This is a genomic window from Nocardiopsis sp. YSL2 (assembly GCF_030555055.1).
Taxonomy (GTDB): domain Bacteria; phylum Actinomycetota; class Actinomycetes; order Streptosporangiales; family Streptosporangiaceae; genus Nocardiopsis.
In genome coordinates this window covers 3,207,004-3,262,983 of record NZ_JAMOAO010000001.1, presented here as the reverse complement: position 1 = coordinate 3,262,983, position 55,980 = coordinate 3,207,004, and the positions used below count along the sequence as shown (strand labels likewise).

The following is a 55,980-nucleotide window of genomic DNA, read 5'->3' as shown; positions in this document are numbered from 1 at the left end:
GTTCCTGTGTCTGGCCCGTGTGCCGGGACAGGATCTCCTCCACCTGTGACCGGATGCGCAGGACCTCCGACGCCTCGATCTCCAGGTCGGCGGCGTGCCCCTGGGTCTGCGCCGACGGCTGGTGCAGCAGCACGCGGGCGTGTTCCAGCGCCATCCGCTTGCCGGGCGTGCCCGCCGCGAGCAGCACGGCCGCCGCGGACGCCGCCTGGCCCATGCACACCGTGGCGACGTCGGCGCGCACGAACCGCATGGTGTCGTAGATGGCGGTGAGCGCGGTGTTCGAGCCGCCGGGCGAGTTGATGTAGAGCTGGATGTCGGTCTCGGCGCTGTCGTAGTCCAAGTGGAGCATCTGCGCCATGACCACGTTGGCGACGTCGTCGTCGATCGGGGTGCCCAGGAAGATGATGCGTTCCGACAGAAGTCGGCTGAACACGTCGAACGACCGTTCTCCGTGCGGCGTGCGCTCGACCACCATCGGCACGGTGTAGCTGCTCATCGGTCTCCTCCCGTCGCACGCGTGGCGAACCCGGGGTTGGGTCCGCCCAGGCGCAGCCCGCTGCCGCCCATCTGCGACGCCGACGCCACCACGTGGTCGACGAAGCCGTACTCCATGGCCTGCTCGGCCGTGAACCAGGCGTCCCGGTGCTGGTCGGCGGTGATGGTCTCCTCCGCCTGCCCGGTGTGCCGGGCGATCAGCCGCACCATGGTCTGCTTCGTGTAGGACAGGTTCTCCGCCTGGATGGCGATGTCGGCGGCCGTACCGCCGAGCCCGCCCGAGGGCTGGTGCATCATGATCCGCGCGTGCGGCAGGCTGTAGCGTTTGCCGGGCGCGCCCGCGCAGGCCAGGAACTGGCCCATGCTCGCCGCGAACCCCATGACCAGGGTGGACACGTCGTTGGGCACGAAGTGCATCGTGTCGTAGACGGCCATGCCCGCGTGGACGGAGCCGCCGGGGCTGTTGACGGCCAGCGTGATGTCGCGGCGCGGGTCCTCGTCGGCCAGCAGCAGGATCTGCGCGCAGACCCGGTTGGCGCTCTCCTCGTCCACCTGCGTGCCCAGCAGCACGACGCGGCTGCGCAGCAGGCGCGTGGCGAGCAGGTCGTCGAACCTGCCCCCCGTTCCCTCCTCGGCGGCCATGATCCCTGCGTGGAATCCCATGGAACTCTCCTCTCCCGGCCCCTGGGCGGAGCGCTCGTCCGCCCGACCGGTGGTTCCACCCTGCGGGGGCGCGCCACCGGACTTCCACGGTTTCGGCCCGGGGCAGATCTGCCCCTGGCAGACCGGACCCGGCCAGGTCGTGTGCGGTGGTTCCCGCCCGTCGTGATCGGCGCAGCCAGTGGTGCCCTGACCAGGCCGAAGAGGGAGTTCTCCTCCTGTGCGGGCTTCGCCGTCGTCGCACAGCGGGAGCCCGGGCGGTTCCCCGCCACACACGTCCTAGGGCACGCACTCGGTCGCGCCGAAGGAGGCGAGGGCGCCACCGGGGCGGGCCGCGGGGTCGCGCAGCGCCGCGTCGAGGAAGGCCAGCGAGGCGTCCGCGGTCGTGGTCAGCGGCCGCGTCCGGCCGGCCGATCCGACGATCGCGGGCACCGGCGGCAGGTACAGGGGGGCGTCGGTGAAACTCAGGTGCGCGGCTCCCTCCACGGTGAGCGCGCAGCTCGGCCCGCCGGCGGCCGCCAGCGCCCCGGTCACGGCCTCGGCGTAGCGCGCGTCGCCGTCCGCGTCCCCGGTACCCGCGCCCGCGACGAGCACCAGCAGCGGCTGGGGGAAGTCCAGGGCGTCGGCCTCGTGCGGGAAGCCGTCGAGGTCGATGACGGCCGTGAACCGGTGGTCGCCCGCGGCGGCGTGGAGGGCGGCGGAACCCCCGAAGGAGTGACCCGCCGCGACGACGCGGCCGGGGTCCAGGCGGTCGGCGAACGGCCCGCCGGCGTCGGCGTCCATCTCCATGAGGCGGGTCAGGGCCAGGCTCATGTCCTCGGCTCGGATCGACGTCCACTCCGGCACGAGCCGCTCCTCCTCCTGGGGCCCGTGGGGCACGGTCAGTCGGCCGCGCAGCACGGTGCCGTCGTCCAGGACCACGGCCGCGGAGTCGTAGGGGTGGTCCAGCGCCGCCACGACGTAGCCGTGGCTCGCCAGTTCCTGGGCCCACGCGGTGTTCTGGCCGCGGACCCCGCCCAGCCCAGGGGAGAAGACCACGACGGGGAACGGCTCCCCGCTCCGGGCGGGCTCGGCCTCGACCGCGGCGCGGGTGCGGGCCCTGGCGGCGTCCGAGAGCAGGAAGCCGGGCAGGCCGAAACCGTCGGCGATCCCGCCCGTGATCACCCGCGCCTCGTCCTCCGTCCGACCGAGGTAGGGCGCGCCCTCGGTGCCGGTCCCCGGTTCGGCGGGGTACCAGAGCTGCGCGACCACGGTCCTGTGGTCGTCGGGATCCTCCGTCCAGGTCTCACCGCGCCCGCGGTCCGTCCACTCGACGGTCGTGGTGCCGACCGCGTGCCCGCCCGACGGTGGCGGGAAGTCCACCGGCGGGAGCGCCCACATCGCCAGCGCTCCGGCCGCGACCAAACCCAGGGCGACCACGGTGGCGGTCCACTCCGGGAGGCGCGCTACCCGGCGCTCCCCCTCCGATCGCCCGTGCCGCCGGGCGGCCCGGCGGAGCACCAGGGCGGTCGCGACCGCCAGCGCCGCGCCCGCCGCGACGGGGACCCACTGCCACCGCGGACCGCCGAGCGCGGTGGCCGCGGTCGTGGCGGCCAGCACCCCGGCCCCCGCCACGGGCACGGCCATCGCGCGGTACCGCCCCGCTACCGCGGCCGCGAGGGCCAGGACAGCGGCGGCGCCGACGAGGACTGATTCCGGCCAGGTCATGGTGGTCTCCCCTCGGGGCCGTGCGCCCCCTCGGTGGGTGAGACTACGGATCCGGACCGCGGCCGGCATCGGCCCTCGGGACGACCCCGCCGTGCCCGGCCCTCCTCCGCCCGGCCGATCCGGGCCCTCGGGCGGCCATGGGCCGGTCGACCACCGCGTGCACCCCGTCCCGTACCCGGTCTCCCTGTCGCGGGAAGGACCGCCCTCGCCACCGGCGGCACATCGAGCGCCACCGGGGCCGAATGCCGCTCAGGCCTGGTCCATGGCCTCGCGCAGATCGTGCAGGACCTCCAGAACCGTGGGCCGCAGCGCCGGATCGATCGCGTCGAAGATCCGTCGCTGTTTGCGCTCCATCTCCAGGCGCCGTTCGGCGAGGACTCTCTCACCCTCCTCGGTGATCGCGACCACAGTGCTGCGCTCGTCGTGCTGGGCCCGACGGCGCGCCATCATCCCCTTGCGCTCGAGCTGCTGGATCATACGCGTAGCGGACGGAGAGGAGACCCCGACGACCTTGGCGACGGCGCCGACGGTCGGAGCCCGCAGCCCTCGGACCGCCTCCATGAGCAGGGATTGCGTCAGCGTGAGCTCGTCGGCGGACCGGTGCTGACCGCTCCGCGTGCGGGCGTGGATCGCCGCGTTGATCAGTTCGTTCCAGGCTCGCTGGAACTCCTCCAGTTGGGCGGCGGAGCCGTCCTCGGCGGGCTCGTGGTGGTCGTCGGGCACGAAGCGGTCCTCGCATGCGGAGCGGTCGCCGGGGGCCAGGAGGCCGCGCGGCGGTTTGACGGTTGTATAGCCTAGCTATTAAATAACCAAAGTACGCAAATCATCCATGCCCCGACGCACCGAGACCACACCTGCCCGACGACGCCGGACCGCGGCGGGGCGGCCGGTGCCGGGGCGGCGGACGTCCGCCCGCGAGGGCGCGCCCGCGGCAGGTACGAGTCGCCGACGGCGACGGCCCTGGTCGCGCCCGGTGCGCCGTGCCGCGGTGCGGGACCGGACCAGTCCGGGAGGGGCACATTGACGACCGTGCTGATCGCACATGTTCTCGCCGCGGCGGTCGCTCCCTTACTCGTGCGCCGGTGGGGACGCGACGCGTTCCTCGCGCTCGCGGTCGTCCCGGGCGCGGCCACGGTCTGGACCCTGTTCCAGGTCCCCGCGGTCCTGGGCGGCGGCGAGCTGGCCGAGAGCATGGCGTGGGCACCGGAGTTCTCCCTGCGCCTGGGCCTGCGCATGGACGCGCTCGGCCTGGTCATGACACTGATCGCCGCCGGGGTCGGCGCGGTCATCCTGGTGTACTGCGCCCGCTACTTCGAGGACTCCGAACCCGGGCTCGGCCGCTTCGCCGGGGTGTTCGTCGCCTTCGCCGCGGCCATGCTCGGCCTCGTGCTGGCCGACGACCTCATCCAGCTCTTCGTCTACTGGGAGCTGACCACGGTCTTCTCCTACCTGCTCATCGGGCACAGCACCGAGCTCAAGGAGAGCCGCCGCGCGGCCATGACGGCGCTCACCGTCACCACCCTCGGCGGCCTGACCATGCTGATCGGCATGATCCTGCTGGGCGAGAGCGCGGGCACCTACGTCATCTCCGAGATCGTCGCCGCGCCGCCGAGCGGCACCGCGGTCAACACCGCGCTCGTGCTGGTGATGATCGGCGCGATGTCCAAGTCCGCGCTGTTCCCCTTCAGCCTCTGGCTGCCCGCCGCGATGCGCGCGCCCACCCCGGTCTCCGGCTACCTGCACGCCGCGGCGATGGTCAAGGCCGGCGTCTACCTCGTGGCCCGGCTGACCCCCGCCTTCCCCGACGCCGCCCTCTGGCAGACCATGGCGCTGTTCTTCGGCACGGTGACGATGCTCCTCGCCGGCTGGAAGGCTCTGCGCCAGTTCGACCTCAAGCTCGTCCTGGCCTACGGCACCATCAGCCAGCTCGGCTTCCTCATCGCCCTCCTGGGCACCGGCACCCGTGCCGCCGCCCTGGCCGGACTGGCCATGATCGTGGCCCACTCCCTGTTCAAGGCACCGCTGTTCCTCCTGGTCGGCATCATCGACCACGGCACCGGCACCCGGGACCTGCGTGAGCTGTCCGGTCTGCGCACGTCCTCCCCCGTGACCTTCTGGATCTCCGTGCTGGCCCTGGCGTCGATGGCCGGCCTGCCGCCCACGGCGGGGTTCGCCGCCAAGGAGCTGGCCTTCGGCGCCTACACGCACGGCGGCGCGACCGACACCGTCGTGCTCGCGGCCATGGTGGTGGGTTCCACCCTCACCGTCGCCTACAGCCTGCGCTTCCTGTGGGGGGCGTTCGCGGTGAAGGAGGGCGTGCCGACGACCCCGGTGCACGCCCCCGGGCCGCTGTTCCTGGCCGCCCCGGCGCTCCTGGCCCTGCTCGGCCTGCTGGGCGGCGCGCTCTCGTCCGCGGTGGATCCCCTCTTCGCGCTCTACGCCGACACCGTTCCGTCTGCCCCCGGCGCCCTCCCCACCCACCTGGAGCTGTGGCACGGATTCGAGCTCCCGCTGCTGCTGTCCGCGCTGTGCGTGGTCGGCGGCCTGGCCCTGTTCCGCTACCGCCACGGCGTGGTCCGGCTGGGCGACCGGCTCGCCTTCGTCGAGCCCGAGCGCGTCTACCGCAGGATGCTGGCCGCTCTGGACACCCTCGCGCTCCAGGTCACCGGCCAGACACAGCGCGGTTCGCTGCCCGTCTACCTCGGTACCATCCTCGTGACGACGGTGGTCGCCGCCGCCATCCCGCTGTTCGCGGGCCGGCTCTGGGAGGCCCCGGCTCCGCCGGTGCGCCTGTGGGACCACCCCGTCCAGCTGATCCCGACCGTGGTCATCATCCTCACCTGCCTGTTCACGCTGATCGTGCGGCGCCGCCTGTTCGCGGTGATCCTCGTCGGCATGACCGGCTACGGGTGCGCGGTGCTCTTCTACCTGCAGGGCGCGCCCGATATCGCGCTCACCCAGTTCCTCGTCGAAACCGTCAGCCTGGTGGTCTTCGTCCTGGTGCTGCGCCGGCTGCCCGCGCACTTCTCCACGCCCGCGCTGAAGGGGCGCCGTCTGTGGAACCTGCTCCTGGGTGCGGCGACGGGCGCGCTCGTGGCGAGCATGACCTACTTCGCGCTCGCCGGGCGCCAGGCGGAGTCCATCTCGGACGGCTATCCCGCGCTGGCGCGCGAGGCGGGCGGCGAGAACATCATCTCGGTGCTGCTCATCGACGTCCGTGCCTGGGACACGATGGGCGAGATCTCGGTCCTGGCCGCCGCCGCGGCCGGCGTGGCCAGCCTGATGTTCGTCCGGCGCCGGGCCCAGCCCCGCCGGACCGCCCCCGGGACCATGGCCGTGTCGGTCGCGACACCGCCCAGGCCCACCGACCGCCAGGCCTCGCTCGACCTGGGAGGGCTGCGGACGGCGCCGGAACGACTGCACATCCGGCCCGTGTGGAAGGGGGCCTGGCTGCCCGGGGCCGAGGCCCTGCCGACCCACCGCCGCTCGGTCGTCTTCGAGGCGGTCTCTCGCTTCCTCTTCCCGGTGGTCATGGTGATCTCGGTGTACCTGCTGCTCACCGGCCACACCGCCGTCGGCGGCGGCTTCGCCGGCGGCATCGTCGCCGGCCTCGCGTTCATCGTCCGCTACCTCGCCGGCGGCCGCTACGAGCTCTACGCGACGGCGTGGGTCCAGCCCGGCGCGCTGATCGGCACCGGCCTGGCCCTGTCCACCGGCACCGCCCTGGCGGGGGCCGTCTACGGCGACAACATCCTGGCGGGTGCGGCCCTGGACCTGCACATCCCGTTCATGGGCGACCTGCACCTGACGTCCTCGCTGGTCTTCGACATCGGCGTGTACCTGCTGGTGATCGGCCTGATCCTGGACATCCTGCGCAGCCTGGGCGCCCGCGTCGACGAACAGATCGAGCGCGACGCCGCCCACGCCGACGAGGAGTCCGCCCGGGCCGGTGCCCGCCGAAGCGCCGAGGAGGTCGCCTCGTGAACGACACACCCAGCCTCGTCCTCGTCCTCGTCACCGGCGTCCTGGTGGCGGTGGGCGTCGTACTCCTGCTGGAGCGCAGTCTGACGCGCGTCCTGCTCGGCTTCGTCGTCATGAGCAACGGCGTCAACCTGATGATCCTGGCGGCGGGCGGCGCCGCGGGCGGTCCGCCGCTGCTCTGGCTCACGCCCGAGGACCGGATGACCGACCCGCTGCCGCAGGCGATGATCCTCACCGCCATCGTCATCACCCTCGGCATCACCGCGTTCCTGCTCGCGATGGCCTACCGGAGCTGGCAGCTGGAGGGCAACGACGAGGTCCAGGACGACGCGGAGGACCTGCGGATCGTCCAGCACGAGGGCCGCCGCACCGCCCGCCGCAAGGTCGCCGGCATCCGCAGGCAGATGCGCGCGGACATCCGCGCCCAACGGGCCGAGCTCCAGGCCAACGTCGCCGAGTCCGGCGGCCACGCCGTGATCGAGCAGGCCCGCCTCAAGGCCGAGATCGCCTCCGCGCGGGCCGAGCTGGCCCGGTACGAGGCCGAGGCCGAGGCGGGGGGCGGCGACGCGCGCTCCGAGGAGACCATGCGCCGGCTCACCGACCGGACCGAGAGCATGTCCGCCCAGGTCCAGGAACTGCGCGGCCGGATCCGGCTGGCGCGGCGCCAGTTGCGCGAGCACCGGCGGGCCGACCGCTCCGCCGAGCGCGCGCTGTGGCGGGACCTGCGCCGCCGGATCCGGGCCGAGCGGCGCGAGGCGCGCCGGACCATGCGTGCCGAGCGTGAGCGCCAGGCCCGCGCCGAGGACAGCGACCTGCAAGGGAACGACTGATCATGGGACCTCTCCTGACACTCCTCGGCGACGACGTGCACTACCTCGTCCCGCTGCCGGTCGTGCTGCCGCTGTTCGCCGCCGGGGTGAAGCTGGCGCTGGGCATCCGCTGGCCCCGGCTGCAGCAGTGGCTGAGCGTCGGCGCGCTCGCGGTCGTGCTGGCCGTCGGCTTCCTGCTGATGGGGGCCGCCGACCTGTTCGGGCCGCAGGCGGTACAGATCGGCGGCTGGGAGGCTCCGTTCGGGATCACGCTGGTGGCCGACCGCCTGTCCGCGCTGATGGTCACCGTGTCCGCGGCGATCACACTCGCGGTGCTGGTGTACTCGATCGGCCAGGGCATGGCGGGCAAGGCCGAGGTGGCACCGCTGTCGGTGTACCAGCCGACCTACCTGATCCTGGTGGCGGGCGTCTCCAACGCCTTCCTGGCCGGTGACCTGTTCAACCTCTACGTGGGCTTCGAGATCCTGCTGACCGCCAGCTACGTGCTCCTGACGCTGGGCGGCACGCAGTCCCGGATGCGCGCGGGCGCCATCTACGTGGTGGTCTCCCTGGTGTCCTCGGTGCTGTTCCTGATCGCCCTGGGGCTGGTCTACGCGGCGACCGGCACGGTCAACATGGCGCAGCTGGCCGAGCGGCTGCCGGAGATCTCCACCGAGCTGCGGCTGGTGCTGGAGGTCTTCCTGATCATGGCGTTCGGCATCAAGGCGGCGGTGTTCCCGCTGGCGGCGTGGCTGCCCGACTCCTACCCGATCGCCCCGGCGCCGGTGACGGCGGTGTTCGCGGGCCTGCTCACCAAGGTGGGCGTGTACGCGATCATCCGCGCCCAGACCCTGCTGTTCCCGGGGACCCAGATCAACACGTTCCTGCTGTGGGTGGCCATGGCGACGATGATCATGGGCATCCTGGGCGCGGTCGCGCAGAACGACATCAAGCGGCTGCTGTCCTTCACGCTGGTCAGCCATATCGGCTACATGGTCTTCGGGGTCGCCCTGGGCAACGAGCTGGGGCTGGCGGGGGCGGTGTTCTACGTCGCCCACCACATCACCGTGCAGACCACGCTCTTCCTCATCACGGGTCTGATCGAGCGGCGGGGCGGGTCCACGTCCCTGGAGAACCTGGGCGGGCTCGCCCGGATCGCGCCGATGCTGGCCATCCTGTTCTTCGTTCCGGCGATGAACCTGGGGGGCATCCCGCCGCTCTCGGGGTTCCTGGGCAAGGTGGCCCTGCTCCAGGCCGGTGCGAAGGCGGGCACGCCGATGGCCTACGCGCTCATGGCCACGGCGGTCGCCACGAGTCTGCTCACCCTGTACGTCATCGCCCGGGTGTGGAACTCGGCGTTCTGGCGGACCCCCGCCGAGGGCATGGTCGCCGAGCCCGGCACCATCCTGGAGTACAACGAGGACTCCAGCGACCCGTCGACGGCGGCCCTGGGGCCCGGCGAGGCGGTCGGTCCGTCGTCGAGGATCGGCGACGCGTCCGGTCCGGCCGTCACCACGGTCGTGACCTCGGCGGTCCTGCCCCGGTCGATGGTGGGGGCGACGGTCGCTCTGGTGGCCATGGGCCTGAGCCTGACGGTGTTCGCCGGCCCTCTGATCGCCTACTCCTCGGAGGCCGCGACGGAGCTGATGGCCCGTACGCCCTACATCGAAGCGGTGCTCGGAGGTAGCCGATGACCAGACCGCCCGTCACCCGGCCGGAGCGCGTGCAGGCCCTGCGCCGCAGGCTCGGCAAGGTGCAGATCCCCATCGCGCTCGGCATGACCGTCGTGTGGATGCTGCTGTTCGACGGCTTCCGGCTGCGGGAGGAGTCCCTGGGCCTGCTGGTCCTGGGGTTCGGCGTGTCGGTGCTGATCATGGTGGTGTTCCCGCTGCCGCCGATCTCCGAGGGCTTCCGCTTCCGCCCGTGGCAGTTCCTGCGGCTGCTCGGCTACTTCCTCTTCCATATGGTCCTGTCGAGCCTCCAGGTGACCTGGCAGACCTTCACGCCCGGCCCGGTGCTCAGCTCGGTGGTCGCGGTACGGCTGCGCACCGACTCCGAACTCATGCTGGTGTGCACGTCGATCGCCCTGTCGGTGATCCCCGGGAGTGTGGTGGTGGAGGTCGGCCAGCCCGAGCACGTGCTGTACGTCCACCACCTGGGCACGCACGACGAGGCGGGAACCGAGCGGGCGCGCCGGGACACGTGGCGGCTGGAGGAGAGGATCGTGCGGGCGCTGGGCACCCGTGTGGACATCGCCAAGATGGAGGCGGCCGAGACCGTCGGGACGGAGAGCGTGTGAACGCACTGTGGATCGCCATCGCGGTCCTGCTCGGCGCGGCCGCGCTGCTGAGCATGGCCCGCATGCTGATGGGTCCGAGCATCCTGGACCGGGCGCTGTCGCTGGACGTCCTGGTGGCGTCGGCGCTGACGGGCATCGGCGCGTACGCGGCGCTGAACCGCGACCCGACGGTCCTGCCGGTCCTGCTGGTGCTGTCCCTGGTCGGGTTCGTGGGGTCGATCAGCGTGTCGAAGTTCGTGGCCCGGCGCCATGAGGACGCCCTGCGCGAGCGGAATGAGACCGTTCCGGCCCCGCACGCGGAAGGAGGGGGAGCGGCGTGAGCGACGCACTGGTGGCGGTCCTGGACTGGATCGCCGTGCTCTGTCTGCTGGCGGGCGCGATGCTGTCCTTCGTCGCGAGCGTGGGCCTGCTCCGGTTCCCCGACCTGCTCTCGCGCATGCACACCGCGGCCAAGCCGCAGGTGCTCGGCCTGCTGCTGGTCCTGGTGGGGATCGGGCTGCGGCTGGCACCGGTGGAGACCGGCATCTTCACGGTGGGCATGCTGGTCGTGGTGGGCCTGTTCCAGGTCATCACGGTCCCGGTGGCCGCGCACATCGCCGCCCGGGTCGGGTACCGCACCGGCCGGATCGACGAGGACCTGCTGGTCACCGACGAGCTGTTCGAACGGCTCCAACGGCTCGAACGCGAGTCGCGCGCCGACGCGGCGGATCCCGGGCGCCCGTCCGAGGAGTGACACGGGGCGCCGGAGTACGCCTTCCACCGGATCACGTCGGCACGGGCCTTCGGCTACGGCTCGGACGGCCTGACGGCGACACTGTGGCGGTTCGACGGACGGTGAGCCCGCGGCGTGCCGAGGGCCCCTCGAATCCGCCCCGCCACGCCGCCTCCGGGGCCCTCGGCCCCTCCCCCTACTCCAGGCCCTCCGCCTCCTCGTCGGTCATGAGCCTGGAGCGGATCAGGAACCTCTGTCCGGTCGGTGCCTCCAGCGAGAACCCCGCTCCCCGGCCCGGGACCACGTCGATGGTCAGGTGGGTGTGGCTCCACAGTTCGAACTGCGGGCGCGACATCCACACCGGGACCGGATCCGGCGTCCCCGCGTCCAGCTCCCCCAGCCTGACGTCGGAGCCGCCCGTACGGAACTCACCCGCCGGATAGCACATCGGTGAGCTGCCGTCGCAGCACCCGCCGGACTGGTGGAACATGAGCGGCCCGTGCTCCTCCCACAGCTCCCGGAGCAGGGCGGCCGCCGCCCCCGTGACGGCGACCCGCTCCGTTCCGGTGTCCATCAGAAGAACCCGAGCGCCTGGTCGGAGTAGCTGACCAGGAGGTTCTTCGTCTGCTGGTAGTGGTCGAGCATCATCTTGTGGTTCTCGCGGCCGATGCCCGACTGCTTGTACCCGCCGAAGGCCGCGTGGGCCGGGTAGGCGTGGTAGTTGTTCACCCACACCCGGCCCGCCTGGATGTCGCGGCCCGCGCGGTAGGCGGTGTTGCCGTCACGGGACCACACGCCCGCGCCCAGCCCGTAGAGGGTGTCGTTGGCGATCTTGAGGGCGTCGTCGTAGTCGTCGAAGCGGGCGACCGACACGACCGGCCCGAAGATCTCCTCCTGGAAGACGCGCATGGTGTTCTGGCCCTCGAACACCGTCGGGGCCACGTAGTAGCCGCCGGACAGGTCGCCGCCGAGGTCGACCCGGCCGCCGCCCGCCAGGACCTTGGCGCCCTCCCGTGTCCCGATGTCGAGGTAGGAGAGGATCTTCTCCAGCTGGTCGTTGCTGGCCTGGGCCCCGACCATGGTGTCGGTGTCCAGGGGGTCGCCCTGCTTGACCGCGTTGACCCGGGCCAGGGCATCGGCCATGAAGGTGTCGTACATCGAGCCCTGCACCAGGGCGCGGGACGGGCAGGTGCACACCTCGCCCTGGTTGAGGGCGAACATGGTGAAGCCCTCCAGCGCCTTGTCGTAGAAGTCGTCGCGGGCCGCGGCGACGTCGGCGAAGAAGACGTTCGGACTCTTGCCGCCCAGTTCCAGCGTGACCGGGATGAGGTTCTCCGAGGCGTACTGCATGATGAGGCGCCCGGTCGTGGTCTCGCCGGTGAAGGCGACCTTGCGTACGCGGGAGTTCGCGGCCAGGGGCTTGCCCGCCTCCACCCCGAACCCGTTGACGACGTTGACCACACCCGGCGGCAGGAGGTCGGCGATGAGCTCCATGAGCAGCAGGATCGTGGTCGGTGTCTGCTCGGCGGGTTTGAGCACCACGGCGTTCCCGGCGGCCAGCGCGGGCGCCAGCTTCCAGGTGGCCATGAGCAGGGGGAAGTTCCACGGGATGATCTGGGCGACCACGCCCAGGGGCTCCTGGAAGTGGTAGGCGACCGTGTCGCCGTCGATCTGGGAGTTGTGGCCCTCCTGGGCGCGGATGGCCCCGGCGAAGTAGCGGAAGTGGTCCACGGCCAGCGGCAGGTCGGCGGCCAGGCACTCCCGGACGGGCTTGCCGTTCTCCCAGGACTCGGCGACGGCCAGCCGCTCCAGGTTCTCCTCGATCCGGTCGGCGATCCGGTTGAGGACCAGTGCGCGCTCGCCCGCGGAGCTGCGGCCCCACGCGGGAGCGGCGCCGTGCGCGGCGTCGAGGGCGAGTTCGATGTCCTCCGCGCCGCCCCGGGCGATCTCGGTGAAGGTCCGGCCGTTGACGGGGCTCGGGTTCTCGAAGTAGCGGCCCTTGACGGGAGCGACCCACTCGCCGCCGATCCAGTTCTCGTAGCGGGGCGCGAAGTCGATGACGCTGCCGGGCTGGCCGGGCGGTGTGTAGATCGTCATGGTGTCCTCCTGGTACGCGTGGCGGCCGGGACGGTGGGCCTCCGCTGTCGGGGCTCCGATGACTGTGACGTTAGTAACGTCGACGTTGCGACCACGTTGCGTGTCGGCGGCGCACCGTGCCGGGGCCGTCCGGGTCACGCACGGCCCTCACGCGCGGGGGGGGGCGCGGGGCCGCTCAGGGCGGGATCACGCACCGAGCCGGCGCAGGCGACCGCGCAGGGCCGCGTGCCGCGGGGACTCCGGTGTGTCCAGCGCCGCCGACAGCACGCGCGGGTCGTCCCGCCACTCGGGGTGGTCGGCCCAGGCCAGCCGCACGTCCGGGGTCGCGTTGGCGGCCAGCGCCTCGCACACCTCGGCGCGCAGCTCCTCGCGCAGGTCGACCACTCCGGGTGCCTCGGAGGCGGGCAGCACCGGACCGGTACAGGTCTCCAGGGCCCGCCGGTAGGCGCCGTCGGCCAGGTGGCGGCGGACCTCGTCGACGTCGGTGTCCACCGGGTGGAGCAGGCGGTAGGGGCGGGAGGCGAGCAGCCCGGTCCCCAGCAGGCGGCGCAGCCGTGACATCTCGGCGCGGATGGTGACCGGGGAGGCGTCGGCCTCGTGCAGGCGGGCGCCGAGCGCCTCACCGTTGAGCCCGCGCGGGTGGCGGGTGAGCAGCAGCAGGATCTCCGAGTGCCGACGGCTGAGTTCGACGGTGTGGTCGTCGAGGGTGAGGCCGGCGCGGTCGCGACCCAGCACCCGCAGCACGGCCCGACCCGGGGCGCCCGCGGGAGCGTCGTCCAGTGAGCGGCCCGGTGTGGGGATCCGGCCGCTGATCCGCTGGGCCCGCAGCTCCATCTCCGTGGCGGCGGCCGCCGCGCGCACCAGCGCCAGAGCCTGCGGCGAGGCGATGCGGTCCTCGCCGGTCAGGTCGAGGACGCCGATGAGCGCGCCGGTGTCGGGGTCGTGCAGGGGCGCGGCCGAGCAGCTCCACCGCTGCACGCCCCGGGAGAAGTGCTCGCTGGCGAACACCTGGACCTCGTGGTCGAGGGCGAGCGCGACGCCGGGGGCGTTCGTCCCGGCCGAGCGCTCCAGCCAGTTGGCGCCCTCGACGAAGTGCACGTCCTCGGCGCGGGAGCGCAGCCGGTGGTCGCCCTCCACCCACAGCAGGCGCCCGGAGGCGTCGCCGACCGCGAGGATCTGCGGGCCGGTCACGCCGTCGGCGAGCAGGCGGCGCAGCAGCGGCATGGCCGCGGACAGGGGGTGGGCGTCGCGGTGGTCGCGCAGGGCGTGCCCGGAGAGCTCGACCCTGGGCAGGGTGGCGTCGGGGTCGACGCCGTGCAGGGCGCTGCGCCGCCAGGACTCCCCGACCACGTCGCGCACGCGGTGGCTGAGTCGGCCCGAGCCGGTGAAGCGGTCGTGGGCGACGGAGACGTCCCGTCGCACGGTGTCGGGATCGGCGTCCCATGACCAGGCGTTCCAGGCGCCGGGCATCGTGTCCCTCCCAGCGGCGTGACGGCGGCGGCCGGTACGGGCGGACCCGCCCGGTCCCTCTGATTCAATCCGCGCTCACCCCGTCTGACAAGGCCTTCGCACGCAACGGGTCGCGAGTTCGTGCCGATCACCACTGGTATGCGTGGAATCCGCGCCTCTGTGAACCGACACGCGACCGGACTCAGCCCAGACACCACAGCAGCACCATCCTCCAGCGAAGGGGCGCCACGTCCGCTCAGTTCCAGAACCACCCGGCCCCCGGCCGTCACCGAGCGGGACCTGCGCACCCGTCACCCGCGGTCACGCGTATGCCACACTGCATCCCATGTCAACCCCTCACCCCGCCTTCCCCCCGCATCCCGCCCCAGCGCCCCCGCCGGTTCCCGACGGAGAGATCCGTCCGCGCAGGCTCTGGTACTGGGTCGGCGGGCTGGTCTTCGCGGCCTGCCTCACCGCCGGCACCCTCATCCTGGTCTTCGGCACCAGCCCCGAGCGGCCCGACCCGAGCCCCGGATTCCAGATCGAGATGGACTCCACCACCACCGCGACCTTCGAGGTCGGGGACGGGGAGAGCGGTTCCTGGGCCCTGTACGGCAGCAGCCAGGCGAGCTCCACGGGGTGCGACCACCGCTCCCCCTCGGGCGCGCCGCTCCCCCTGCGCACCGACCGGTACACGTACGAGTCCGACAACGGCGAGTGGCACTACCTCGGCACCCTGGACACCAGGGACCCCGGCACCCACAGCATCAGCTGCTCCGCGGGCGCGAACACCCGCTACGCGGTGGGGGACATCGGCGTGGTCACGGCAGCGGACTCGCGCCTGGGGCTGGGCGTCGTCTCCGGGATCCTCCTCCCCATGGCCGGCTTCTTCGTCGGTCTGGTCATCGTGGTCGTCACGCTGGCCGTGCGCGTCAGCCGCGCGTCCGACCTGCGACGGCGGCGGTTCCAGGCGTGGCCTGCCCACCCGGGAGCACCCGGGGCGTACCCGTACCCGCCGGCGCCGGCCCCGTACGCAGGACCGGCGGCTCTCCCGGACGCCGCGGGGCACTCCTCTCCCGCCCCCGGCGGCTCCGCCCAGAACCCGGAGGCCGAGCGGTAGGCCCCACTCGCAGGGCCAGGCCCTCGCCGTCGCGGACGAGTACGCACCCGAAGCGGGCGCTGACGTCGGTGAGCCGCCGCCGGAGCCACCGCACGTCCTCGCTCGGGGCCCGCCACAGCCGCATCCGGCGGGCCCGCAGCGGCACCATCCGCAGGTCGAGCAGCCGCCCGGTGCCCGGTTCCACCGAGGCCAGGTAGAGCAGCCGCAGGTCGTCACGGTACTCCTCGTACCCCGGGATGCCCTCGTAGTCGTTGACCAGGTCGCCGCAGCCGTACAGGACCAGCCGGTCGCGGTAGACCTCGATCGGTCGCGGCATGTGCGAGGAGTGCCCGTGCACGACGTCCACGCCCCCGTCGACCAGAGCGTGGGCGAAGGCGACCTCCCGTGAGACGTCGTATCCCCAGTTGCCGCCCCAGTGGACCGAGACCACGACCACGTCTCCGGGCTCGCGCGCGCGTCGCACCCGCGCCACGACGTCTGCGGCACCGGTCCCGGCGGACACCAGGCCGACTCCGGGACGGTCCTCACCGGCGGCCCAGTCGGGCGGGATGCCGCTGGAGGCCAGCCCGACCGCGAACACCAGCACCCGCCCGCCCCCGTCCACGGGCACGGCGACCGGAGCACGCGCCTCCTGCGCGTCGCGGCCCGCGCCCGCCGCGCGCAGGCCGACCGCCGACAGGGCCGCCAGCGTGTCCGCCAGACCGGCGTACCCGAAGTCCATGACGTGGTTGTTGGCCAGCGAGCACACGTCCGGCCGGGCCTCGGCCAGGCAGGGCAGGTTCGCCGGATGCGCCCGGTAGTGCACCTGCTTGCCCGGCCAGAAGGCCCCGCCCTCCGTGACGCTGGTCTCCAGGTTGACCACCCGCGCGTCGGGCCCGGCCTTCTCCAGCACCGGCAGGGCGTCGCCCCACGGCCAGGAGAAGTCGACCGGGGCGGGGATGGACCCGTGGGCGTCCTCGGCCATGCGGACGTAGGCACGCGCGTCCCGGACGAAGGCCTCCTCCAGGACGGGATCCCCCGGGTGGGGCAGGATCTGGTCCACCCCGCGGCCGAGCATCACGTCCCCGGAGAGGAACAGGGTCACCGGACCGGTGCGCACACTTCCAGGGTAGGGCCACGGACGCGCCGGGCGCGGATCCGGTGCGGACGGCCGACCGCGGCCCGGCTCCACGGGGACGTGGCGGCCACGGCGGCGTATGCGCCACACATGCCCGGGAGCGCGGCGACGCACACCTGTGACCCGGCCTGATCCGCACGTCCGGCGGCTCCTCCATACGGCCTCGGACCACCCCGGAGACCACACGGCGGCCGGGCCCTCCGTGCCCGTGGCGAGCTCGGGCCCCGGTCGCCCCGAGCCGCGCGGAAGAGGCGGATCAGGCCGCGGGTGGGCTGCTCACGGGGTCACCAGCGCGTCGACCACGGTGGCGACGCCCGCGCGGATGCGGCCCCAGTCGATCCCCTGGGCGAGCAGTTCGGCGTTGAGGTCGGCCGCGACCGCCCCCAGGAGCGCATGGGCGAGGTGGTCGGGGTCGGGTCGGCCCGCGCACAGGATGGCCAGGTGCCGGTGCCAGAACACGTACGCGCCGACCCTGAACCGCGCCCCGGGCGCGGCGGTCTCCGACAGCCGTACGAGGTCCAGGTGGTCGGCCAGGTAGGTGAGGTAGGCGTCGAAGAAGGCCAGGGCCCGCTCACGCGCGGGAGCCCCGGGGCCCAGCGGGGGGCCGCCGAAGACGATGGCTTCCTGGAGTTCGCGTTCGCGCTGGTCCAGCAGGGCCGAGACGAGGCCCGACTTGTCGCCGAATCGGCGGAACACGGTTCCCTTGCCGACCCCGGCCTCCCGGGCGACCGCGTCGACGGTCAGGGCGGCCACGCCCCCGTCCGTGAACAGCCGTGACGCGGCCTCCAGGACACGGGTCCGGTTGCGGGCGGCGTCGGCGCGTTCCTGGGGCGGCCGGCGCAGGACCTGGAGTAGTTCGTCGTTCACGGGCTCCACCCTACTCGACAAACGGACTGAGGTCCGTATATGCTCGCGACCACAAGCGGACCACGGTCCGATTTTCTTTCGCCGACACAACCGGACCACAGTCCGGTCAGGAGAGTGGCATGACAGCACTGATCAGCCGTGACGAGCTCAAGAAGCGCATCGACGACCGGAGCGTGACCGTCGTGGACGCCCTGGGAGGCTCCTACTACGAGCAGCAGCACCTGCCCGGGGCGGTCGCCCTCACGGCCGACGAGGTCGCCGACCGGGCCGCGGAGGTGCTCCCCGACAAGGACGCCCTCATCGCCGTGTACTGCTCCAACCCCGCGTGCGGGAACAGCCAGGCGGTCTCCACCGCCCTGGAGGGCCTCGGCTACACCCAGGTGCGCAAGTACCGCGAGGGCATCCAGGACTGGGTGGAGGGCGGCCTGCCCGTCGACAGGGGCTGACGCACCGCAGCCGTCCCCGGGGTCTGGGCGCCACCCCGGCCGGACCCCGCCCCGGACCCCGCCCAGGAACCGGCCGCGGACCCGCGCCGCGCCCGCGGCCGGGCACCGCCGCCGTCGCCCGCGTGCGCCGCCTCCGGCGCGGTTGGCCCACGCCGACCGGTGCCGCGCCTAGGCTGGCGCCATGGTGTCCAGCGCGGCGTCCACACCCGACGAGTACCTGTCCGAGCTCCCGGAGGACCGGGCCGGGGTGCTGCGCGCGCTCCGCCGCCTCATCCTCGACCGGCTGCCGCCCGGCTACGAGGAGGGCATGGAGTTCGGGATGATCAGCTACCACGTCCCCCTGGAGCGCTTCCCCGACACCTACAACGGCCGACCGCTGGGCTACGTCGCCCTGGCAGCGCAGAAGCGGCACTTCTCCCTCTACCTCATGGGCGTGTACGACGAGGAGCTCCAGCGGGAGTTCGCCGACCAGTGGCGGGCCACCGGTCGCAAGCTCGACATGGGCAGGGCCTGCGTGCGCTTCCGCACGCTGGACGACGTCGCCCTGGACGTGCTCGGCGACTGGGTGGCCCGCTGGCCGGTGGACGACCTCATCGCCGCCTACCGCGCGGGTCGCGAGCGTTCCTGACCCGATCCGGCCCGGGCCCGCCGGAGCCGGCCCCGGCACTGCGCCGGCGGACCGGTCAGGCCCGGTCGGAGCCGTCGGAGGTCGTGGGCAGGTCCTCGCGGAGCTCCGGCAGGGGTGACCTGAGCGGCATCGCTCCGTCCCCGTGCAGGGCGTCGTGCACGGCCGCGGAGAGCAGTTCGATGGTCTCGACCCCGTACGCCATACCCGCGTTCCGGTCCGTCAGGATCGCCATCCGGTACGGGCCGGCGCTCGTGCCGTCGATCGCGCCGATGCTGTTCACCCGCCAGATGTCGGTGCCGTCGTAGGGCAGCCAGCCGTTCTTGTTGATCGTCTCGGCCCCTTCCGGTGCCCCGGCGGGCACGCCCCACCGCTGCTCCTCGATCACATCGCCCATGAGCCGACGGACATAGGCGCGGTTCTCGTCGCAGAGCACGCCGTTCTCCTCCGTGATGAGGCTCAGCAGGTGCAGCTCGGGGGGCTGGTGCTGGTTGGTCAAGGTGAACCCGTCTGTGACTCGTCGGAACCGGATCTCGGAGGCCCCGCGCGCACAGGGCACTCCGCCCGTCCTATCGGGCCCCGTCGCCCTCGCGGTTCATCTCATCTCTCTGTGTCATCGTCGGCGGCCGTGGGTCCGTCGGCGTCCCGGTCGGCGCGCTCCGTGCCCAGGTGCTCGCCGAAGAAGGCCTCGATGCGGCGCCAGGCGTCGGCGGCCGACTCCGGGTGCGGTCCCGTCCCCATCGCGCGCAGCACGACGCGCAGGGCCCGGGGTCCGACGGGCCCGGTGTTCATGAAGGAATGCCCGGCCGCCGCGTACTCCTTGACGTCGTTGGGCACACCCTCGGCGTCCAGCGCCCGCTTGAGCCGGGGCGCGGCCCCTTTGAGCATCCGGTCCCTGGCGGCGTAGCTGGCGACCGTGGGGCAGGCGCCGCGGACCGCCGCCGCCAGGTCGGGCGGCATCAGGCCGTAGTTGGGCGCGGCGGCGTCGAACTCCGGCGCGGCCGCGATCGCGAAGCCGCCGCCCATGCAGAAGCCGACGACACCGATCCGGCCCGTGCAGTCCGGCTGCGCCAGCAGCCAGGAACGGGCCGCCGTGATGTCGGTGAAGGCGCGCCCGTGCCCGGTGGAGACGGCGCGCATCGTGCGGGCGACGCACCGCAGCATGCCGCCGTCGCTGTACAGATCGGGCAGGAGGGCCAGGTAGCCGAGTTCGGCCAGGTGGTCGGCGTGCCGGCGCATCTCGCCGTCGACACCGAACACCTCGTGCAGGACCACCACGCCGGGCCAGGGACCCCTTCCGTCGGGCCGTGCCAGGTATCCGCGCAGACGACGGGAACCGTCACCGTCCCGGGCGTACGCGCTGAGGTCGATCTCGGTCAAGGCGGTCTCCCATGTCCGTGCCCCCGGGCCGTTTCGACCACCCTAGCGACCACCGTGATCCGACCCGGGCCGGACCACGGCCCCGTCGCCGCCACGCATTCCCTCGCAGATCGACCCCCGAGGGGTAGGGTGAGTGATTCCCATCACATCGGCGAGAGGGCTCCCCCATGCTGCTTCGCCCCCTGAGCGCAGCCCTAGCGACACTGCTCGTCACCGGTCTGGTCACGGCCTGCGACGGAGAACCGTTTCCCAGGCCCGGCTACCGGCTCTACCGATCGGGCACCTACTACGTGCACCTGCCCAGCGACTGGTACGACGCCGAGGGCGACCCCGACATCGAGTGGACGGCGCCCCCCGGCGGCGGACCCGACACCGGGATCATCACCTCACCGGACAGAACCGTGGTCGTGCACACCATCTGGGACGACGCGGAGCCGGGCGAGACCGCCGAGCGGTGGATGGAGCGCAACGAGACGTCCCTGGAACGCGAGGCGGCCTCCTACGAACAGCTGTCCCTGGCGATGGACGAGGACGACGGCCTGTTCGGCGACGGCGGCGCCTCCGCCGTCCTGGTGTTCGACGCGGTCCTGGAGGGCGAGGAGTCCCAATGGGTCGACGTCGACTACGACGACCGGCACCGCCAGGCCACACAGAAGGTCGTGGTGGAACCGGGCTACGGCACCGTCTTCGCCATCCGGGTGAGCGTCCCCGCGGCCGAGGCCGACGAGTACGAGGACACGGTCGAGGCGATCGTCGACAGCTTCCGGCCGCGCCCGCTCGACCTCAGGGGCGACGCCTGACCCCTCGGAGCGCGGGCCCGGCCAGGAGTCGCCCGCCCGCCGCCCGGTGCGACGGACCGCACCGTCCGGGAACGGTCACGGTCCGTCGCGGCCCCCGCCGCGACACGGCGGCGGGCCATCCCACGGTCCGCGTGGTCAGGCCCCGGGGCCGCCGAGCCCGCGCAGGAGCGCGTGCGCCTCGTCCAAGCGCGCGGGGAAGGCCTCCGGGCTCTCCGCGAGCCGCAGGGCGGCGAGCTCGCAGGCCATGGCCGCGTGCGCGGCCAGGACGGCGACGTCCTCGACGGTGCCGATCTCGATGAGCGCGGCGGCCAGCCGATCGGCACGCTGTTCGTGCATGAGCAGGTAGCGCGAGCGCAGGTCGACGCTCTCGCGCAGCAGGCGGGCCAGAACGGCCGACCGCGCCGGAGACGGCACCGAGTGCCGTCGCGCGGCCACCGCGGCCTCGCGCAGCAGGTCGACGGCGGCGCCCAGATCCTTCCCCGGCTCCCCGTCCCCGCGCCCGGCCTCACGCACACGGGCGCACATCCGGTCCACTTCGGCGCCGTCGTCGGCGAACAGCACCTGCTGCTTGTCGCCGAAGTAGCGGAAGAAGGTGGTCCGGCCGACCTCCGCGCGTTCGGCGATCTGGGCGACGGTGACCTTGTCGAATCCGTACTCGGCGAAGAGCTGGAAGGCGGCCGACACGATCGTGGCGCGAGCCTTTCGCCGTTTGCGGGCGTGAAGTGTGTCCGGGGGGTGTTGCATGAGGCGAACCCTATCGAGTGGGAACTCGGACCTTGTTGGTACGCAGAACCATTAGGACGGTGGTCCCGAAACCAACTTCGCAGACCGAGCGAGCGGGAAGTCGTGTGACCAGTTCGGGCGGGCGGGAAGACGGACGGTCCAGGCCATAGCCCGAGCATGCACACCGGTTGGCCCGGAATTTTATTGCAGACACCGACCGCAGTCGCAACCGCCTACCTCGGAACTTACGCCACACGCCCGTAATGCGGTTCACAGATCACTATCACCGCCACTCACTGCGACCGATGACACATTTACCAACCGAACAGCATTCGATGACTCACGTATTCGTTGGGGCCATTGACTATTGACCCGCGCGGGGCGACCGGGAGCGCGACCACTCCGATCTCTCACCGATGGTCACACCAGTGTGTCATGGTGGAGACCTCCGTCACATCCTGGAGTTGGTCATGACGTATCTCCTGGTCATCGGCACGCGCAAGGGGCTCTTCACCGCCCGCAGCGAGGACCGGCGCACCTGGCGAGTGGACGGTCCGCACCGTCTGGACGCCGCCGACTACGCGAGCATGAGCTCCGTGTACGCGGTGGGGATCAATCCCCACTCCGGCCGCATCCTGGCCGGTGCCGAAAGCTCCCATTTCGGCCCGAGTGTCTGGTACAGCGACGATCAAGGGGCGACCTGGCACGAACCGGACACCGCGCCCATCGCGTTCCCGGAGGACACCGACGCCTCCTTCACCCGCGCCTGGCAGTTCGCCTTCGGCGACGACGCCGACACCGTCTACGCGGGGGTCGAGCCGCACGCCCTGTTCCGGTCCTCCGACGGCGGTCGGAGTTTCGACCTCGTCCGTGCGCTCTGGGACCACCCGCACCACGACGACTGGTTCCCCGGCGCGGGCGGCGGCGCCATCCACACCATTCTGCCGGGGCTGCTGGGAGCCGGTCAGCGCGCGCCCGACGCCATGACCGTGGCGATGTCCACCGGCGGCGTCTACCAGACCCGCGACGACGGCCGGAGCTGGAACCCGGCCAACCGGGGCATCAGCGCCGGGTTCCTGCCCGTCGAGGAGCCCGAGTACGGCCAGTGCGTGCACAAGGTGGCCGCCGCCTCGGACGGCGTGATGTTCGCCCAGAACCACCACGGCGTCTACCGCAGCGCCGACCCCGCCGGGCAGGGCTGGACCGCCATCGAGAAGGGCCTGCCCACCGACTTCGGCTTCGCCATGGTCACCCACCCGGGGCGGCCCGCCAGCGTTCTCAACTTCCCGGTGGTCAGCCAGGAGGTCCACCTGCCGCCGGACAACCGGCTGGCCGTCTACCGCACCGACGACGCGGGGGACAGCTGGCAGGCCTACGTCGACGGCCTGCCGGACGACGCCTACTTCGGCATCGTGCTCCGCGACGGCGCGTGCACCGACGGGGCCGACGTGCCCGGGTTCTACTTCGGCACCCGCAGCGGGGACGTCTTCGCCGCCACCGACGACGAGGGCACCTGGCACCAGGTGGCCGCCCACCTGCCGGACGTGCTGTGCGTGCGGGCCACGGAGGTGTGAGATGCGGGTGACCGTGCATCTGCCCGGCCTGCTGAGGGCCGACGCCGGAGGGGTCGCGCACGTCCCGGTGGAGGTCTCCGACGGCACCGGGCTCGGCGGTGTGCTGGACGAGCTCACCACCCGCCATCCCGGGCTGGACCGGCGGATCCGCGACGAGCAGGGACAGCTGCGCCGCTACGTCAACGTGTTCGTCAACGGCGACGAGTGCCGGGCGATCGGTGGCCTGGACGCCAGCGTCCCCGAGGGCGCCGACGTCCGCCTCCTGCCCTCGGTCGCCGGCGGCTGACCCCGGTTCGCGTGGCTGAGAGATACGGCGTGGACCGGCACGGGGCCGGGTCCCGGTGCCGGTCCGCCCCCGCCTCGGGCCTGGGCACGAACGGATCCGTGCGTCCCGGTCGCCGGGACGGGCCTCCCGGTCCCCAGAGCCGGCCGTCGACGCTCCTTCCGCCCTCAGGCCCCGGGCGAACCGAGCCGCCCGGCCGCGGTCTCCGCGCGCTGACCCGTCTCACCGGTCCCGGCGGCCGGTCCGCCCGCCGCGGGGACGACAGCCGGACGCCGCATCGGTACCGGGCGCAGGAGGGTGAGGCTCCGCCACACCCACTCCAGCGGTCCGAGCCGGAACCGGCGGGCCCACCAGCGTGCGGCCAGTGCCACCACGACGAAGTAGGCCGCGGCGAGCCCGTACTGCGCCAGCAGCGGCACCTCCCCCTCGAACGGTCCCATCACCACCAGGAACACCAGTGTGCTCCCCAGGTAGGCGGTCAAGGTCATCCGGCCCAGCGGTGCGAGCCGGCCCAGTCCGCGCGCACACGTGCGTCCACGGTCCATCAGCCACCACACCAGACCCAGGTAGAACAGAGCGCCGCCGAGCCCCATCAGCGTGCCGCCCACGGAGACGAGCATGTCCGAGCCCGGCTCACTCGGCGGCATGCCGTCGGGGCCCAGGCCGACCGGCACACCGTCGGCGTCCAGCTCCAGCGGGAAGAACACCTCGTCGGCGACCATCGTGACCACGCCCAGGACCTGGCCGACCAGTCCCAGCGCCACCAACCGCCGCGGCAGCCGGAACGGGCCTCCGGGCCCGCCCGGGGCCGCCTCCGGACGGCGGGCCAGCCACACCCCCACACAGAAGAAGCCCAGCGTCTGGGGCACGAGGACGACCAGGACCGCCAGCTCGTGGGTCTGGGGCGCGAACGCCTCGACCACGGGCGCCACCGCGAAGGACAGCGCCGCGGCGTACAGCGGCCGGGCACGCGACCCGGCGAGCAGCAGCGGCATCAGCGGCGCCAGTACCAGGGCCGTCAGCGCGTAGTGGGTGAGGATGTCACCGGAGAAGACCCACAGGTGCGGTATCCCGAAGAGCACACCGAGCACCAGGTAGCGCCGCAGCATCAGGGCCAGCGGCGCGCCGCCCCGGCGGGCGGCGGAGCGCCACGCGAACACCGCGCCCGCACCGAGCAGCACCATGAGCAGCGCTCGGGCCTTGCCGGACATGAGCAGGGTCAGCCCCGCGTCCACCGCCGAGGTCAGGGCGTCCGGGGTGCGCTCCCCCGCGCGCTCGGCCGCGAACACGACCGCGGGCGCGTTCATCAGCACCACGCCGATCATCGCCAGCGCCCGCGCGACGTCGAGGAAGGGCACCCGTGCGCCGGGGGGCGTGTTCACATCCGCGGTCACGGTGGCGGTCGTACTGTCGGTCACGTGGAGCCTCCCAGGTTTCGAGTCACCCCAGCGTCGTCGCCGGAGCGGCCCGCGCACATCGACCCATCGACCGACCGCCCCGCGACCGGTCTCGTCCTTTCGGCCGACGGCATCCGGCCGCTCGCCGTCTAGCCTGGTCGCATGGCGTTGACCAAGGGCTTCGGCCACATCGGGGACCGGCTGCCGGCGGCGGTCGGAGCGCTCCCGCGCGCGCTGGCCCTGATCGCCGCCCTGCTGCTGGCGGCCGTTCTGATCCAGTCAACGGCGGGCCTGGTCGCCGACCTGTCCGACCCCGCGTGGCCGGGCCCGCCGCCGACGCCGATGTCCTACCTGCCCCTGGTCTCCGGTGGGCTGGCGACCCTCCTGGCCCTGGTCGCCCTGCGGCCGCGCTCGGGCCCGGCCCTGACCACGGGGCTCACCGCGGCCGCGGCGCTGGGCATCGCGTCCGCCTCGGTCCTGCTGTGGCCCCTGCCCAAGGGCACCTTCGGGTTCGGCTTCGTGACGGCGGAGATGGCGCCCCTGCTGGTCCTGCTCGCGCTCACCGCGCTGCGAGCCCGGCCCTGGCAGATCACCGCGGTCTCCCTCGCGGCCTTCGCAGCGGCGCTCTCCGACTATCTGCGCGAGCCCTTCTTCTGGTCCGGGCAGATCACGACCGCACTGGGCTTCGTGGCCGTCGGGCTGGCCCCGGGCCTGTACCTGCGCTGGCGCGGCGTCCAGCGGCGCGCGCACGCGGAGCGGGCACGCGCCCAGGAGCGGCTCGCCATCGCCCGCGACCTGCACGACGTGGTGGCGCACGAGGTGACCGGCATCGTCGTGCAGGCCCAGGCGCTGCGGCACATCGCCGACCGCGATCCCGGTGCGGTGCGCGCCGCCCTGCCCGAGATCGAGGCGGCGGGCACACGCGCGCTGGAGTCGATGCGCGCGATGGTCACCCGACTGCGGGAGCCGGGCGAGGCGCCCCTGTCGCCGGGCGCGGCCGAAGGTCTGGCGGCGCTGGCGGCGCCCGCCTCGGCCGGACGCCCCGAGGTGAGGGTGAGCGTCGACGGCCGGGTGGCGGACCTGCCGGCGGACGCCGCGACCACGGTGCTGCGCGTCGCCCAGGAGTCGGTGACGAACGCGCTGCGCTACGCGCGCGGGGCCGCCCTGGTCGGGGTGGAGGTCGCGATCACGGCGGACGAGGTCCGGATTCGCGTCCACGACGACGGTCGCGGGGACGCGCCGCCGGTCGGCGGCGGCCACGGCCTGGTGGGCATGGCCGAACGCGTCCGTCTGCTCGGCGGGGACCTCACCGCCGGCCCCGGCGACCACGGACACGGCTGGACGGTACGGGCCCGGCTGCCGCTGACCGCCGCCACGGTGTCGGCCGCCGGGGCCGCCGCCCGCGACGACGACCGGAACGAGGACACGTGACGATTCGGGTACTGCTCGCCGACGACCAGCGGATGGTCCGGACGGGCTTTCGCTTCATGCTCGACGCCGAGGAGGACATCTCGGTGGTGGGCGAGGCAGGGGACGGGGTCGAGGCGGTGCGGCTGGCCCGCGAGCTGCGTCCGGACGTCACCCTCATGGACATCCGGATGCCGGGCATCGACGGGCTGGAGGCCACCCGCCGCCTGGCCGGTCCGGAGGTGTCCGACCCCCTGCGGGTGGTCGTGGTGACGACCTTCGACCTGGACGAGTACGTGCACGCGGCGCTCACCGGAGGGGCGGTCGGCTTCCTGCTCAAGGACGCCGGGCCGGCCCTGCTGGTGGAGGCGGTGCGGGCGGGCGCCCGCGGCGACGCCCTCGTCTCGCCGAGCGTCACCGTGCGCCTGCTGCGGCACTTCGCCGCCTCCCGGCCCCCGGCACCGCCCCAGGACGACGTCCTCACCGCCCGGGAACGGGACATCGTGCGGGCCGTGGCCCGGGGGCTCACCAACGGAGAGGTGGCCGAGGACCTGTTCGTGACCGTGAGCACCGTCAAGACCCACCTGGCGAGCGTCCAGACGAAGCTGGGCGCGCGCAACCGGGTGGAGGTCGCGGCCTGGGCCTACCGCAACGGCCTGATGGCGGAGTGAGCCGGGCGGCGGGCCGCGGACGTCACCCCGGTCCGTGACCGGGGCGGGCCGACCGCCCGTCCCGGGCCCCTTGACGAAAACCTGAGCTGGATCTGACCAGTTTCGCCCGTGTCGTCCCGGTACCGGCATGGGTCCGAAGCGTGATGATTGCCTGGAATCACCCGTCCGCGACGACTGCGAGGGATGACCCATGGCCACCATGCGCGCGGCCCGGTTGAACGTGACGACCCGGACCCTGGAGGTCACCGACGTGCCCCGGCCGGTCCCGGGCCGGGACCAGGTCCTGGTGCGCGTGAAGGCGGCGGGCGTGTGCCTGTCGGACGTGCACCTCGTCGACGGCTCCCTCGCCCCGCTCCACCTCGACGGCGACACGGTCACCCTCGGCCACGAGGTGTCGGGGGTCGTGGAGGAGCTGGGGCCGGAGGTCCTCGACGTGGGTGTGGGCGACCGGGTGGCGCTCCAGGCCGGTGAGCACGACCGCCACGGCCAGGTCCTCACCCGCGGCGTGGACTACGACGGCGGCTGGGCGGAGTACGCGCTGGCCGCGGCGGACACGCTCGTGCCGATCCCCGACGCGCTGCCCTTCGACGAGGCGGCGATCATCCCCGACGCGGTCTCCACACCGTGGGCGGCGGTGACCAGTAGCGGAGACGTCCGTCCGGCCGAGGCGGTGTGCGTGTGGGGCGTCGGCGGCCTGGGCGCGCACGCCGTGCAGCTGCTGCGGCTGGTCGGCGCGGCCCCGATCATCGCCGCGGACCCCGACGCGCAGGCGCGCGCCCGGGCGCTGGACTACGGCGCCGACGAGGCCCTGGACTCCACCGCCGAGGACTTCCTCACCAGGATCGGCCAGCTCACCCACGGGCGCGGTCTGGACGCCGCCTTCGACTTCGCCGGGGTACCGGTGGTGCGGGAGCAGGCGGTCAAGGTGCTCGGCGAGCACGGCCGCCTCGTGCTGGTGGGCCTCACCAACCGCCCGCTGGAGGTGGCCGACGGGACCCGCTTCAGCTACCTGCGCCAGCAGATCCTCGGCCACTACGGTTCGGAGCCCGAGCACGTGGTGCAGCTGGTGGACCTGGTCGAGGCCGGCCGGCTGGAGTTCAGCCGCTCCATCAGCGGCTCCCTGCCCCTGGAACAGGCCCCGGAGGCGGTGGAGCGGCTCCGGAAGCGGATCGGCTCGCCGGTCCGGATCGTGCTGCGTCCCTGAGGCCCGCGGCGGGCTACCAGTTGGCCGGGGCGTAGTCCTTGAGGAAGCAGCCGTACAGGTCCTCGCCGAGCTCGCCCCGGACGATGGGGTCGTACACGCGCGCGGCCCCGTCCTCCAGGTCCAGCGGGGCGTGGAACCCGGCCTCGGCCAGCCGCTCCTTCTCCGGGTGCGGGCGCTCGTCGGTGATCCACCCGGTGTCCACGGCGGTCATGAGGATGCCGTCGGACTCCAGCATCTCCTGCGCGCTGGTCCGGGTGAGCTGGTTCAACGCGGATTTCGCCATGTTCGTGTGCGGGTGTCCGGGACCCTTGTACCCGCGGTTGAAGACACCCTCCATCGCCGACACGTTGACGATGTAGCTGCGGCGCGCCTTCGACGCCGCCAGGGCGGAACGCAGCCGGTCCACCAGCAGGAACGGCGCGCTCACGTTGCACAGCTGCACCTCCAGCATCTCGACGGGGTCGATCCCGCCGATCCGCTGGGTCCAGCTGTTGACCGGGGCGAGGTCGGGTACCAGGCCGCCGGCGTCGATCGCCGTCCCGGCCCGCACGCGGTCGAAGGAGGCCGATCCGGTGGTCAGCGCCAGCGACGTGAGCATCTGCGGGGTCAGCGCGTGCGCGGCCACCTCCGCGCCCTCCTCCGACGCCTCCTCCAGGGCGCGCGGGCGCACCCCGCCCAGCACCAGCGGCACGGGCAGGTCCTCGCCCGTGAGCGGCTGGGCCTCGGCCTCCAGGAGTGGCGCGTAGGAGGCGGGCGAGCGGCGCACGGTCTGGGCGGCGTTGTTGATGAGGATGTCCAGGGGGCCCCGCTCGGCCACCGTGTCCGCCAACCGCAGCACCTGCGCGGGGTCGCGCAGGTCGATGCCGACCACGTCCAGGCGGTGCAGCCAGTCGCCGCTGTCCGGCATCGCCGCGAACCGGCGCACGGCGTCGTTGGGGAAGCGCGTGGTGATGGTGGTGTGGGCGCCGTCGCGCAGCAGCCGCAGCGCGATGTACATCCCGATCTTGGCCCGCCCGCCGGTGAGCAGCGCCCGTCGGCCGGTCAGGTCGGTGCGCGCGGCCCGGCGCTGCCGGTTGAACGCCGCGCACGACGGGCAGAGCTGGTGGTAGAACGCGTCGACCTCGGTGTACTTCTGCTTGCAGACGTAGCAGGGCCGCGGTTTGACGAGCACGCCCGCCAGCGCCCCGCTCGCTCCGCTGGTGAGCGCGCGGCCGTTGGTCTCGTCGTCGATGCGGTCCGGCGCGGCCGTGGCGGTGGCGGCGAAGACCGCGGAGTCGTGCGCCTGCGCGGCCGCCCGGCGGTCGCGGCGCCGCTGCTCCTTGAGGAACTTGAACAGCTTCGCGGTGGACTGCTGGAGCGTGCGCGAGTCGGGGTGGTCGACGGGCAGCTCCTCGGCCGCCCGGAGCACCTCCAGGCACACGCGCATCCGCTCGGGGTCGATCCCGTCCCCGGCGGGGGGCGGCCCGTTCCGGTCCTGCTTGTCTGTCGTCTCCGTCACCACTGACTCCACCACTGTTCCTGGAGCTCCCCGAGCGGGGGCCTTCAGGAAGGTTATGCGGCGCCGGGGACCGACCGGGGCGCCGTGTGGTGCCTGGTACGGGTGACTATGGAAGGGAAGAATGTTGACGTGCGGGACCACAGACCCCGCGAGTTGGGGGAGAGCCGTGATCCAGCCGACGACCGCCGCCCCGGAGCGCGTGGTGCTGCTCGACGAGCGGCACGAGCGCGTGGGCGTCGCGGACAAGGCCACCGTGCACACCAGCGACACCCCTCTCCACCTGGCGTTCTCCTGCTACGTCCGGGACGCCGACGGACGCGTCCTGGTCACCCGCCGCGCCCTGGGCAAGACCACCTGGCCGGGGGTGTGGACCAACAGTTGCTGCGGCCATCCGTCTCCGGAGGAGGACCTGGAGACGGCCGTGCGGCGCCGCGTCGGCCAGGAGCTGGGTATCGCGCTCACCGACGTGCGTCCCGCCCTTCCCGACTTCCGCTACCGCGCGGTGTCGGCCGAGGGCATCGTCGAGAACGAGTTCTGCCCGGTGTTCTGGGCCCGGACCACCGACGTCCCCGACCCCGACCCGGCCGAGGTCGCCGAGGTCGCGTGGACCGGGTGGGGCGACCTGGTCGTGCTCGCGGAGCGCACCCCCTGGACCCTGAGCCCGTGGGCGGTCGAGCAGATCCCACGGATGGACGCCGCGTTCGGGGGTGCTCCGACGGCCTGACGTGCGCACCCGCCCGGACGGGGACCGGCACGGTTTCCGTCCGCGCCGACCGGAGCACGCCGGGACCGAAACGGGTAGGTACCGGGTCAGCAGCCCCCGCACTCCCCAGGAGTTGAGCGAGCCGATGACCGACGCCCCCTCTCCCGTATCCCGCCGACCGGACGCACTCGCCTTCGACGTCCTCGACACGCTCTTCCCGCTCGCCCCGCTGGAGTGGCGCTTCCGCGCGGCCGGCATCCCCCGTGTCCTCATGACCCGCTGGAGCGACCACCTGTTGAGGGACGCGTTCGCCCTCGCCCTCCTGGACGGCGCCCACACCTTCGAGGACGTGGCCCGGGGCGCGCTCCGCGACATCACCGGCCACCAGATCGCCCCGGCCGCGGAGGACGCGATCATCGAGGGGATGTCCGAGCTCCCGGAGCGCCGCGAGGCCGCCGACGCGCTGGCCGCCGCGCGCGGGGCCGGACTCAGGGTGGTGACGCTGGGCAACGGCGACGACGGCCCCACCACCGCGCTCATGGCGAGGTCGGGCCTGGACGCGCTGGTCGACGGCGTCCTGAGCTGCGCCGCGCCGAGCAGTTGGAAGCCCTCCGCCACCCCGTACCTGGCCGCGGCCGAGGCGCTGGACCTCGAACCCGACCGCCTCGCCCTGGTCACCGCGCACGGCTGGGACGTGGCGGGCGGCTCACGGGCGGGGCTGGTCACCGGCTGGTCGGCCCATCTGGAGGGCCGCTTCCCCTCGGTGTTCACCCCGCCGGACGTGAACGGCCGGGACCTGTTCGAGGTCGTGGACGGGCTCCTCGCCCTCAAGTGACACCCGGAAGACCCGGTCTCACGTCGCCCCGCGGGACCCCCTGGGGATGTAGGCCGTTCCTCCTGCCGTCGCCACAGGGGTCGAACGTGCACCTCTCTACCTTCGGGACATCAGGGGGTCGAAGCCGGGCTGTCCCTCCAGCCGTCACCACAGGGGGGGTGATCGGGCCAAAGCGAGGAACGAGCGGAGGCCCAAGGCAAGCAGGGGGTGAGGGGCGCGCCGGTGCCTGCAGGAGGAGCCAAGCCGGAGCGAGGAACGAGCGCAGGCGCAGGCGACGACGAAGGACCCGGCGTGAAGCGCCCCGAACCCAACCCGAACCCCACCCCTCACCCCTCCCAGGAGCGGTCGTACTCCGGGTGCGACCGGTACACGGTCGCCAGGTACTTCACGGCCAGCCGCCAGGCCAGCAGTTCGGACCAGGGGTCGGCGCCGTTGACGGCGGAGGGCGAGTCCAGCAGGCGCATGCTCGTGGAGTGCGCCTCGGCGTAGCCTCGGACGATCTTGCGCTTGGCCGCGACCTCCGCGAGCGCCCGCTCGCGGCCGCGGGAACCGACGGGTACGGCCTTCGACGCCCGTTCGTCCTCGTCAAGGCGGGCGCTCAGGAACTCGACGATGGTCAACGCACAACTCCCATCCTGTACCCCCACTGCCCTACACAAGGGTGAGTATCTGCCCTATACCCCGTCTCGACCACCCCCCGGGACCCGATCCCTGGCCGGTCCCGGCCCCTCGATCAGTTGCAGCCCTCGAACTGCGGCACGCTCGTGGTGACCTGCAGGTCCGTCTCGCCGAACCAGGTGTCCAGCAGCTCGGCCGCGGTCCCGTCCAGGTACATCTCGCTGACCGCCTTGTTCACCGCCTCGCAGGCCCGCACGTCCCCGTACGGCAGCCCCACGCCGTACTTCTCGTCCGTGAACGGGTTGTTGACGAACCGGAAGGCCGACGGGTCCTCGGCCAGGAAACCGGCCAGGATGAGGTTGTCGGTCGACACGGCGTCCACGTCCCCCTCGCGCAGTCGGTCGATGCACGCGCTGTAGCTCGGCGCGTCCGTCTGCCGCACGTCGATCCCCAGGCCCTCGGTGATGCGCCGGGCCGAGTTCGAGCCCTTCCCCTGGCACACGCTGCGCCCCTCCAGGTCCCGCACGCTCTGGATGTCGGTGGCGTCGGCCCGCACCAGCAGGTCCTGCTTGGCCACGTAGTAGGGCCCGCCGAACGTCACCTCGGTCTTGCGGGCCGGCGTGATCGAGTAGGTGGCCAACACCATGTCGACCTCACCGCTGATCAGCTTGTCCTCGCGCTCGCTGGAGACCAGGCCCACGAACTCGACGTCCTCGGCCGCCACCCCCAGCTTGTCGGCGATGTAGAGGGCCACGTCCACGTCGAAGCCCGTGAACTCGCCGTTCTCGCCCTCCAGTCCGAGCCCGGGCTGGTCGTACTTGACGCCCACGGTCAGCGCGTCGGCGTCGGCCAGCGACGGCTCCTCGCCCACCACCGCGGAGCAGGCGGGCAGTCCCAGCACCGCCACGGCGGCCAGGGCGGCCGCGGCGACGGTGCGGCGGTGTCGGTACCTCATCGGCCTGTTCCTTGTCTCTCGGTCAGCGGTACTCGGCCAGCCGGGGGCGCACACCCGCCACGACGAGGGCCAGCAGGGCGAGCGTGCCGACCGGCAGCGCCCACGTCCACGGCGCCAGCGCGCGGTCGCCGCGATCGATGCCCTCGGTGAACGCGTCCTGGTGGAGGCGGGTGAGCTCGTCCAGCTCGTCCACGTACTCCCGGAAGACCCCGCTCTCGGAGTGGGCGATCTCCATCCGCTCGTCGATGGCGCCCGCGGTGTCGCCCTCCATCGCCGCCGCGCGCATCGCCCGGTCCCGCTCCTGGATGGCGCCGTAGGCCGCCAGCACGTCGGCCAGCGCGTCCTCCTGGCCGGGCAGCAGGGCGTCCTGCGCCCGCTGGCCCAGGTAGCCGAGCGTGCCGGGGTCCTCCTCGTCGGAGCCGTCCGGGCCGGGCAGGTCCGGGTAGGAGTCCGCGACCCCTTCGATCTGCTCGTAGTAGGCGTCCAGGTTGGTCGCGGGCCGGAACAGCACCGCCTGGGCGCGGTCGAGGTAGGTCTGCTGGTAGTTGTCGGCCAGCCCCGGGTCGGCGAGGTAGCGGCTCTGGTCGGCCTGCATGTCCGTCGCGATGGCACCGGCCCGGGCCAGGGCCATCGCCGCGTCCAGGCCCTCCTCCTTGGCACGGCTCTGGTGTCCGCCGCTGGTGTTGAGGGCCAGCACGACCCCCACTGTAAGCACCACGGTCCCCGCGGTCGCGCCGAGCAGGAACGCGTTGAACCGCCGCCGGAACCGCACCCGCAGGTACAGCTGGAGGCCGATGAGGGAGGCCACCGCCGCCACGCCGACGACCCCGACCCACACCAGGCCGACGGCGACGGACTCCTGTCCCTCCTCGTGATTGGCCCGGACGATCGCCGAGGAGTCCAGCCCCAGGTTGAAGGCCTTGGGCAGCAGCTCGGTGTGCATCAGCCGGGTGGCCTCCCGGTAGGCGACCAGTGCGGCCCCGTCCACCCGGCCGGGCGGCGCCCCGGCCTCGTCGTTGATCAGCCGTGCCTCGGTCGCCAACTGCTCGTAGGTGCCCATCCCGTCCAGGACCGCCTGGACGTTGAGCTCCTCGATGGTGTCGCCCTCGGTCAGCGAGGCCGCCTGGAGCAGCGCCTCGTTGGCCCGGGCACGACTGTCCTCGTAGTGCTCGAGGGCGTCCGCGCGGCCCGACCCCAGGTCGTGGTCGGTGCCCATGAGCAGGACGTCGGCCATCCGGGCGTCCATGTCCGCCAGGGCCAGGTACAGCTGCGTCGTGGCCATCGCCTGGGGGCCGGCGTTGTGCCCGAGCACGTTCAGGCCGTCCCGGGCCTGGTTGAGCGTGAACGCGGCCGATCCGAACAGGGCCACGATCGCGGTGACGCTCAACGTCGACAGCAGCCACACCCGGGCGGGGGTCGTGCGCAGCCAGCGCCGGGACCGGACGGTCCGGCCGGGCCCGGCCACCGGCGCCCGTGCCGCGCGTACCGACGACCGCGCCTGATCGGTGGGAGGGGTTGTCAACGGGGTTCACCCCTTCTGGAGGATGATGACGGTCCACGCGCCGACGTAGATGCGGTCACTGGAGTGCAGGGGAACCTCCACGTTGTGGGCGATGGGGTTGGCCGTGCCGTTGATGGTGGTCCCGTTGGTCGACCCGGGGTCGACCACGGCCCAGGTCTCCCCGGGTTTGGCGACGAGGATGGCGTGGATGTGGGAGATCGCCGGATCGCCGCCGGGACCGCCGAGGTCGATCTCGGGCGTGAAGCCCCGCGACGCGCTCCGGCGGCCGATGTGCACCCGGTCGCCCGTGAGCGGCACCCGGCGCTGCTGGTTGTTGGACGGGAACGGGATCTGCGCGGGGTCGAGCATGCCCTGGTCGACCATGTACTGGTAGTACGCCGGGTCGGCGGCCACGATCGCCCGCCAGTACGCCCCGCTCCCGCTCGATCCGGGGCCGGAGTGCCGACGCTGGTGGGCGCCGGACTGTGAGGCGAAGTCGTAGCCGCACTCCTCGCAGAAGCGCCCCGCCCGGGGGGTCCTGCACTCGGGGCAGGGGCCTCCCCTGGTCGCGGCCGGGGGCCGCGCCGCCGGGGGAGGCGGAGCGGACGGCGGCACCGACGGGGGCACGGACCGGGGCCGGGGCGGCTGGCCGTACTGCGGCTGACGCTGCGGGGGTGGGACGGGCGCGGGGGTGTACGCCTGGAAGCGCAGTCCGCAGACGTCGCAGAAGTCGGTCGCCCTGGAGTGGTGCCCGGAAGGGCAACTCGGCATGGGTCCCTCCTACCCGGGTCCGGGGGATTCGCCGGGCGCCTCCCCCGACGGGCGGGGGCGGGTCCGTACGGTTCGGGTCGAGTTGGTGTCGAGCGTCATCTCGTCGACCTTGTCTACGGTGGGCCTGAGGCGGACCGTGCCGGAGACGGGGTCGATGACGTCGACCACCCGTTCCAGCAGCTTCGCGGTCTCCTCGTTGCCCGACTCGTGGGCGAGCGCGACCGCCCGTCCGAGCCGTGTGGTGGCGACGTCCTCGTCACCGTCGCGACGGGCGGCCAGCCCTTCCTGGATGGCCTGGGCCAGCTCCACCTGGCCGGTGTAGTGGGCGACCCTGGGGTTGATCTCCGTCGCCCTGGCCTCGTCGGCGGTCCATTCCGCCAGGATGTTCCCCGAGGCCAGGACGTGGTCGTCGATGCCGTGCTCACCGGGGATGACGACCCGCACCCACCCCGCGCGCAGCTGCCGGCCCGGGTCGCCCGGGGGCACCTCCACGCACACGTGGTAGTCGCGGCTCTCCGTCCCCCAGGAACCGGTGGGGTAGTCGCCCGCCTGGGCGACCCTCTCCACGGCGCGGCCGCTGAGGTCCTGGACCGTGGGCGCGACCTGCTTGACGTAGCGCACCAGGGCGTTGTGCGGCGTCCACAGGCGCAGGGCGACGTCGGCCACCGACTTGCCCATGGAGGCCTGCGCCATCGCGCGGAAGTCCGCGGCCATGTCGGCGGGGTCGGCGATGATGCCGGGGCCGCCGCCGAGCAGTGCGGCGTCGATCCGGCGCAGCTCGTCGACCTTCCAGTCGGTCCCCACGCCGCGGCAGTCGCAGACGAAGGTCCCGGCGACCCGCCGCAGCACCCGCTCGAACTCTGCGGGCAGCTCGTTGTTCTGCCCGTCGGTCAGCAGGATGGCGTGCTTGATGCCCTCGTCCACCGGTGTGAACAGCTCCGCCGCGCGGGTGAGCCAGGTCCCCATGCGCGTCCCGCCGTCCGCCCGCAGGGTGCCGACCGCCGCCAGCGCCTCGGCCCGGGTCTCGGCGTCGACCTTCACCAGCCGCTGGTCGGGGGGATAGATCATCTGCGCGGTCCGGTGCCCGGCGACCACCGCGAAGCTGACGCCGTCGCGCAGGGCCTCGATGGCGGCGCGGGCCGCCTGCTTGGCCGCGTTGAGCTTCTCGCCGTACATGGAGCCCGAGGTGTCGACGATGATCACCTCGGAGGCGCGAACGGACGTCCCCACCAGGATCGGGCTGTTGGAGGTGACGCTGACGACGGCGTGCACCTCGCTCCCGCCGATGGGGAGGAACCTGTTCTGGTCGATCTCGACGCGAAACTCCGGATCGCCCGGTTGATCAGGCCTGTTCGGCACGGTGACCCCCTTGCGCGGTGGGTACGGGAATGACGACGACGGTGATGTTGTCCTTGCCCCCGGCCTGCAGGGCCAGGCTGACGTAGGTGCGGGCGGCGGCGTGGGGGTCCGCTCCCGCCCCGGGAACGGCGTCGGTCAGGGCCTGTGCCTCGGGGTAGTAGTTCCAGAGTCCGTCGCTGCACAGGACGACGGCGCCCGGGCCGGTCGGGGTCACGGTGGAGATGTGCGCGTCGATCTCGCCGGAGTCGGCGCCCATCCAGGCGATGAGGGCGTGCGCGTTGGCCGACCTCATCGCCTCCTCCCGCGAGAGCGCCCCGGCCTGCACCATGGCCTCGCTCCAGGAGTCGTCCTTGGTGAGCAGCGCGGAGGCGCTGGCCGTGGGCGCGCCGGAGAGCCAGTACGCGCGGCTGTCGCCCACCCACCCGATCGTCGTCGTGCCGGTGCCGGGGTCGACCACGGCTGAGACGTACGTGCAGGCCGGCGCGGAGCTGGGCGACTCGGCGATCCCGGCCACCGCCTCGGCGGCGCGAGTCATGGCCGCTCCGGTGGCCGCGCGGGGGTCCTCCCCCTGGCGCAGCCGCTCGGCGAGGACCGTGGCCCCCGTCTCGGCCGTGATCCGGGAGGCCTCGTCCGAGCGCGGCGAGCTGGACACGCCGTCGCAGACCACGGCCACGACCGAGCCCGGGGCCCGGGGGTCGTCGGCGTCGATCACCCGGATCGCCATGGCGTCCTCGTTGCGCCGGTGCCGCAGCCCCCGGTCGCTCACGCCGACCGCGGACCGGGTGCGTACCTCGACGTGGTCGCGACCGGTGGGCTGGAGGAAGCCGCACTTCTCGCAGTAGCCGTCCAGAACGGTCCCCGGGCACCAGACGCACAGGTCCGGGTTGGTCGGCTGCACGGGAGTGCTGCCGGTGGCCGGGGGCGGCCACTCGGGCGCCACCCGCGCCGGGGCCGGCGCGGGGGTCCCCGCGGGCCGCTGGGCACGCCGTACGGGCTGGGTGGCCATGGCGTCGACCGCGTCCCACTCGGAGTCGCCCGGCAGGCTCTCGCCCAGTGCCAGGCCGCCCAGGCTCACCTGGGGCGCGGTGGGGGCGCCGTCGCCGGAGACGAGCCCGGGCCGCGCGTGGTCCGCCAGGCTCTCCTGAGGAGCCGTGGCCACCGCGTCGGTGTCGCGGGCCTCCCGCACGTCCTCCGGCAGGGTGCGTCCGCACCCTTCGCAATAGACGTCACCGGCGGCCACCGTGTCCGAGCAGGCGGGGCAGGTACGCACCACGGTCATCGGAGATCCCTCGTTCCTCACAGCAGCGTCACGGGACGCAGGGAATTGGCCTTGTCGACGAGTTCGTACCGCTCGGACGCCCGGGTCGCGCGGGAGGCCAGAACCCGGTACCGCCGGTCCAGATTGGTCCGGACACCGTGCCCGGTGAAGCGGTCGCCGAGCAGCGAGAGCCCCTCCGGGGCCCGGCCGCCCGTACCCAGCCAGGCCAGCGCGGCCTCCAGGACCCGCGTGGCCAGCCGGTCCGCGGACTCGCCGTCCAACCCGATCCGCTCCAGGCGGCGGCCGGCCTGGACGAAGTCACCGGCGTCGGTGACGCGCTGGGGTGTGGCGAGCACCGCGATGAGTGCGGTCTGCGCCTGCACGTACAGGCTCGACAGCTCGGGCACGGTGTCCAGCACCGCGATGGCCGCGCTCCGGTCGCCCTGGGCCAGCCGGATGCGCGCCAGTCCGAAGGCGGCGCTGACGAAGGAGTGGTCGGTGCCCCAGACGGTCTGGTACTGGCGCGCGGCCGTCTCGTGCTCGCCGACGCGCTCGCAGGCGATGGCCAGGCCGAGCTTGGGCGCGATCTCCCCGGGCAGGTGGTCGTAGAGCTCGTCGAAGTGTTCGCGTGCCTCGTGGAAGCGCCCGGTGCTCAGTTCGGCGACGGCGAGGTACCACATCGTGCGCCAGTCGCCGGGGACGGCCTCGGCGAACCTCTGCAGGACGTCCATGGCCTCGCCGTGCCGACCGGCGGTGAGCAGGGTGCGGGTCAGCATCAGCCTGGTCTCCGGCGTGGGGGCCGGCATGGCGTGCAGCGCGGGCACGAGTTCGTCCGCGGCCAGCGAGGAGAAGCCCCGCAGGTGCTGGGCGGCGGGGTCGGCGGGGTCGATCAGCGGGCTGGGCAGCAGCGTCGCCGCCTCGGTGGGCGAGGGCGGGCTGAGCATGCGGTCGGCGTTGTGGGCGCCGGACTCAGTGGCCCCCGTGAAGTTCTCCCCGCCGAACAGGGACGAGGGCGCCGGATGCGGTGTCCCCTGCAGGTCCGACAGGACCTCGCGCAGGACACCGGTCAGCTGGTCGGCCATGTCCCCGGCGTCGTGGAAGCGCCGCTCGATGTCGCGGTGGGTGGCGCGCCGGAGCAGGCGGTCGAAGGACTCGTAGCGCTGCAGCAGGGGCACGCTCTCACGCGGCGGGAGGCTGTGCGGGTGCTCGCGCATGAAGCTGAACCGGAAGCTCAGGACGGCGAGCGCGCGGCCGACGGAGTACAGGTCGGCGCTGATCGTGGGCCCGGGGCCGCGCAGCTCGTCCTCGGGCACCCGGTAGCCCGGGGTGGTGTAGACGGGGCTCAGGGTGTCGTCCATCCGGCGCACGCCGCCCAGGTCGATGAGCTTGATCTGCTCCTCGCTCTGGATGACGTTGTCGGGCTTGAAGTCGCAGTAGAGCAGGCCCTTGCTGTGCAGGTAGCCGAGCGCCCGCAGCGATTCCAGGCCGTAGGCGATCACCTGGTCGACGGGCAGCACCTCGTCGCCGGTGCCCTGTTCGCGTCGCTCGATCAGGAGTTCGCGCAGGGACTTGCCGCCGACGTACTCCATCACGATGTGCCCGCCCGGGATCCCGGTACGGGGATCGGGGTGCTGGGAGAAGTTGATGATCTTGACGATGTTGGGGTGCTCGACCTCCGACAGGAAGGCCCGTTCGGCCGCCGCGGCCTTGTGCGCCTCGGCGTCGCCGGCGTTGAGCAGGCCCTTGAGCACGACCCAGCGGTCGTTGACGTTGCGGTCGCGGGCGAGGTAGATCCAGCCCAGTCCGCCGTGCGCCAGGCAGCCGAGCACCTCGTACTGGCCGCCGACCTGATCGCCGTTGACCAGCTTGGGGGTGAAGGAGAACTGCGTCCCGCACTTGCGGCAGAACCCCTCGGTGCGCCCGGGCTGGTCACCCCGCGACCGGCCGACCTTCTCGCCGCAGTTGCCGCAGAACCGGTTCTTCTCGGAGACCACGGGGTCGGCCATGACGGCCTCGGCGGGGTCCCGGTAGGGCACCACGGGGACCTCGACCATGCCCGCGCCGAGCATGCCGCGGTCCGACCGGCGGCTGGACCGCGACGACCCGCCGCTGTGCACGGTACCGGCGGTGCTTCCGGGGCCGGAGCGGCCGGAGAGCTTGACGTTGCCCGAGACGGGGTGCGAGTGAACGGGGTCGCTGCCGGAGGTGGCGGTCAGCCACTGGTCGGGGGCCTCGTTCGGCGGAACGGAGCCGAAGGACCGCTGCGGCCCGGACTGCGGCCAGGGACGCAGGGACGCCTGCGGACCCGAGACGGGCCTCCGCAGGGGCTGCTGCGGGCCCGAGGCGGCGACCGCGTCGACGGGCGCCAGTCCGCACACGCCGCAGAAGCCGTCCTCGATCCGGCCCCGGCAGCCGGGGGTCGTGCACTGGGTCATCTCACACCACCATCGCTCTCGCCGTCTGACGCCGCCGCGCCGGGTGTGGTTCTGTTCCGAGCCGATTCGGTTCCCGAGAGTTCGACCAGGGTCCTCTGGTACGCGGAGAGGGCGACCGTGGCCCGGCGCAGGTCGCAGGGCGCGCTCCACAGGCCCCAGTGCGCCTCGCGGTGCAGTTCGACGAGCCGGTCCTCCTCGGCGAAGCCCAGGCGGACGGCGCGCGCCCGGTAGGCGTCCAGGCGGCCGCGGAGTTCGGCGCGGCGCTCCAGCAGGCCGGTCAGGTTCGACTCCCTGTCGCGGGCGTCGTCGGCGGCGGTGTGGACGGCGCGCTGGATCTCGCCGAGCAGCGCGCCGAGGTCGCGCCAGCGGCCCTCGGTGCGCAGGGCGTCCATTCCCTTGAGCCGCCTGCGCAGCTCGGGGACGGGGTCGGGGACCTCGACGGCCTCCGGTGAGGAGATCTTGCGGACGACCTGGATCCGCAGTTCGCGGGCGCGGCGCAGGACGGACTCCACGTCGTCGACGGCCGAGCTCAGGCGCTCCACGCTCTCGGCGTAGGAGTCGCGCATGCGCAGGGCGTCGCGCAGCTCGCCGCGGGTGCGTTCCAGCCGGCCCCGCATCCGTTCCAGGGACGAGGTGTCCACCCGGCCGTCCTCGAACAGCGACAGGGGGTCGCACCGGACGACCTCGCCCACCAGTTCGAGTTCGGCGCGCAGGGCCTCGTGCTCGGTGTCGCCGAGCTCGACCATGTCCGAGAGGGTGCCGACCTCCTGCCACATGGCGTCCAGCTCGGCGAGCCTCGGGTGCAAGGCGTCCCAGGCGGTCTCGGCCGCCGAGATGACCTCGGTGGCCTCCTCGTAGTCGGCGGTCATCCGGGAGACGGCCTCGGCCAGGGAGATGCGCTCGGCGTCCTCGTCCAGGAGCCCGCGTTCGGTCGGCGGCACGGTGCTGGGCAGCACGACGGACTCACCGGTCAGCAGGAAGGTGAGTTCGCGCTGGGCGTCGCGCCCCTGGGCGTGCAGCTCCGTCGCGTTCTCCACCACGGATCGGAAGGCGCCGTGCACCGTCCACAGGCTGTGGACGTGTCGGCCGGCGTGCTCCCACCGCGCCAGCGTGCGGCCCACCAGCTTCGCTCCCTTGAGGAGTCGGTGGCCGACGTGCTGGTCCAGATCGGTCAGGTTGAGGGAGATCCGATCGGCCTCACCGCGCACGCGGTTCAGGGCGTGGTCGATGCCCTCCCAGCTCATAGGCGGCATCCTCGCCCCAGACGCGCTCGCCACCCGCCGCATCACTCCCCGTGTCGGTCGCCCGGGTGCTCGGGGCCCGCGGGCGATCACCGTTCCTTTACTAGACAAGAGTCTGTCGTTGACCTACCCGAACCACAAGGGAGCACCCGCCCCGAGGCCACGTACGGCCAACCGCGCCGTGTCCCCGCTCCGATCGCCGACGGGCCGGGGGTAGAAAAGGGGGCATGGACGAGACCGACGCCTTCCCCGGACTCAGCGAGCCCGCCAAGCGGGCCCTGGCCTCCGCCGGGTACACGGAGCCGAAGCAGTTGGACGGAGTGAGCGCGGCGGAGCTCCTGCGGCTGCACGGCATGGGCCCGAAGGGGATCCGTCTCCTGCGGGAACTGCTCGCCGAGCGGGGGCTCTCGCTAGGCGGCTGAGCCCTCCAGCGCGTCGAGCAGGAACCGGGCGCGCTCGGTGACCGGCGCCCGTGGCAGCTCCACCACCTCGTACCCGCACGCGGGGTAGGCCTCCGCCATCGCCCGGTGGGTGCGCTCGGCCTCCTCGGCCGACTGGTGGCGTTCGGCGTCCCCGGTGTAGATCTCCGGCCACGGCGGAGCGACGAACACGCGGCGGTGGTAGCGGTACCGGCGCGCCGCCTCCGCGACGTGCTCCGGGACCGGCCGGCCGCGCAGCAGGTGGTAGCCGACCAGGTCGGGGATGCCGCGGTCGCACAGGACCGGGCCTGGCCGGGCCAGGGCCTCCCGGTAGGAGCGGATCTCCCAGGCGAGCATGAGCTCCGCGAAGAGGACGTCGTCCTTCCAGGCCAGTCCGGACCCGCCGATCTCGCGCTGGTCCCGGATGACCGCCCGGCCCGCCTCGGGCGTGCGGGCGTGGCCGAGCGCCGCGAGGTGGTCGATGAGGGTCGTCTTGCCCGATCCCGGCCCTCCGGTCACCACCACCAGGTGGTCTCCCTCGCCATCCACGTCCCGGCCACCGTCCTGACATCCTCGGGCTGTTCCCCACGCGATCCTACGGTCCCGCCCCGTACGGGTCGGCGCTACCGGGCCGGCGGAGGCAGCGGGGCCGGCGGACCCGCGGGACGGGACCGGTCGCGCACGGCCCCCGGTTCCTCGCCGACAATGGCGGAGTCCGCGACACCCACCGGTGGGAGGCCCCGTGCCCGATCACTCCGTCAGCCTCGTCATCTCGGTCCGGGTCCTGCCCGACCGGCGCGCCGACTTCCTCACCGGGATCTCGCGCAACGCCGTGGCGTCGGTCCGCGACGAACCGGGCTGTCTGCGCTTCGACGTGGCCGCCGACGCCTCGGACGAGGACCTGTTCTGGGTCTACGAGGTGTTCGCCGACCTTGAGGCGCTGGAGGCGCACCGTCGGACGCCGCACTACCTCGCCTGGCAGGCGCAGAAGGACGCGCTGATCGTCCCCGGCAGCCAGTCCGACCGCCTCGGGCCGCTTCTCGTCAGCGAGGGGTGAGCCGCCCGGCCGGGAGCGGGCGGCGGGGACGGCCGGGAGGACCCGGACGGCGGGAGCCGCCGGATCAGATCCGCCCGGGAGCCTCCGGGGGCTCCGGGGGCTCGTCGTCCCGGCGCGCGCGGTGGCGTCCCCCCGAGCGCGGGTCCTCCCCCGGATCGGGCCGGAGGCCGCCCTCGTCCCCGCCGAAGTCCTCGCCGCCCGCGTAGTCCTCCACCGGTGCGTCGGCCCGCGTTCCCGGGTGGCCCCGTTCCCCCGGCGGGGCGAAGGCCTCGGCCGCGCCACGGAGCCGGAACCCCGCGACGGCCAGCACGGCGCCGAAGATGATGGCGTAGACCCCGACCACGAAGATGATCCACCGTGCCCCCTCCAGGGGCCAGAACCACAGCAGCAGGCCGAAGACGATGGACAGGGCGCCGACGAAGATCAGCAGCCACTCGGAGGTGATGTGCGCCCGCATCCGCACCGCGGTGACGATCTCCGCCACACCGGTCAGGATCGCCCACACCCCGATCACGAAGATCAGCGCGGCGACCGCCACCAGCGGCCAGATCAGCGCGATGAGGCCGATCAGAGCGCTCGCGACGGCCTGCACCACCAGTCCCGCCCGGCTGCCCGGCGCGGAGCGGTAGGCCGCGTAGGCCAGGGCCCCCGCGTCGACGAGCGCGTAGACACCGAACACGACCGCCAGGGCCACGAGTGTCAGACCGGGCCAGATCAGGGCCAGCACCCCGAAGACGATCGCGGCGATCCCCCGCAGGAGGACCAGCCACCAGTTCCGGCTCAGCTCCCCGAGCATGTCGCCGGCCAACGCATACCGGACCATCGTCGCCTCCGCTCGATCGCGCCGTCCGGCCCGCCGAGGGGCCGTACCCTGCCACTTCCCTCACGGTCGCACACCGACGACTCTGCGTAGGCAAAGGACGCGGAAAGGCCCGGTTCTGCACGAGTACGGATGACTCGGGCGGGGCCGCCGTGCTCGCCTCCGTCCGGGCCCCACCGCGCCCGCACGCGCGAACGCCCGCCCGCGTCTCGGCGACGCGGACGGGCGGTGCGGTCACAGCCGACGGGCGGTCGGTCAGCCCTGGCCGGGGTACCGGCGCTCGGTGGCGCCGATGTAGTGCTGCCGCGGGCGCGCGATCCGGAAGGCCGGGTCGTGCAGCTGCTCGCGGTAGTGGGCGACCCAGCCGGGAAGGCGGCCGATGGCGAACAACACGGTGAACATGTTGGTCGGGAAGCCCATGGTGCGGTAGATGACGCCGGTGTAGAAGTCGACGTTCGGGTACAGCTTGCGGTCGGTGAAGTAGGAGTCGGCGAGCGCGGCCGCCTCCAGCTTCAGGGCCAGCTTGAACAGCTCGTCGGGGTTGTCGTCCCGGTCGAGGATCTGGCTGGCCAGAACCTTGATCTCCTTGCTGCGCGGGTCGAAGTTCTTGTAGACCCGGTGGCCGAAGCCCATCAGACGCATCTCGCGGGCCTTCACCCGCTCCAGGAAGTCGTCGATGCTGATGCCGGAGTCGCGGATCTCCTCCAGCATCTCCAGCACGGCCTGGTTGGCGCCGCCGTGCGACGGGCCGGACAGGGCGTTGATGCCGGAGGCGATGCTGGCGTAGATGTCGGCCTGCGAGGAGCCGACGACGCGCACGGTGGCGGTGGAGCAGTTCAGCTCGTGGTCCGCGTGCAGGACCAGCAGCATGCCGACGGCCTTGTTGAACAGCTCGCCCAGCTCGCCCTCGGGGGCGCTGTCGCCGAACGTCATCTTGATGAAGTTCTCGACGTAGTCGAGGGAGTCGTCCGGGCTGATCGGCTTCTCGCCGATGGAGTTGCGGTAGATGCGCGACGCGATCGTCGGCAGCTTGGCCATCAGCCGGATCGTGGCGAGCTCGACCTGGTCCTCGTCGGAGGGGTCGACGCTGTCGTGGTAGTAGGCGGCGAGGGTGTTGACGGCGCTGGCCATCAGGGACATCGGGTGCCCGTTGCGGGGCATCGCGTCGATGAGCGCACCCATGTCGTCCGGGATGCGGGCGTTCTCGCGCAGCTTGTCGGAGAACTCCTTGAGCTGGGCGGGTTCCGGCAGCTCGCCGTAGATCACCAGGTAGGCGACCTCGAGGAAGGTCGCGCCCACGGCGAGGTCCTCGATGGGGTACCCGCGGTAGCGCAGGATCCCGGCCGCACCGTCGATGTAGGTGATCTTCGAGCTACACGAAGCGGTGTTGCCGAACCCCGGATCCAGGGTGGTCATCCCAGTCGAGCCCAGCAGTGTCTTCAGCTCGATGGTGCGCTCACCCTCGGTACCGGTGAACACCGGCAGCTTCAGTACGCCGCCGTCGTAGTGGAGCTCCACCGTGCGCTCTTTGTCGTCTTCGCTCATGCCCGAGGTCAACCTTTCCAGGCGGGGGATACGTGAGGTGCGTCAGACGCGGGACGGTCCGCCGCCACGTTCTTGAGTCACTCGTTATTGTTCTGTTTTGTTAAACAACGGTTAAGCAAAATCATATAAGTTCCACCGTTTCGCGAACAGGTGACATGCAACACATACCCAGACGCGCGGATAATTACCACACAGTGAAGATTTACAATCTTTGCCAGCCGTCGATTACGCCGTGATCACCCTGAGGCTCCACGGGCGGCACCGGGGGTCCCCCGATGACACCGTCGCCTCCTGTACCGGTCCCCTGAGCACATCTCCCCTCCCGAACCCGTCGTCCGCGGACGCCCCTTCACAGATCTGGACAGATCCGGGCGACCGGCGGTGCGGTCAGGTGTTCGAGCGAGCTCTAGTGGCCTTCTCTCAGGGTACCTTCGCCCAGATCACGGCAGCTGGCGCGGGGTGCCCCCGAGGCGGTGATCTTGGCCTCCACCCGCGTGCATCCCGCCCCGTACGCCCCACGGCCCCCACCGCGGAGCACGGGAAGATGTCCACTCTGTGTGCCCCGGGCACGGGATTTCACACCGCCCCCGACCGCACCGTGAGACTTTCTCGACCACACGGATACCGACAGGCCCGATCCCTGGACTCATTGCGCGCGACCGACCCCAAGGCATCGACAAAGCGTCATCGGTTTTCACGCGGGGTAAACAGTGTGAACAACCCTCGGTGAAATGGTCGCCGGTGGGGCGGATCACAGACGCGGATCACGGGCCGGGGCGGTTCAGGGACACGGGCACGGCCGACAGGCCGGGCCCCGGACGAAGCTCGTCCGGGGCCCGGCCTGTCGGGGTGTCACTCGCCCTCGGCGACGCCGCCCGCGAGGAGGGGCTCCATGAGCAGGCCCGGGTGCTCGCGCTCCACGACCCGCAGCCGCCACTTGTTGTGCACCAGCACCAGCAGCTCGCCGTCGTTGCGGCGCCGCAGCACCTCCGCGCCCGAGAGCGCGTGCAGGGCCGGGGCCGACTCGGCGTCGGTGCGCCGCGCCACCGAGTAGTCCAGCGGCGAGGTCTCCACCGGCGCCCGGAACTCCTGCTCCATGCGGTGGCGCACCACGTCGAACTGCAGCGGCCCCACCGCCGCCAGCACCGGGGCCTGCTCGCCGCGCACGTCCGAGGTGAGCACCTGCACCACGCCCTCGGCGTCGAGCTGGGCGATGCCGCGCTGGAACTGCTTGTACTTGCCCGCGTCCTTGGCCCGCGCCACCACGAAGTGCTCGGGGGCGAAGCTCGGGATCGGCGGGAACTCCACCTTGGGCCCGTCGTAGAGCGTGTCGCCCACGGCCAGAGCCTGGGCGTTGACCAGCGCGATCACGTCACCCGGGAACGCCGTGTCGATCGTGGACCGCTCCGAGCCGAACACCGCCTGGGAGTACTTCGTCGCGAACGGACGGCCGGTGGAGGCATGGGTGAGCACCATCCCGCGGTCGAACCGCCCCGAGGAGACCCGCACGAACGCCATCCGGTCGCGGTGGTTCTTGTCCATGTTGGCCTGCATCTTGAACACCTGCCCGGAGAACGGCGCCTCCACCGGCCGGGGGGCGTCCTTGGCGTCGGCCTTGGCCGCCGGCGCCGGCGCCAGGTCCACCACCGCCTCCAGCAGCTGCCCCACACCGAAGTTGGGCAGCGCCGCGCCGAAGAGCACCGGGGAGGACTCCCCCGCCATGAACGAGTCGTGGTCGAAGTCGGCGCCCAGCGCCTCCAACAGCTCGATCTCCTCCTGGGCCTGCTCCCACTCGGCGCCCTCGATCCCGGCCGCCTTCTCCGCGTCCAGGACCTCCTCCAGGGCCTTGGTGGCCCCGCCCGGCTGCCGCGTCATCTTCGTGTAGGTGCCGCTCACCCGGTCGATGAGCCCGCGGAAGTCCCCCGCGATGCCCACCGGCCAGTTCAGCGGAGTGGGCCGCAGACCGATCCGCTGCTCGATCTCGTCCAACAGCTCCAGCGGCTCGCGCCCGGGCCGGTCCCACTTGTTGACGAACGTGATCACCGGCATCTTCCGCGCCCGGCACACGTCGAAGAGCTTCAGCGTCTGCGGCTCCAGGCCCTTGGCCGAGTCCAGCAGCATGATCGCGCAGTCCACCGCCGACAGCACCCGGTAGGTGTCCTCGGAGAAGTCCGCGTGCCCCGGGGTGTCCACCAGGTTCAGCACACGGTCGTCGTAGTCGATGCGCAGGGCCGCCGAGGTGATCGAGATCCCCCGGTCCTGCTCCATGTCCATCCAGTCCGAGGTCACACCACGACGGTCGCCCTTGCCGTGCACCGCACCGGCCGAGGAGATCGCCGCCGCGTGCAGTGCCAGGGCCTCGGTCAGCGTCGACTTACCGGCGTCGGGGTGCGAGATCACCGCGAACGTCCGCCGACGCCCCGCCTCCCGCGACACCTCGGCCTCCTGCTTCGCGCCCGCCGTGTCCACGCTCATCCTCGCTGCCCGTCCCGCCTCGTGTACTGGTCGCGCCCGAATCCGGGCCCCGTCCAGCCTACGCCCGGCACGGGGGCGCCGGGACTGCCGCGGAGCCTCCCACGGGGCGGCCGCCCCGTGTCAGGAGTCCTGCTCGACGGCGGCGCCGATACGGCGGAGCAGGGCTTCGCGGTCGGCCCCTCCCGGGTAGACCGCGACCAGCACCCGGTCCGCGGGCGGACCCTCCTCCTCCACCGACAACACCGTCCGCGCCGTGCGGCGGACCAGGTCCATCGCGGTGTCGAACCGGGCCCACACCCGCCGCCCGTCCTCCGACGGATCGCGCAGCCAGGACCGCAGTACGTGGTTGTGCGCGGCGATGACCGAGGCCGCGACCACCCCGGCGGGCAGGGAGCGGCCCTCCGCGCCCTCCCGGTCGGCCAGGAAGCGGCTGAACGCGGACTGGTAGCGGGCGGTCATGGCCACCTCGCGGTCGCGCAGCCGGGGGTGGGCGCGCACCAGGCGGTAGCGCGGCACGGTCACCTCGGGATCGCGCAGGTAGCCCTGGAGGACCAGGCGGGCGGCGGAGCACACCGCCTCCAGCGGCTCGTCGGGGGAGGCCTCCAGATAGGCGACCACGGTCGCGAAGAGCTCGTCGTGCTCGGCGAAGAGGATGTCCTCCTTCGAGCCGAAGCGACGGAACAGGCTCCGGCGGCTCATCCCCGCGGCGGTGGCGATCCCCTCCATCGTGGTGCTCTCGAAGCCGTCCTCGGTGAACAGCCGCACCGCGGCCAGCACCACCTCGCGTGTGGCCGCGCGCGACGGCCCGTTCCGGCCGGCCGACCGCTCCTGGGCACCGTTCCCCACGCCGCTCTCACCCCTTCCACCGGCCCCGCGTCCACTCGACGCCACCCAGAAGGTATCCGACCCGGTCTGTGTACTTCGTCCCGTTCACCCCCTACCCTGGCACTGGATGCCATACACCGGCACGCGGTGCCAAGTGCCGAGGGGCGGGACACCCTCGGGGAGGGAAGACTCATGAGCGACTTCGACCTGTTCAAGACCACCGAGGAGCACGAGGAGCTGCGCGAGGCCGTACGCTCCGTCGCCGAGGACAAGATCGCGCCGCACGCCGCCGAGGTGGACGAGACCAGCTCCTTCCCCCAGGCCGCCCACGACGCCCTGGTCGCCACCGACTTCCACGCCGCGCACATCGAGGAGAAGTACGACGGCGTCGGCGCCGACGCGCTGGCCACCTGCATCATCATCGAGGAGGTCGCGCGGGCCTGCGCCTCGTCCTCCCTCATCCCCGCGGTCAACAAGCTCGGCACCATGCCCGTCATCCTGGGCGCCTCCGAGGAGGTCAAGCAGCGCTACCTGCCCGAGGTCGCCAGCGGCGCGGCGATGTTCTCCTACGGCCTCTCCGAGCGCGAGGCGGGCTCCGACACCGCGAGCATGCGCTCCCAGGCCGTGGCCGACGGCGACGACTGGATCCTCAACGGGCAGAAGTCCTGGATCACCAACGCCGGCGTGAGCAAGTACTACACCGTCCTGGCCGTGACCGACCCCGACGGCCCGCGCGGCCGCAACATCTCGGCGTTCGTCCTGCACGCCGACGACGAGGGCTTCTCGCTGGGCGAGCCCGAGCGCAAGCTCGGCATCAAGGGCTCCCCCACCCGCGAGCTGTTCTTCGACAACGTGCGCGTGCCCGGCGACCGCATCGTCGGCGCCCCGGGCGAGGGCCTCAAGATCGCCCTGCGCACGCTCGACCACACCCGCGTGACCATCGGCGCCCAGGCCGTCGGCATCGCGCAGGGCGCGCTCGACCACGCCGTGGCCTACGTCAAGGAACGCAAGCAGTTCGGCAAGGCCGTCGCCGACTTCCAGGGCGTCCAGTTCATGCTCGCCGACATGGCCATGAAGCTGGAGACGGCCCGCCAGATGGTCTACGTCGCCGCCGCCAAGTCCGAGCGCGGCGACAGCGACCTGGCCTTCTACGGCGCGGCGGCCAAGTGCTACGCCTCCGACGCGGCCATGGAGATCACCACCGACGCCGTGCAGCTGCTGGGCGGCGCCGGCTACGTCAAGGACTTCCCGCTGGAGCGCATGATGCGCGACGCCAAGATCACGCAGATCTACGAGGGCACCAACCAGATCCAGCGCATGGTGATGGCCCGCCAGCTCCTCAAGTAGGCCGCTAGACACACGAAGGCCCTGGTCGTCCCGCCCTTCCACCGGAAGCCGGCGAGACGGCCGGGGCCTTCGCCATGCGCCTGGCGCGTGCCCTGTTCCGGTCCCGTTCCCCCACGTGGGCGGCGCCCGCCATGGTCCTGCCGGTCCCGCGCGGCGGGGACCGGGTCAGACCGTGGCCTCGCGCACGAAGCGGGCCATCGGGATCGGGTCGCGCCCCAGCGCGGCGCGCACGTCCTCGCTGACCGAGCCCGCCAGCCCCGCGTTGGCGGCGGCGAAGCGCTCGTTGAGGGTGTCGATGTAGCGCTCGCCCCATCCGCGGTCGGACGCCCGGAAGTAGAACCCGGCCTCGTCGATCGCCTTGTACCGCCACACCGGGCTGTCCGTGCCCTTGGTCATCGCGACCACCTCGCGGAAGGTCAGCGCCTGCGGGCCGGTCAGCGTGTACTCGCGGCCGTGGTGGTCGGCGGTCAGGGCGGCCACGGCCGCGTTGGCGACGTCGCGCGCGTCCACGAAGCTGACCGCCGCCTGCTTGCGCACGGGCAGCTCCAGGCGCCCGTTGCGCGACCGGGCCAGGTTCGCGAAGACGCCCTCGGTGAAGTCCTGGTGGAACCAGTTGGGGCGCAGGACGGTCCAGCGGCCCAACAGCTCCTTGGCCCGCATCTCGGCGGTGCGCTGGTCGGAGTCGGAGGGCGCGTGCTCGGTGCCCATGGCCGACATCACGACCGCGTGGTCCACCCCCGCCTCGGCCGCGCGTTCCAGGAAGCCGCCCACACGGCTGCCGAGGCCGAGCCCGACCGGCGTCACGACGAACACGCTGTCCACGCCCTTGAGGACGTCCCCCCAGTTGGCGGTGTCCGTCCAGTCCAGGCGGGTGGGAGAGGTACGGGAGGCACCCGTCGCGGGCAGCCCGCGCCGCTGCAGCTCCGCGAGGACGCGTCTGCCCACCATGCCGGTGGCCCCGGTGACCAATGTGCTCATCGGCCCCACCGTACCGACCCCGGACACCTGGTGCTCCCTTCCGGTGCCGCGGGGTGATCACGCGCCCGGCCGGACCGGGCCGCCCGCTCCGCCCCGCGGTCGGCTCACCGCCGGCGCTCGGGGGCCAGGGCCTCCATCGCCAGGACCAGCGCGCCGCCCAGGGCGGCCACCGCCAGGTTGGCGAACAGCGCGTACTCCTGCAGGAGGGCCGCGTGGGGAACGACGAACCTGTTGAAGGAGTTGAGGACGATACCGAAGAACGGCTGGTACCAGAGGTGGTCGATGGCACCGCTGACGCCGATGAGGAAGACGAGCAGTCCGAGGCCCTGAAGAGTCTTTCGCATGCCACCGACGCTAGGTCCCGGGCGGGGCCGCGGGCATCGGCCACCGGCGTGGACAGGCGCGTCGGGGGAACCGGCCGGACGCGGCCCCGGCGCGACCAAAGTATGGAGTCGCCCGACATCGGTAGCGCGCTCCCCGCGGGTGCCGCCCTCGGCGCCGCCCGCGCCGTAGACTCCCTGGCGATGAACGCTTCCACCGACTCGGACCGGCGGCGACGGCGCTCCGTGCGCGACTGGGTCGTGGACTTCACCATGTTCCTGCTCGCGGTCGGCTTCGGGCTGGCGCTGGCGATCGAGTTCCCCGACTCCCCGCACGGGGGCGGCCAGCCCTCGCCCGCCGTCGACCTGCCGCTCTGGCTGTCGGTCACCGAGCAGGTGACCGCGCTGGCCGCGTGTGTGGGGCTGTGGTGGCGGCGCCGGTGGCCGGTCGAGCTCGCCGTGGTGCTGGTCCTGCTCTCCTCGGTTCTGACGCTGGTGTCCGGGGCGATGCTCATCGCCCTGTTCTCCCTGGCGGTCCACCGGCCGCCGAAGGTCAGCCTCTCCGTGCTCGCGCTCGCCGTGGCCTCCGCCTCCGTCCACGCGGTCGTGCGCCCCGACCCCTACACGCCCTTCCTGGTCGACTTCCTGCTCGGCGTCGCCATCCTGAGCGCCGTGACCGGCTGGGGTCTGACCGTCCACCACCGCAGACGGCTCGTGGAGTCGCTGCGCGACCGGGCCGTGCACGCCGAGACCGAGGCCCGTCTGCGCGCCGAACAGGCCCAGCACCAGGTCCGCGAGTCGATCGCCCGTGAGATCCACGACGTCCTCGGGCACCGGCTCTCCCTGCTGAGCGTGCTCGCCGGCGCCCTGGAGTACCGGCCGGACACGCCGCCGGAGCAGGTCGCGCGGTCGGCGAAGGTCATCCGGGAGAGCGCCCACCAGGCGCTCCAGGACCTGCGCGAGGTGATCGGCGTCCTGCGGGCCCCGGTGGGCGAGCTGCCCCAGCCGACCATGGCCGACCTGCACCAGCTCGTGGCCGAGGCCGACGACGTCGGCGCCCGGGTCGAGCTGTCGCAGGAGCACGAGGGGCGGGTCCCGGACCGGGTCGGGCGGACGGTCTACCGGATCGTCCAGGAGGCCCTGACCAACGCGCGCAAGCACGCCCCGGGCGCCGACACACGGGTCCGGGTCTCCGGCGGCCCGGGCGACGGGCTCACCGTGGACGTGGTGAACGACGCGGCCGCCTCACCACCCGGGCACCCGGCCAGCGGGGACGGGTCGGGCCAGGGGCTGGTCGGCCTGGCCGAGCGGGTGTCGCTGGCGTCGGGCCGGCTGGAGCACGGTCCGACCGGGTCCGGTGGCTGGCGGCTCTCGGCCTGGCTACCGTGGGCGTCATGAGCGCACCGCAGCGGGACGGCCGACGGATCGGGGTCGTCATCGTCGACGACGACGCACTGGTGCGGGTCGGTCTGGTCATGATGATGGGCGGAGCGCCCGACATCCGGGTGCTCGCCGAGGCCGAGGACGGCGCCGGCGTGCTCGCCCTGGCCGAGGAGCACGACCCCGACGTCGTCCTGATGGACATCCGCATGCCGGGTGTGGACGGGCTGACCGCCACCGAGCGCCTGCGCACCCTCCCTCGACCGCCCGAGGTCCTGGTCCTGACCACCTTCGACGCGGACGAGCACGTCCTGCGGGCCCTGCGGGCGGGCGCGGCGGGCTTCCTGCTCAAGGACACACCGCCGGACGAGATCGTCGAATCGGTGCGCCGGGTCGCCCGGGGCCTGCCCGTGCTCTCCCCCAGCGTCACCCGGCGCCTCATCGACCGGGTGGCCTCGACCGGGCACGACCAGCGCGCGGTCCGCGCCCGGGAGCGGCTGTCGGTGCTCAACACCCGGGAGGCCGAGGTGGCGGTCGCCGTCGGCGAGGGCCGGTCCAACGCCGACATCGCCGCCACCCTGTTCCTCAGCGTGCCGACGGTGAAGACGCACGTGTCGAACATCCTCACCAAGCTCGACCTCAACAACCGGGTCCAGGTGGCCCTGCTGGTCCACGACGCCCAGCTCCTGGACGGTACCGGGTAGGAGCGCCGCGGCAAGGGCGGGGCGGCTGTGGCGGGGCGGGGCGCCGACACTCCGGACACGCCGGGCGCTGCCGCGACGGCCCGGCCCCGCGCCGCATACTGCCAGTGACGACCGCGCCACCGGACAGCACGGAGGGCCTGCGATGAGCGGTGCCGCCCACGGCACGACCGACGCCCGCTTCGCCGGGATCCTGGACAGCGTCATGGAGCAGGTCCGCCCGCACGTCGGGGCGGGCCGGGACGCCGACTACATCCCGGAGCTGAGCAAGGTCGACCCGCGCCAGTTCGGGTTCACCGTCGCCACCGTGGACGGCTCCGTCCACTCCGTCGGCGACTTCCACGTCCGCTTCTCCATGCAGAGCATCACCAAGGTCTTCACCCTGGCGCTGGTGATGAGCCGGGCCGACCACGGGATCTGGCAGCGGGTCGGCCGCGAGCCGTCCGGATCGGCCTTCAACTCGCTCTACCAACTGGAGTTCGAGAACGGAATCCCGCGCAACCCGCTGATCAACCCGGGCGCCATCGTCGTCACCGACCAGCTGCTGAGCGACACCGGTGACGCCCTGTCCGCGCTGTTGGACCTGCTGCGCGCGGAGACGGGCAACCCGGAGCTGAGCGTCGACAGCGTCACCGCGGGCTCCGAGGCCGAGACGGGCCACCGCAACCGGGCCCTCGCCTACCTGATGGCGAGCTTCGACAACATGCGCAACCCGGTGCCCGAGGCGCTCGACCACTACTTCCGCCAGTGCTCGATCACCATCTCGACCGAGGAGCTGGCCCGCGCGGGACTGCTGCTGGCCCGGCACGGGGTACGCGCCGACGGCGGTCGGCTGATCAGCCACGGAGACGCCCGGCGCATCATGTCGATCATGCTGACCTGCGGCACCTACGACGCGGCGGGCGAGTTCGCCTACCGCATCGGGCTTCCCTGCAAGAGCGGCGTGGGCGGCGGCATCCTGGCGATCGTGCCGGGACGCTACTCCGTGGCCGCCTGGGGGCCGGGGCTGGACACCAAGGGCAACTCGGTCGCGGGCGCGGCGGCGCTGGAGGCGTTCACCGACCTCACCCACTGCTCGGTGTTCTGAACCCGCGGGCGGGCCAAGGACCGCGGATCGGGACGGCGCGTACCGTCAGGCGGCCGGCTCGAAGGTCTCCGACATCCGGTCCAGCAGCGCCCGGTTGGCCTCGGGGTCGTCGTTGCTCGCGACGAGGAACAGCGCGTAGCCCTTCTCCTCGGTGTGGAAGCCCCGGTTGATGCCGTGCATCCGCCCGCCGTCGCCGTCGAAGGTGAACTCCCAGTCGGCGGCGCTGACGTAGTCCTCGGTCCAGTCGGCCTCGACGTCCTCGATCCCCGTGAGGTCGTAGCCGCGGAAATTGCCCCGGGCGTTCGGCTCCAGCGCGCGCCAGTCGTCCCCGGCGTCCGAGTTGGGCTCGTCGGTCTGGTCCACGAGCAGGTAGCCGCCGTCGGGGTTGCGGAAGTAGACCATGGTGTCCCGGCGGTCCTCGTTCCAGTCCTCGGGCACGTCCACGGAGAAGCCGGTCGGGTCCTCGTGGCGGACCAGGAAGTCCCACTCCTCGTCCGGCTCCTCGGACTCCTCGGGCTCCGGCTCCTCCGCGCCACCGGGGTCCCCTTCCCCCTCGTCGCCGGTCTCCTCCCGCGCCTCGCCGTCGGTGGGGTCCCCGCCCGTGCCCGCGCCCGCTTCCTGGGAGCCGTCGACCAGTCCCGCGTCCGGCCCCGCGCCCGGCCGGTTCATGCTCAGCAGAACGCTGGTCGTCGCCCCGGCCACCAGGAGGACGAGCACGGCCGCCACGATCAGCAGGGTGCGCCGGCCGTGCGCTCCCCGGCCCCCGCGGCCCGCGGCCCGCACCGGTGCGGGCGCAGCGGCGGACGCCGCCGCCTCGTCGGCTCGCGTCGGCTCCTTCGGAAGGTCCGGGGAGGGCGCGGCCGGCGCCGCCTCCGCCCCATCCTCGTCCGGGGCCGGGGACAGGTCCGCGGGCGCGGTCGTGGCCAGGGCCGGGGCGACGGCCGACGCGCCCGCGGACTCCTCCTCGGCGTCGCGGATCTCCCGCAACCGGACGCGCGCCTCGGTGACCGTCGGGCGGTCCTCGGGGCGCTTCTCGCACAGGGCCTCCAGCAGCGGTCCCAGGGCTCCGGCGCGCTCGGCCTCGGGCAGGTCCTGGGTGACGATCGCGGTGAGCGTCGCCATCGGGGTGGGCCGGTCGAACGGCAGGCCGCCCTCGACCGCCTGGTAGAGCGTCACCCCCAGCGACCACAGGTCGGAGGCCGGGGTCGCCGACTGGCCCTGCGCGACCTCCGGGGCGAGGTAGCTGGGTGAACCGATCAGCAGGCCCGTGCTGGTCAGGTGGGTGGAGCCGTCGAGGTGGGCGATGCCGAAGTCGGTGAGCACCGCGCGGTCGTCCCCTGCGATGAGCACGTTGCCGGGCTTGACGTCGCGGTGCACGATCCCGCGCCCGTGCGCCTCCGCCAGCCCGGCGGCCATCTGCTCACCGATCCCCGCGGTCCGGCCCACGCCGATGACGCCGTCGGTCTTGACGAGGTCGCCCAGGGAGGGTCCGCGGACGAGCTCCATCACGATCCACGGGCGGCCGTCCTCCTCGGCCACGTCGAACACCGTGATGATCGACGGGTGGCTGAGCTGCGCCGCGCTGCGCGCCTCGCGGAGCATGCGGGTCCGCAGGACCTCGATCTCGTGCGGGGGGAGGTTGGCGGGGGTGGTCAGCTCCTTGACCGCGACGGGCCGGTCCAGGAGGGTGTCGGTCCCCTTCCAGACCCTCCCCATGCCGCCTGTGCCGAGCACCTCTTCCAGGCGGTAGCGGCTGGCCAGGAGTCGACCGGGGTCGGCTTCCGAACTGTTCATAAGTGTGCGATTCCTCTGAGGGGGGAGGCAGGCATGGGAGGTCGGGGCAGGTGGAGGGGCACCACTGGGAGACACCAGCGAGTCTAGGAGCCGAACCGACCGGCGACGTTCCCCGCCCGGGTGTCCGGGTTGTCCACCGCCTCGGGCCGGCTCGGACGAATCACCCCTGACATGCGACGATCCCGCCGTGGACGCTGTGACGCGTCCGACGGCGGGACCGGCTCGTCCGGGCGTG

The 55,980-nt window shown here is 72.8% G+C and carries 52 protein-coding genes (1 of these 52 only partly in view); 22 read left to right on the top strand and 30 right to left on the bottom strand.

Going from position 1 to position 55,980, the window contains the following annotated elements; translation table 11 throughout:
• The 4 genes from M1P99_RS14500 to M1P99_RS14485 all read right to left on the bottom strand — a co-directional run.
• Positions 1–496 carry the 5' portion of an ATP-dependent Clp protease proteolytic subunit gene (locus M1P99_RS14500; RefSeq protein WP_304453184.1) on the bottom strand. It extends 122 nt beyond the left edge of the window, so only the first 496 of its 618 coding nucleotides appear in the window; it begins with the start codon at positions 494–496; its stop codon lies off the left edge, out of view.
• Positions 493–1,158 (bottom strand): ClpP family protease, encoded by a 666-nt coding sequence (locus M1P99_RS14495; RefSeq protein WP_304453183.1) that lies wholly within the window; start codon positions 1,156–1,158, stop codon positions 493–495. Before M1P99_RS14495 ends, M1P99_RS14500 begins: the two co-directional genes overlap by 4 nt.
• A 276-nt stretch (positions 1,159–1,434) precedes the next feature.
• The gene (locus tag M1P99_RS14490) at positions 1,435–2,862 is read right to left on the bottom strand and encodes a dienelactone hydrolase family protein (protein ID WP_304453182.1); all 1,428 of its coding nucleotides are present in this window, start codon (positions 2,860–2,862) and stop codon (positions 1,435–1,437) included.
• A gap of 249 nt (positions 2,863–3,111) precedes the next feature.
• Positions 3,112–3,585, bottom strand: a complete 474-nt coding sequence (locus tag M1P99_RS14485) for a MarR family winged helix-turn-helix transcriptional regulator (RefSeq protein WP_304453181.1) — start codon at positions 3,583–3,585, stop codon at positions 3,112–3,114.
• A 306-nt stretch (positions 3,586–3,891) separates the two neighbouring features.
• On the opposite strand from M1P99_RS14485, the gene M1P99_RS14480 reads away from it, so the two are divergent.
• From M1P99_RS14480 to mnhG, 6 genes are read left to right on the top strand one after another with little or no spacing between them, the layout of a single operon-like run.
• The gene (locus M1P99_RS14480) at positions 3,892–6,846 is read left to right on the top strand and encodes a Na+/H+ antiporter subunit A (RefSeq protein WP_304453180.1); all 2,955 of its coding nucleotides are present in this window, start codon (positions 3,892–3,894) and stop codon (positions 6,844–6,846) included.
• A complete protein-coding gene (locus tag M1P99_RS14475; protein ID WP_304453179.1) occupies positions 6,843–7,673 on the top strand; it encodes a Na(+)/H(+) antiporter subunit C in 831 nt (276 codons plus the stop codon). Before M1P99_RS14480 ends, M1P99_RS14475 begins: the two co-directional genes overlap by 4 nt.
• A 2-nt stretch (positions 7,674–7,675) precedes the next feature.
• Entirely contained in the window at positions 7,676–9,346 is a 1,671-nt protein-coding gene (locus M1P99_RS14470; protein ID WP_304453178.1) for a Na+/H+ antiporter subunit D, read from the top strand.
• Entirely contained in the window at positions 9,343–9,951 is a 609-nt protein-coding gene (locus tag M1P99_RS14465) for a Na+/H+ antiporter subunit E (RefSeq protein ID WP_304453177.1), read from the top strand. Before M1P99_RS14470 ends, M1P99_RS14465 begins: the two co-directional genes overlap by 4 nt.
• On the top strand, positions 9,948–10,271 hold the full coding sequence (locus M1P99_RS14460; protein WP_304453176.1) for a monovalent cation/H+ antiporter complex subunit F: 324 nt from the start codon (positions 9,948–9,950) through the stop codon (positions 10,269–10,271). The genes M1P99_RS14465 and M1P99_RS14460 overlap by 4 nt, the downstream gene beginning before the upstream one ends.
• Entirely contained in the window at positions 10,268–10,684 is a 417-nt protein-coding gene (mnhG, locus tag M1P99_RS14455) for a monovalent cation/H(+) antiporter subunit G (RefSeq protein WP_304453175.1), read from the top strand. The genes M1P99_RS14460 and mnhG overlap by 4 nt, the downstream gene beginning before the upstream one ends.
• 175 nt (positions 10,685–10,859) lie before the next feature.
• On the opposite strand, the gene M1P99_RS14450 is transcribed toward mnhG, so the two are convergent.
• From M1P99_RS14450 to M1P99_RS14430, 5 genes are all read right to left on the bottom strand, one after another.
• Complete coding sequence (locus tag M1P99_RS14450; protein WP_304453174.1) at positions 10,860–11,237, bottom strand: DUF779 domain-containing protein; 378 nt, start codon at positions 11,235–11,237, stop codon at positions 10,860–10,862.
• Positions 11,237–12,760: an aldehyde dehydrogenase family protein gene (locus M1P99_RS14445; protein WP_304453173.1), complete on the bottom strand. Its 1,524-nt coding sequence runs from the start codon at positions 12,758–12,760 to the stop codon at positions 11,237–11,239. Before M1P99_RS14445 ends, M1P99_RS14450 begins: the two co-directional genes overlap by 1 nt.
• 186 nt (positions 12,761–12,946) lie before the next feature.
• Positions 12,947–14,230, bottom strand: a complete 1,284-nt coding sequence (locus M1P99_RS14440) for a GAF domain-containing protein (RefSeq protein WP_304453172.1) — start codon at positions 14,228–14,230, stop codon at positions 12,947–12,949.
• Positions 14,231–15,141: 911 nt separating this feature from the next.
• Positions 15,142–16,428: a CapA family protein gene (locus M1P99_RS14435; RefSeq protein WP_304453171.1), complete on the bottom strand. Its 1,287-nt coding sequence runs from the start codon at positions 16,426–16,428 to the stop codon at positions 15,142–15,144.
• A gap of 294 nt (positions 16,429–16,722) precedes the next feature.
• On the bottom strand, positions 16,723–17,313 hold the full coding sequence (locus M1P99_RS14430) for a TetR/AcrR family transcriptional regulator (protein WP_304453170.1): 591 nt from the start codon (positions 17,311–17,313) through the stop codon (positions 16,723–16,725).
• Between the two features lie 119 nt (positions 17,314–17,432).
• Between M1P99_RS14430 and M1P99_RS14425 the strand changes: the two genes are divergently transcribed.
• Both M1P99_RS14425 and M1P99_RS14420 read left to right on the top strand, forming a co-directional pair.
• The gene (locus M1P99_RS14425) at positions 17,433–17,759 is read left to right on the top strand and encodes a rhodanese-like domain-containing protein (RefSeq protein WP_304453169.1); all 327 of its coding nucleotides are present in this window, start codon (positions 17,433–17,435) and stop codon (positions 17,757–17,759) included.
• A 181-nt stretch (positions 17,760–17,940) separates the two neighbouring features.
• Positions 17,941–18,387: a DUF1801 domain-containing protein gene (locus tag M1P99_RS14420; RefSeq protein ID WP_304453168.1), complete on the top strand. Its 447-nt coding sequence runs from the start codon at positions 17,941–17,943 to the stop codon at positions 18,385–18,387.
• Positions 18,388–18,442: 55 nt separating this feature from the next.
• On the opposite strand, the gene M1P99_RS14415 is transcribed toward M1P99_RS14420, so the two are convergent.
• Entirely contained in the window at positions 18,443–18,883 is a 441-nt protein-coding gene (locus tag M1P99_RS14415; protein ID WP_304453167.1) for a hypothetical protein, read from the bottom strand.
• Between the two features lie 101 nt (positions 18,884–18,984).
• Positions 18,985–19,764 carry a dienelactone hydrolase family protein gene (locus tag M1P99_RS14410; protein WP_304453166.1) on the bottom strand — a complete coding sequence of 260 codons (780 nt, stop codon included), beginning with the start codon at positions 19,762–19,764 and terminating at the stop codon, positions 18,985–18,987.
• A gap of 167 nt (positions 19,765–19,931) precedes the next feature.
• On the opposite strand from M1P99_RS14410, the gene M1P99_RS14405 reads away from it, so the two are divergent.
• A complete protein-coding gene (locus M1P99_RS14405) occupies positions 19,932–20,564 on the top strand; it encodes a hypothetical protein (protein WP_304453165.1) in 633 nt (210 codons plus the stop codon).
• 135 nt (positions 20,565–20,699) lie between these two features.
• On the opposite strand, the gene M1P99_RS14400 is transcribed toward M1P99_RS14405, so the two are convergent.
• Positions 20,700–21,308, bottom strand: a complete 609-nt coding sequence (locus tag M1P99_RS14400; RefSeq protein WP_304453164.1) for a TetR/AcrR family transcriptional regulator — start codon at positions 21,306–21,308, stop codon at positions 20,700–20,702.
• A gap of 449 nt (positions 21,309–21,757) precedes the next feature.
• Between M1P99_RS14400 and M1P99_RS14395 the strand changes: the two genes are divergently transcribed.
• Positions 21,758–22,861 (top strand): sialidase family protein, encoded by a 1,104-nt coding sequence (locus M1P99_RS14395; RefSeq protein ID WP_304453163.1) that lies wholly within the window; start codon positions 21,758–21,760, stop codon positions 22,859–22,861.
• Between the two features lies 1 nt (position 22,862).
• Entirely contained in the window at positions 22,863–23,147 is a 285-nt protein-coding gene (locus tag M1P99_RS14390; protein WP_304453162.1) for a ubiquitin-like small modifier protein 1, read from the top strand.
• A 164-nt stretch (positions 23,148–23,311) separates the two neighbouring features.
• Here the strand turns inward: M1P99_RS14390 and M1P99_RS14385 are convergent, their stop codons facing one another.
• Positions 23,312–24,562: a DUF418 domain-containing protein gene (locus tag M1P99_RS14385; RefSeq protein ID WP_304453161.1), complete on the bottom strand. Its 1,251-nt coding sequence runs from the start codon at positions 24,560–24,562 to the stop codon at positions 23,312–23,314.
• A 141-nt stretch (positions 24,563–24,703) separates the two neighbouring features.
• Here M1P99_RS14385 and M1P99_RS14380 point away from each other — a divergent pair, with 141 nt between their 5' ends.
• The 3 genes from M1P99_RS14380 to M1P99_RS14370 all read left to right on the top strand — a co-directional run bounded on the left by M1P99_RS14380 (position 24,704) and on the right by M1P99_RS14370 (position 27,823).
• Positions 24,704–25,972: a sensor histidine kinase gene (locus tag M1P99_RS14380; RefSeq protein WP_304453160.1), complete on the top strand. Its 1,269-nt coding sequence runs from the start codon at positions 24,704–24,706 to the stop codon at positions 25,970–25,972.
• The gene (locus M1P99_RS14375) at positions 25,969–26,619 is read left to right on the top strand and encodes a response regulator transcription factor (protein WP_304453159.1); all 651 of its coding nucleotides are present in this window, start codon (positions 25,969–25,971) and stop codon (positions 26,617–26,619) included. The genes M1P99_RS14380 and M1P99_RS14375 overlap by 4 nt, the downstream gene beginning before the upstream one ends.
• A gap of 190 nt (positions 26,620–26,809) precedes the next feature.
• The gene (locus M1P99_RS14370; protein WP_304453158.1) at positions 26,810–27,823 is read left to right on the top strand and encodes a zinc-binding dehydrogenase; all 1,014 of its coding nucleotides are present in this window, start codon (positions 26,810–26,812) and stop codon (positions 27,821–27,823) included.
• A 13-nt stretch (positions 27,824–27,836) separates the two neighbouring features.
• Here M1P99_RS14370 and M1P99_RS14365 read toward each other — a convergent pair whose 3' ends face one another.
• On the bottom strand, positions 27,837–29,249 hold the full coding sequence (locus M1P99_RS14365) for an SDR family oxidoreductase (protein WP_304455691.1): 1,413 nt from the start codon (positions 29,247–29,249) through the stop codon (positions 27,837–27,839).
• A gap of 238 nt (positions 29,250–29,487) precedes the next feature.
• Between M1P99_RS14365 and idi the strand changes: the two genes are divergently transcribed.
• Together idi and M1P99_RS14355 are read left to right on the top strand one after the other, a co-directional pair.
• Complete coding sequence (idi, locus tag M1P99_RS14360) at positions 29,488–30,045, top strand: isopentenyl-diphosphate Delta-isomerase (RefSeq protein ID WP_304453157.1); 558 nt, start codon at positions 29,488–29,490, stop codon at positions 30,043–30,045.
• Positions 30,046–30,169: 124 nt separating this feature from the next.
• Positions 30,170–30,859, top strand: a complete 690-nt coding sequence (locus tag M1P99_RS14355) for an HAD family hydrolase (RefSeq protein ID WP_304455690.1) — start codon at positions 30,170–30,172, stop codon at positions 30,857–30,859.
• Between the two features lie 326 nt (positions 30,860–31,185).
• Here the strand turns inward: M1P99_RS14355 and M1P99_RS14350 are convergent, their stop codons facing one another.
• The 8 genes from M1P99_RS14350 to M1P99_RS14315 form a co-directional block, all read right to left on the bottom strand.
• Positions 31,186–31,479, bottom strand: a complete 294-nt coding sequence (locus tag M1P99_RS14350) for a DUF6221 family protein (protein ID WP_304453156.1) — start codon at positions 31,477–31,479, stop codon at positions 31,186–31,188.
• Positions 31,480–31,592: 113 nt separating this feature from the next.
• Positions 31,593–32,432, bottom strand: coding sequence for a glutamate ABC transporter substrate-binding protein (locus tag M1P99_RS14345; protein WP_304453155.1), 840 nt, complete (start codon positions 32,430–32,432; stop codon positions 31,593–31,595).
• Positions 32,433–32,454: 22 nt separating this feature from the next.
• Positions 32,455–33,897 (bottom strand): hypothetical protein, encoded by a 1,443-nt coding sequence (locus M1P99_RS14340; RefSeq protein ID WP_304455689.1) that lies wholly within the window; start codon positions 33,895–33,897, stop codon positions 32,455–32,457.
• A 63-nt stretch (positions 33,898–33,960) separates the two neighbouring features.
• A complete protein-coding gene (locus tag M1P99_RS14335) occupies positions 33,961–34,704 on the bottom strand; it encodes an FHA domain-containing protein (RefSeq protein ID WP_304453154.1) in 744 nt (247 codons plus the stop codon).
• 9 nt (positions 34,705–34,713) lie between these two features.
• Positions 34,714–36,063 carry a VWA domain-containing protein gene (locus M1P99_RS14330; RefSeq protein WP_304453153.1) on the bottom strand — a complete coding sequence of 450 codons (1,350 nt, stop codon included), beginning with the start codon at positions 36,061–36,063 and terminating at the stop codon, positions 34,714–34,716.
• Positions 36,047–37,342, bottom strand: coding sequence for a PP2C family serine/threonine-protein phosphatase (locus M1P99_RS14325; RefSeq protein ID WP_304453152.1), 1,296 nt, complete (start codon positions 37,340–37,342; stop codon positions 36,047–36,049). The genes M1P99_RS14330 and M1P99_RS14325 overlap by 17 nt, the downstream gene beginning before the upstream one ends.
• Before the next feature lie 17 nt (positions 37,343–37,359).
• On the bottom strand, positions 37,360–39,756 hold the full coding sequence (locus M1P99_RS14320; RefSeq protein WP_304453151.1) for a serine/threonine-protein kinase: 2,397 nt from the start codon (positions 39,754–39,756) through the stop codon (positions 37,360–37,362).
• On the bottom strand, positions 39,753–41,000 hold the full coding sequence (locus M1P99_RS14315; RefSeq protein ID WP_304453150.1) for a hypothetical protein: 1,248 nt from the start codon (positions 40,998–41,000) through the stop codon (positions 39,753–39,755). Before M1P99_RS14315 ends, M1P99_RS14320 begins: the two co-directional genes overlap by 4 nt.
• Positions 41,001–41,224: 224 nt before the next feature.
• Here M1P99_RS14315 and M1P99_RS14310 point away from each other — a divergent pair, with 224 nt between their 5' ends.
• A complete protein-coding gene (locus tag M1P99_RS14310) occupies positions 41,225–41,419 on the top strand; it encodes a hypothetical protein (RefSeq protein WP_304453149.1) in 195 nt (64 codons plus the stop codon).
• Here M1P99_RS14310 and M1P99_RS14305 read toward each other — a convergent pair.
• Positions 41,408–41,965, bottom strand: coding sequence for an AAA family ATPase (locus M1P99_RS14305; RefSeq protein ID WP_304453148.1), 558 nt, complete (start codon positions 41,963–41,965; stop codon positions 41,408–41,410). The genes M1P99_RS14310 and M1P99_RS14305 overlap by 12 nt on opposite strands.
• Positions 41,966–42,158: 193 nt before the next feature.
• Between M1P99_RS14305 and M1P99_RS14300 the strand changes: the two genes are divergently transcribed.
• The gene (locus M1P99_RS14300; protein ID WP_304453147.1) at positions 42,159–42,473 is read left to right on the top strand and encodes a putative quinol monooxygenase; all 315 of its coding nucleotides are present in this window, start codon (positions 42,159–42,161) and stop codon (positions 42,471–42,473) included.
• Between the two features lie 64 nt (positions 42,474–42,537).
• Here M1P99_RS14300 and M1P99_RS14295 read toward each other — a convergent pair whose 3' ends face one another.
• The 4 genes from M1P99_RS14295 to M1P99_RS14280 form a co-directional block, all read right to left on the bottom strand.
• Positions 42,538–43,296 (bottom strand): HdeD family acid-resistance protein, encoded by a 759-nt coding sequence (locus tag M1P99_RS14295; protein WP_304453146.1) that lies wholly within the window; start codon positions 43,294–43,296, stop codon positions 42,538–42,540.
• A gap of 252 nt (positions 43,297–43,548) precedes the next feature.
• Positions 43,549–44,838 carry a citrate synthase gene (locus M1P99_RS14290; protein ID WP_304453145.1) on the bottom strand — a complete coding sequence of 430 codons (1,290 nt, stop codon included), beginning with the start codon at positions 44,836–44,838 and terminating at the stop codon, positions 43,549–43,551.
• Between the two features lie 852 nt (positions 44,839–45,690).
• Complete coding sequence (locus M1P99_RS14285; protein ID WP_304453144.1) at positions 45,691–47,313, bottom strand: peptide chain release factor 3; 1,623 nt, start codon at positions 47,311–47,313, stop codon at positions 45,691–45,693.
• A gap of 120 nt (positions 47,314–47,433) precedes the next feature.
• On the bottom strand, positions 47,434–48,159 hold the full coding sequence (locus M1P99_RS14280; RefSeq protein WP_304453143.1) for a TetR/AcrR family transcriptional regulator: 726 nt from the start codon (positions 48,157–48,159) through the stop codon (positions 47,434–47,436).
• 171 nt (positions 48,160–48,330) lie between these two features.
• Between M1P99_RS14280 and M1P99_RS14275 the strand changes: the two genes are divergently transcribed.
• Positions 48,331–49,485 (top strand): acyl-CoA dehydrogenase family protein, encoded by a 1,155-nt coding sequence (locus tag M1P99_RS14275; protein WP_304453142.1) that lies wholly within the window; start codon positions 48,331–48,333, stop codon positions 49,483–49,485.
• Positions 49,486–49,650: 165 nt separating this feature from the next.
• On the opposite strand, the gene M1P99_RS14270 is transcribed toward M1P99_RS14275, so the two are convergent.
• Together M1P99_RS14270 and M1P99_RS14265 are read right to left on the bottom strand one after the other, a co-directional pair.
• Positions 49,651–50,463, bottom strand: a complete 813-nt coding sequence (locus M1P99_RS14270) for an NAD-dependent epimerase/dehydratase family protein (protein WP_304453141.1) — start codon at positions 50,461–50,463, stop codon at positions 49,651–49,653.
• A gap of 104 nt (positions 50,464–50,567) precedes the next feature.
• Positions 50,568–50,807, bottom strand: coding sequence for a hypothetical protein (locus M1P99_RS14265; protein ID WP_304453140.1), 240 nt, complete (start codon positions 50,805–50,807; stop codon positions 50,568–50,570).
• A gap of 180 nt (positions 50,808–50,987) precedes the next feature.
• Between M1P99_RS14265 and M1P99_RS14260 the strand changes: the two genes are divergently transcribed.
• The 3 genes from M1P99_RS14260 to M1P99_RS14250 all read left to right on the top strand — a co-directional run bounded on the left by M1P99_RS14260 (position 50,988) and on the right by M1P99_RS14250 (position 53,951).
• A complete protein-coding gene (locus tag M1P99_RS14260; protein ID WP_304453139.1) occupies positions 50,988–52,181 on the top strand; it encodes a sensor histidine kinase in 1,194 nt (397 codons plus the stop codon).
• On the top strand, positions 52,178–52,867 hold the full coding sequence (locus M1P99_RS14255; RefSeq protein WP_304453138.1) for a response regulator transcription factor: 690 nt from the start codon (positions 52,178–52,180) through the stop codon (positions 52,865–52,867). Before M1P99_RS14260 ends, M1P99_RS14255 begins: the two co-directional genes overlap by 4 nt.
• Positions 52,868–53,009: 142 nt before the next feature.
• A complete protein-coding gene (locus M1P99_RS14250; RefSeq protein ID WP_304453137.1) occupies positions 53,010–53,951 on the top strand; it encodes a glutaminase in 942 nt (313 codons plus the stop codon).
• Positions 53,952–53,996: 45 nt separating this feature from the next.
• Here M1P99_RS14250 and M1P99_RS14245 read toward each other — a convergent pair whose 3' ends face one another.
• Positions 53,997–55,745 (bottom strand): serine/threonine-protein kinase, encoded by a 1,749-nt coding sequence (locus M1P99_RS14245; protein ID WP_304453136.1) that lies wholly within the window; start codon positions 55,743–55,745, stop codon positions 53,997–53,999.
• Between the last annotated feature and the right edge of the window lie 235 nt (positions 55,746–55,980).

Bases quoted from the DNA above. Each gene is read 5' to 3' on its own strand.
- M1P99_RS14285 (WP_304453144.1), bottom strand. From the start codon at position 47,313: ATGAGCGTGGACACGGCGGGCGCGAAGCAGGAGGCCGAGGTGTCGCGG.
- M1P99_RS14355 (WP_304455690.1), top strand. From the start codon at position 30,170: ATGACCGACGCCCCCTCTCCCGTATCCCGCCGACCGGACGCACTCGCC.
- M1P99_RS14365 (WP_304455691.1), bottom strand. From the start codon at position 29,249: ATGCGCGTGTGCCTGGAGGTGCTCCGGGCGGCCGAGGAGCTGCCCGTC.
- M1P99_RS14325 (WP_304453152.1), bottom strand. From the start codon at position 37,342: ATGACCGTGGTGCGTACCTGCCCCGCCTGCTCGGACACGGTGGCCGCC.
- M1P99_RS14250 (WP_304453137.1), top strand. From the start codon at position 53,010: ATGAGCGGTGCCGCCCACGGCACGACCGACGCCCGCTTCGCCGGGATC.
- M1P99_RS14275 (WP_304453142.1), top strand. From the start codon at position 48,331: ATGAGCGACTTCGACCTGTTCAAGACCACCGAGGAGCACGAGGAGCTG.
- M1P99_RS14420 (WP_304453168.1), top strand. From the start codon at position 17,941: ATGGTGTCCAGCGCGGCGTCCACACCCGACGAGTACCTGTCCGAGCTC.
- M1P99_RS14425 (WP_304453169.1), top strand. From the start codon at position 17,433: ATGACAGCACTGATCAGCCGTGACGAGCTCAAGAAGCGCATCGACGAC.
- M1P99_RS14370 (WP_304453158.1), top strand. From the start codon at position 26,810: ATGGCCACCATGCGCGCGGCCCGGTTGAACGTGACGACCCGGACCCTG.
- M1P99_RS14465 (WP_304453177.1), top strand. From the start codon at position 9,343: ATGACCAGACCGCCCGTCACCCGGCCGGAGCGCGTGCAGGCCCTGCGC.
- M1P99_RS14395 (WP_304453163.1), top strand. From the start codon at position 21,758: ATGACGTATCTCCTGGTCATCGGCACGCGCAAGGGGCTCTTCACCGCC.
- M1P99_RS14270 (WP_304453141.1), bottom strand. From the start codon at position 50,463: ATGAGCACATTGGTCACCGGGGCCACCGGCATGGTGGGCAGACGCGTC.
- M1P99_RS14315 (WP_304453150.1), bottom strand. From the start codon at position 41,000: ATGAGCTGGGAGGGCATCGACCACGCCCTGAACCGCGTGCGCGGTGAG.
- M1P99_RS14405 (WP_304453165.1), top strand. From the start codon at position 19,932: ATGCTGCTTCGCCCCCTGAGCGCAGCCCTAGCGACACTGCTCGTCACC.
- M1P99_RS14490 (WP_304453182.1), bottom strand. From the start codon at position 2,862: ATGACCTGGCCGGAATCAGTCCTCGTCGGCGCCGCCGCTGTCCTGGCC.
- M1P99_RS14450 (WP_304453174.1), bottom strand. From the start codon at position 11,237: ATGGACACCGGAACGGAGCGGGTCGCCGTCACGGGGGCGGCGGCCGCC.
- M1P99_RS14265 (WP_304453140.1), bottom strand. From the start codon at position 50,807: ATGCGAAAGACTCTTCAGGGCCTCGGACTGCTCGTCTTCCTCATCGGC.
- M1P99_RS14245 (WP_304453136.1), bottom strand. From the start codon at position 55,745: ATGAACAGTTCGGAAGCCGACCCCGGTCGACTCCTGGCCAGCCGCTAC.
- M1P99_RS14445 (WP_304453173.1), bottom strand. From the start codon at position 12,760: ATGACGATCTACACACCGCCCGGCCAGCCCGGCAGCGTCATCGACTTC.
- M1P99_RS14380 (WP_304453160.1), top strand. From the start codon at position 24,704: ATGGCGTTGACCAAGGGCTTCGGCCACATCGGGGACCGGCTGCCGGCG.
- M1P99_RS14255 (WP_304453138.1), top strand. From the start codon at position 52,178: ATGAGCGCACCGCAGCGGGACGGCCGACGGATCGGGGTCGTCATCGTC.
- M1P99_RS14335 (WP_304453154.1), bottom strand. From the start codon at position 34,704: ATGCCGAGTTGCCCTTCCGGGCACCACTCCAGGGCGACCGACTTCTGC.
- M1P99_RS14320 (WP_304453151.1), bottom strand. From the start codon at position 39,756: ATGACCCAGTGCACGACCCCCGGCTGCCGGGGCCGGATCGAGGACGGC.
- M1P99_RS14400 (WP_304453164.1), bottom strand. From the start codon at position 21,308: ATGCAACACCCCCCGGACACACTTCACGCCCGCAAACGGCGAAAGGCT.
- M1P99_RS14290 (WP_304453145.1), bottom strand. From the start codon at position 44,838: ATGAGCGAAGACGACAAAGAGCGCACGGTGGAGCTCCACTACGACGGC.
- M1P99_RS14390 (WP_304453162.1), top strand. From the start codon at position 22,863: ATGCGGGTGACCGTGCATCTGCCCGGCCTGCTGAGGGCCGACGCCGGA.
- M1P99_RS14470 (WP_304453178.1), top strand. From the start codon at position 7,676: ATGGGACCTCTCCTGACACTCCTCGGCGACGACGTGCACTACCTCGTC.
- M1P99_RS14295 (WP_304453146.1), bottom strand. From the start codon at position 43,296: ATGGTCCGGTATGCGTTGGCCGGCGACATGCTCGGGGAGCTGAGCCGG.
- M1P99_RS14440 (WP_304453172.1), bottom strand. From the start codon at position 14,230: ATGCCCGGCGCCTGGAACGCCTGGTCATGGGACGCCGATCCCGACACC.
- M1P99_RS14260 (WP_304453139.1), top strand. From the start codon at position 50,988: ATGAACGCTTCCACCGACTCGGACCGGCGGCGACGGCGCTCCGTGCGC.
- M1P99_RS14310 (WP_304453149.1), top strand. From the start codon at position 41,225: ATGGACGAGACCGACGCCTTCCCCGGACTCAGCGAGCCCGCCAAGCGG.
- M1P99_RS14345 (WP_304453155.1), bottom strand. From the start codon at position 32,432: ATGAGGTACCGACACCGCCGCACCGTCGCCGCGGCCGCCCTGGCCGCC.
- M1P99_RS14495 (WP_304453183.1), bottom strand. From the start codon at position 1,158: ATGGGATTCCACGCAGGGATCATGGCCGCCGAGGAGGGAACGGGGGGC.